The 57,671-nt window shown below is 55.2% G+C and carries 52 protein-coding genes and 2 tRNA genes (1 of these 54 cut by a window edge); 40 read left to right on the top strand and 14 right to left on the bottom strand.

What is annotated here, in order from left to right; genetic code table 11:
* The 4 genes from rplU to cgtA form a co-directional block, all read left to right on the top strand.
* Positions 1–106, top strand: the 3' end of a protein-coding gene (gene rplU, locus HOY33_RS10505) for a 50S ribosomal protein L21 (protein WP_009114476.1). The gene continues 206 nt to the left of window position 1, outside the view; only the last 106 of its 312 coding nucleotides appear in the window; the start codon falls outside the window, past its left edge; it ends in the stop codon at positions 104–106.
* A 19-nt stretch (positions 107–125) separates the two neighbouring features.
* Positions 126–383, top strand: a complete 258-nt coding sequence (rpmA, locus tag HOY33_RS10500; RefSeq protein ID WP_109491399.1) for a 50S ribosomal protein L27 — start codon at positions 126–128, stop codon at positions 381–383.
* Positions 384–472: 89 nt separating this feature from the next.
* Complete coding sequence (locus tag HOY33_RS10495; RefSeq protein WP_172290172.1) at positions 473–1,432, top strand: DMT family transporter; 960 nt, start codon at positions 473–475, stop codon at positions 1,430–1,432.
* 282 nt (positions 1,433–1,714) lie between these two features.
* A complete protein-coding gene (gene cgtA / locus HOY33_RS10490; protein WP_172290171.1) occupies positions 1,715–2,887 on the top strand; it encodes an Obg family GTPase CgtA in 1,173 nt (390 codons plus the stop codon).
* A gap of 93 nt (positions 2,888–2,980) precedes the next feature.
* Here cgtA and dacB read toward each other — a convergent pair whose 3' ends face one another.
* Positions 2,981–4,414 (bottom strand): serine-type D-Ala-D-Ala carboxypeptidase, encoded by a 1,434-nt coding sequence (gene dacB / locus HOY33_RS10485; RefSeq protein ID WP_172290170.1) that lies wholly within the window; start codon positions 4,412–4,414, stop codon positions 2,981–2,983.
* A 267-nt stretch (positions 4,415–4,681) separates the two neighbouring features.
* Between dacB and greA the strand changes: the two genes are divergently transcribed.
* On the top strand, positions 4,682–5,158 hold the full coding sequence (greA, locus tag HOY33_RS10480; RefSeq protein ID WP_172290169.1) for a transcription elongation factor GreA: 477 nt from the start codon (positions 4,682–4,684) through the stop codon (positions 5,156–5,158).
* Between the two features lie 128 nt (positions 5,159–5,286).
* On the opposite strand, the gene yhbY is transcribed toward greA, so the two are convergent.
* A complete protein-coding gene (gene yhbY, locus HOY33_RS10475) occupies positions 5,287–5,580 on the bottom strand; it encodes a ribosome assembly RNA-binding protein YhbY (protein WP_172290168.1) in 294 nt (97 codons plus the stop codon).
* Positions 5,581–5,724: 144 nt separating this feature from the next.
* On the opposite strand from yhbY, the gene rlmE reads away from it, so the two are divergent.
* The 6 genes from rlmE to HOY33_RS10445 all read left to right on the top strand — a co-directional run bounded on the left by rlmE (position 5,725) and on the right by HOY33_RS10445 (position 11,433).
* Positions 5,725–6,354, top strand: a complete 630-nt coding sequence (gene rlmE / locus HOY33_RS10470) for a 23S rRNA (uridine(2552)-2'-O)-methyltransferase RlmE (protein ID WP_172290167.1) — start codon at positions 5,725–5,727, stop codon at positions 6,352–6,354.
* A 56-nt stretch (positions 6,355–6,410) separates the two neighbouring features.
* On the top strand, positions 6,411–8,345 hold the full coding sequence (ftsH, locus tag HOY33_RS10465; protein ID WP_172290166.1) for an ATP-dependent zinc metalloprotease FtsH: 1,935 nt from the start codon (positions 6,411–6,413) through the stop codon (positions 8,343–8,345).
* A gap of 124 nt (positions 8,346–8,469) precedes the next feature.
* On the top strand, positions 8,470–9,303 hold the full coding sequence (folP, locus tag HOY33_RS10460) for a dihydropteroate synthase (protein ID WP_172290165.1): 834 nt from the start codon (positions 8,470–8,472) through the stop codon (positions 9,301–9,303).
* Positions 9,304–9,310: 7 nt separating this feature from the next.
* Positions 9,311–10,648, top strand: a complete 1,338-nt coding sequence (glmM, locus tag HOY33_RS10455; RefSeq protein WP_172290164.1) for a phosphoglucosamine mutase — start codon at positions 9,311–9,313, stop codon at positions 10,646–10,648.
* A 342-nt stretch (positions 10,649–10,990) separates the two neighbouring features.
* Complete coding sequence (gene secG, locus HOY33_RS10450) at positions 10,991–11,323, top strand: preprotein translocase subunit SecG (RefSeq protein ID WP_172290163.1); 333 nt, start codon at positions 10,991–10,993, stop codon at positions 11,321–11,323.
* A gap of 23 nt (positions 11,324–11,346) precedes the next feature.
* Positions 11,347–11,433, top strand: a tRNA-Leu gene (locus HOY33_RS10445).
* Positions 11,434–11,641: 208 nt separating this feature from the next.
* On the opposite strand, the gene HOY33_RS10440 is transcribed toward HOY33_RS10445, so the two are convergent.
* Positions 11,642–15,508, bottom strand: coding sequence for a non-ribosomal peptide synthetase (locus HOY33_RS10440; protein ID WP_172290162.1), 3,867 nt, complete (start codon positions 15,506–15,508; stop codon positions 11,642–11,644).
* A 742-nt stretch (positions 15,509–16,250) separates the two neighbouring features.
* On the opposite strand from HOY33_RS10440, the gene HOY33_RS10435 reads away from it, so the two are divergent.
* The 11 genes from HOY33_RS10435 (at position 16,251) to HOY33_RS10385 (ending at position 28,502) form a co-directional block, all read left to right on the top strand.
* Positions 16,251–16,327 (top strand) — tRNA-Met (locus HOY33_RS10435).
* 220 nt (positions 16,328–16,547) lie between these two features.
* On the top strand, positions 16,548–17,000 hold the full coding sequence (gene rimP / locus HOY33_RS10430; RefSeq protein ID WP_172290161.1) for a ribosome maturation factor RimP: 453 nt from the start codon (positions 16,548–16,550) through the stop codon (positions 16,998–17,000).
* A gap of 21 nt (positions 17,001–17,021) precedes the next feature.
* Complete coding sequence (nusA, locus tag HOY33_RS10425; RefSeq protein ID WP_172290160.1) at positions 17,022–18,533, top strand: transcription termination factor NusA; 1,512 nt, start codon at positions 17,022–17,024, stop codon at positions 18,531–18,533.
* Positions 18,534–18,558: 25 nt separating this feature from the next.
* A complete protein-coding gene (infB, locus tag HOY33_RS10420; RefSeq protein ID WP_172290159.1) occupies positions 18,559–21,270 on the top strand; it encodes a translation initiation factor IF-2 in 2,712 nt (903 codons plus the stop codon).
* 74 nt (positions 21,271–21,344) lie between these two features.
* On the top strand, positions 21,345–21,743 hold the full coding sequence (gene rbfA / locus HOY33_RS10415; protein WP_172290158.1) for a 30S ribosome-binding factor RbfA: 399 nt from the start codon (positions 21,345–21,347) through the stop codon (positions 21,741–21,743).
* On the top strand, positions 21,743–22,687 hold the full coding sequence (gene truB / locus HOY33_RS10410) for a tRNA pseudouridine(55) synthase TruB (protein ID WP_172290157.1): 945 nt from the start codon (positions 21,743–21,745) through the stop codon (positions 22,685–22,687). The genes rbfA and truB overlap by 1 nt, the downstream gene beginning before the upstream one ends.
* 122 nt (positions 22,688–22,809) lie before the next feature.
* On the top strand, positions 22,810–23,079 hold the full coding sequence (gene rpsO / locus HOY33_RS10405) for a 30S ribosomal protein S15 (RefSeq protein WP_172290156.1): 270 nt from the start codon (positions 22,810–22,812) through the stop codon (positions 23,077–23,079).
* A 249-nt stretch (positions 23,080–23,328) separates the two neighbouring features.
* Positions 23,329–25,452, top strand: a complete 2,124-nt coding sequence (gene pnp / locus HOY33_RS10400; RefSeq protein ID WP_172290155.1) for a polyribonucleotide nucleotidyltransferase — start codon at positions 23,329–23,331, stop codon at positions 25,450–25,452.
* A 123-nt stretch (positions 25,453–25,575) separates the two neighbouring features.
* A complete protein-coding gene (gene nlpI, locus HOY33_RS10395; protein WP_172290154.1) occupies positions 25,576–26,460 on the top strand; it encodes a lipoprotein NlpI in 885 nt (294 codons plus the stop codon).
* Positions 26,461–26,566: 106 nt separating this feature from the next.
* Positions 26,567–26,641 carry a protein YrbN gene (gene yrbN / locus HOY33_RS20805; protein WP_099049240.1) on the top strand — a complete coding sequence of 25 codons (75 nt, stop codon included), beginning with the start codon at positions 26,567–26,569 and terminating at the stop codon, positions 26,639–26,641.
* On the top strand, positions 26,634–28,502 hold the full coding sequence (locus HOY33_RS10385; RefSeq protein ID WP_172290153.1) for a DEAD/DEAH family ATP-dependent RNA helicase: 1,869 nt from the start codon (positions 26,634–26,636) through the stop codon (positions 28,500–28,502). The genes yrbN and HOY33_RS10385 overlap by 8 nt, the downstream gene beginning before the upstream one ends.
* A 218-nt stretch (positions 28,503–28,720) precedes the next feature.
* Here HOY33_RS10385 and HOY33_RS10380 read toward each other — a convergent pair whose 3' ends face one another.
* The gene (locus HOY33_RS10380) at positions 28,721–29,734 is read right to left on the bottom strand and encodes a luciferase-like monooxygenase (RefSeq protein ID WP_172290152.1); all 1,014 of its coding nucleotides are present in this window, start codon (positions 29,732–29,734) and stop codon (positions 28,721–28,723) included.
* Positions 29,735–30,014: 280 nt separating this feature from the next.
* Here HOY33_RS10380 and HOY33_RS10375 point away from each other — a divergent pair, with 280 nt between their 5' ends.
* Genes HOY33_RS10375 through HOY33_RS10365 form a run of 3 tightly spaced genes read left to right on the top strand, consistent with a single transcriptional unit; the run spans position 30,015 to position 33,255 of the window.
* Positions 30,015–30,986: an HlyD family secretion protein gene (locus tag HOY33_RS10375; RefSeq protein ID WP_172290151.1), complete on the top strand. Its 972-nt coding sequence runs from the start codon at positions 30,015–30,017 to the stop codon at positions 30,984–30,986.
* Complete coding sequence (locus tag HOY33_RS10370; RefSeq protein ID WP_172290150.1) at positions 30,968–32,122, top strand: ABC transporter permease; 1,155 nt, start codon at positions 30,968–30,970, stop codon at positions 32,120–32,122. The genes HOY33_RS10375 and HOY33_RS10370 overlap by 19 nt, the downstream gene beginning before the upstream one ends.
* Positions 32,119–33,255: an ABC transporter permease gene (locus tag HOY33_RS10365; protein ID WP_172290149.1), complete on the top strand. Its 1,137-nt coding sequence runs from the start codon at positions 32,119–32,121 to the stop codon at positions 33,253–33,255. Before HOY33_RS10370 ends, HOY33_RS10365 begins: the two co-directional genes overlap by 4 nt.
* A 61-nt stretch (positions 33,256–33,316) precedes the next feature.
* On the opposite strand, the gene HOY33_RS10360 is transcribed toward HOY33_RS10365, so the two are convergent.
* Positions 33,317–34,195, bottom strand: coding sequence for a U32 family peptidase (locus tag HOY33_RS10360; RefSeq protein WP_172290148.1), 879 nt, complete (start codon positions 34,193–34,195; stop codon positions 33,317–33,319).
* Between the two features lie 11 nt (positions 34,196–34,206).
* Positions 34,207–35,202, bottom strand: coding sequence for a peptidase U32 family protein (locus HOY33_RS10355; protein ID WP_172290147.1), 996 nt, complete (start codon positions 35,200–35,202; stop codon positions 34,207–34,209).
* A 315-nt stretch (positions 35,203–35,517) separates the two neighbouring features.
* Between HOY33_RS10355 and HOY33_RS10350 the strand changes: the two genes are divergently transcribed.
* Entirely contained in the window at positions 35,518–36,042 is a 525-nt protein-coding gene (locus tag HOY33_RS10350) for an SCP2 domain-containing protein (protein WP_172290146.1), read from the top strand.
* On the top strand, positions 36,036–36,539 hold the full coding sequence (locus HOY33_RS10345) for a GNAT family N-acetyltransferase (RefSeq protein WP_172290145.1): 504 nt from the start codon (positions 36,036–36,038) through the stop codon (positions 36,537–36,539). Before HOY33_RS10350 ends, HOY33_RS10345 begins: the two co-directional genes overlap by 7 nt.
* Here the strand turns inward: HOY33_RS10345 and HOY33_RS10340 are convergent.
* A complete protein-coding gene (locus HOY33_RS10340) occupies positions 36,536–36,829 on the bottom strand; it encodes a GIY-YIG nuclease family protein (protein WP_172290418.1) in 294 nt (97 codons plus the stop codon). The two genes, HOY33_RS10345 and HOY33_RS10340, sit on opposite strands and share 4 nt — an antisense overlap.
* Before the next feature lie 166 nt (positions 36,830–36,995).
* On the opposite strand from HOY33_RS10340, the gene HOY33_RS10335 reads away from it, so the two are divergent.
* The 6 genes from HOY33_RS10335 (at position 36,996) to deoD (ending at position 42,871) form a co-directional block, all read left to right on the top strand.
* Positions 36,996–37,271: a metal/formaldehyde-sensitive transcriptional repressor gene (locus HOY33_RS10335; protein WP_172290144.1), complete on the top strand. Its 276-nt coding sequence runs from the start codon at positions 36,996–36,998 to the stop codon at positions 37,269–37,271.
* Between the two features lie 149 nt (positions 37,272–37,420).
* Positions 37,421–38,428 (top strand): CDF family Co(II)/Ni(II) efflux transporter DmeF, encoded by a 1,008-nt coding sequence (gene dmeF / locus HOY33_RS10330; RefSeq protein WP_172290143.1) that lies wholly within the window; start codon positions 37,421–37,423, stop codon positions 38,426–38,428.
* A gap of 229 nt (positions 38,429–38,657) precedes the next feature.
* Positions 38,658–39,437: a deoxyribose-phosphate aldolase gene (gene deoC, locus HOY33_RS10325; RefSeq protein ID WP_172290142.1), complete on the top strand. Its 780-nt coding sequence runs from the start codon at positions 38,658–38,660 to the stop codon at positions 39,435–39,437.
* Between the two features lie 52 nt (positions 39,438–39,489).
* Complete coding sequence (deoA, locus tag HOY33_RS10320) at positions 39,490–40,821, top strand: thymidine phosphorylase (protein ID WP_172290141.1); 1,332 nt, start codon at positions 39,490–39,492, stop codon at positions 40,819–40,821.
* A 60-nt stretch (positions 40,822–40,881) separates the two neighbouring features.
* Positions 40,882–42,105 carry a phosphopentomutase gene (gene deoB / locus HOY33_RS10315; protein ID WP_172290140.1) on the top strand — a complete coding sequence of 408 codons (1,224 nt, stop codon included), beginning with the start codon at positions 40,882–40,884 and terminating at the stop codon, positions 42,103–42,105.
* Positions 42,106–42,151: 46 nt separating this feature from the next.
* Entirely contained in the window at positions 42,152–42,871 is a 720-nt protein-coding gene (gene deoD / locus HOY33_RS10310; protein WP_172290139.1) for a purine-nucleoside phosphorylase, read from the top strand.
* Between the two features lie 26 nt (positions 42,872–42,897).
* Here deoD and HOY33_RS10305 read toward each other — a convergent pair whose 3' ends face one another.
* The 5 genes from HOY33_RS10305 to HOY33_RS10285 form a co-directional block, all read right to left on the bottom strand.
* A complete protein-coding gene (locus HOY33_RS10305) occupies positions 42,898–44,562 on the bottom strand; it encodes an ABC transporter ATP-binding protein/permease (protein WP_172290138.1) in 1,665 nt (554 codons plus the stop codon).
* Positions 44,563–44,627: 65 nt separating this feature from the next.
* Positions 44,628–47,090, bottom strand: coding sequence for a TonB-dependent siderophore receptor (locus tag HOY33_RS10300; RefSeq protein ID WP_172290137.1), 2,463 nt, complete (start codon positions 47,088–47,090; stop codon positions 44,628–44,630).
* 87 nt (positions 47,091–47,177) lie between these two features.
* Entirely contained in the window at positions 47,178–48,140 is a 963-nt protein-coding gene (locus tag HOY33_RS10295) for a FecR domain-containing protein (RefSeq protein WP_172290136.1), read from the bottom strand.
* Entirely contained in the window at positions 48,140–48,691 is a 552-nt protein-coding gene (locus HOY33_RS10290; RefSeq protein ID WP_172290135.1) for a sigma-70 family RNA polymerase sigma factor, read from the bottom strand. The genes HOY33_RS10295 and HOY33_RS10290 overlap by 1 nt, the downstream gene beginning before the upstream one ends.
* 177 nt (positions 48,692–48,868) lie before the next feature.
* A complete protein-coding gene (locus HOY33_RS10285) occupies positions 48,869–49,891 on the bottom strand; it encodes a GntR family transcriptional regulator (protein WP_233356413.1) in 1,023 nt (340 codons plus the stop codon).
* A 438-nt stretch (positions 49,892–50,329) separates the two neighbouring features.
* Here HOY33_RS10285 and HOY33_RS10280 point away from each other — a divergent pair, with 438 nt between their 5' ends.
* The 7 genes from HOY33_RS10280 to HOY33_RS10250 are packed head-to-tail and all read left to right on the top strand — an operon-like array spanning position 50,330 to position 56,718.
* Positions 50,330–51,211, top strand: coding sequence for a polysaccharide deacetylase (locus HOY33_RS10280; RefSeq protein WP_172290134.1), 882 nt, complete (start codon positions 50,330–50,332; stop codon positions 51,209–51,211).
* A 32-nt stretch (positions 51,212–51,243) separates the two neighbouring features.
* Positions 51,244–52,584: an MFS transporter gene (locus tag HOY33_RS10275; RefSeq protein ID WP_172290133.1), complete on the top strand. Its 1,341-nt coding sequence runs from the start codon at positions 51,244–51,246 to the stop codon at positions 52,582–52,584.
* A 50-nt stretch (positions 52,585–52,634) separates the two neighbouring features.
* Positions 52,635–53,411, top strand: coding sequence for an SDR family NAD(P)-dependent oxidoreductase (locus HOY33_RS10270; protein WP_172290132.1), 777 nt, complete (start codon positions 52,635–52,637; stop codon positions 53,409–53,411).
* Between the two features lie 10 nt (positions 53,412–53,421).
* Positions 53,422–54,168, top strand: coding sequence for an SDR family NAD(P)-dependent oxidoreductase (locus HOY33_RS10265; protein ID WP_172290131.1), 747 nt, complete (start codon positions 53,422–53,424; stop codon positions 54,166–54,168).
* An 11-nt stretch (positions 54,169–54,179) separates the two neighbouring features.
* The gene (locus HOY33_RS10260) at positions 54,180–54,476 is read left to right on the top strand and encodes a hypothetical protein (RefSeq protein WP_172290130.1); all 297 of its coding nucleotides are present in this window, start codon (positions 54,180–54,182) and stop codon (positions 54,474–54,476) included.
* Positions 54,477–54,478: 2 nt separating this feature from the next.
* Complete coding sequence (locus HOY33_RS10255) at positions 54,479–55,531, top strand: GTP-binding protein (protein ID WP_172290129.1); 1,053 nt, start codon at positions 54,479–54,481, stop codon at positions 55,529–55,531.
* Positions 55,531–56,718 carry a PotD/PotF family extracellular solute-binding protein gene (locus HOY33_RS10250; protein WP_172290128.1) on the top strand — a complete coding sequence of 396 codons (1,188 nt, stop codon included), beginning with the start codon at positions 55,531–55,533 and terminating at the stop codon, positions 56,716–56,718. Before HOY33_RS10255 ends, HOY33_RS10250 begins: the two co-directional genes overlap by 1 nt.
* A gap of 8 nt (positions 56,719–56,726) precedes the next feature.
* Here the strand turns inward: HOY33_RS10250 and rimI are convergent, their stop codons facing one another.
* The gene (gene rimI / locus HOY33_RS10245) at positions 56,727–57,170 is read right to left on the bottom strand and encodes a ribosomal protein S18-alanine N-acetyltransferase (RefSeq protein WP_172290127.1); all 444 of its coding nucleotides are present in this window, start codon (positions 57,168–57,170) and stop codon (positions 56,727–56,729) included.
* Positions 57,121–57,552, bottom strand: a complete 432-nt coding sequence (locus HOY33_RS10240; RefSeq protein WP_172290126.1) for a DNA polymerase III subunit psi — start codon at positions 57,550–57,552, stop codon at positions 57,121–57,123. Before HOY33_RS10240 ends, rimI begins: the two co-directional genes overlap by 50 nt.
* Positions 57,553–57,671 lie beyond the last annotated feature (119 nt).

Genomic DNA, 57,671 nt, shown 5'->3' with positions numbered 1-57,671 from the left:
CGAGAAAGTTAAGATTGTTAAGTTTCGTCGTCGTAAACACTACCGTAAGCAAGCGGGCCATCGTCAGTGGTTCACTGACGTGAAAATCACCGGCATCAGCGCTTAAGATTTAGGAGAGCGGATTAATGGCACACAAGAAAGCTGGCGGTTCAACTCGTAACGGCCGTGACTCAGAAAGCAAACGCCTGGGCGTAAAACGTTTCGGCGGAGAAGCTGTATTAGCTGGCAGCATCATCGTTCGTCAGCGCGGAACCAAATTCCACGCCGGTAGCAATGTAGGCTGCGGAAAAGACCATACGCTGTTCGCTTTGGCTGACGGTAAAGTGCAGTTTGAAGTGAAAGGCCCTAAAAACCGTAAATATATCAGTATCGTTGCTGAATAATTTTTCGCGTCAGGTCTTATAGATTTAAGCCCCGCAATTCGTTGCGGGGCTTTTTACATTCTGCTTCCTGGTCATCACCTGAGACGAACATGAATACGAAACAACAGACGGGCATCGGTCTCTGTCTGGCGCTGATTACGGCGATTTGCTGGGGCGCGCTGCCGATCGCCATGAAGCAGGTTCTGGTTGTCATGGAGCCGTACACCATTGTTTGGTATCGATTCCTCATCGCTTCGTTCGGTCTGGGGATCGTGCTGTTTTCACGAAAACAATTACCGCCGTTGCGGATTTTCCGGCGGCGCCGGTGGTGGGTTGTGTTATTGATAGCGACCTGCGGGTTATTGGGAAATTTCGTTTTTTTCAGTTCGTCATTGCAATATCTCAGCCCGACGGCGTCTCAGGTTATCGGTCAGCTTTCGCCGGTCGGTATGATGTTTGCCAGCGTGCTTATCTTAAAAGAAAAGATGCGCATTACGCAGGTTATCGGCGCCGTGATGCTGGTTTGCGGACTGGTATTGTTTTTTAACGCCAGCCTGATTGAAATCTTCACGCGTCTTACCGATTACACACTGGGCGTATTGCTGGGCGTTTGCGCCGCCGCGGTGTGGGTGACATACGGCGTGGCGCAAAAAGTGCTGTTGCGCCGTCTGACGTCACAGCAGATTCTGTTGCTGCTTTATGTGCTTTGCGTTCTGTTTATTACGCCATTGGCGCGCCCTGCGGTTATTCTGCAACTTGATGGTTGGCAGCTTGTTTGTCTATTGTTTTGCGGCGCCAATACGCTGATAGGTTATGGGGCGCTGGCAGAGGCGATGGCGCGTTGGCAGGCGGCGCAGGTAAGCGCGGTTATTACGCTCACCCCGTTATTTACCCTGCTTTTTTCCGATTTGCTGGCATTGGTTTGGCCGACGTTTTTTGCGCCGCCGGTGCTGAATTTGTTAGGGTATATCGGCGCTTTGGTCGTGGTGGCCGGGGCGATGTTTTCTGCAATCGGGCACCGTTTTTTCCCTGGAAGAAGAGAGCCGGTATCCATCGTCGTGCCAAAGTAAGTCGCCCGTGTAAAATACCAAGCGGCGCTAACCTGTAAAGATCATCATGATGGCGACGTTTTGACATCCCGTCTGTACTGTTTATTTTTAATACAGATGAAAATATTGGGGTAAGCGGGTACAATCCGCCCCTTTGCCGGAACAGGTTCTGGCGCGTCAGTTTTTAATGGTGAATGACGAAGTATGTTGCACACCTTAAAATCAATAGGTTACGCCAAAAAGAACCAATAAATAGCCTAAAACAAGTAGATATTCTCTATTGGTTTTTTGCGGAGAGAATCGATGAAGTTTGTAGATGAAGCCACAATTCTGGTTGTGGCAGGTGATGGCGGTAATGGCTGCGTAAGCTTCCGCCGTGAAAAATATATTCCCAATGGCGGCCCTGACGGCGGCGACGGCGGCGACGGCGGCGACGTTTATCTGCTGGCGGATGAAAACCTGAATACGCTGATCGACTACCGTTTTGAAAAGTCATTCCGCGCCGAACGCGGACAAAACGGTCAGAGCCGTGACTGTACCGGGAAACGCGGTAAAGACATCACGATAAAGGTGCCTGTCGGCACTCGGGTGCTGGATCAGGGCACCGGCGAAGTGCTGGGCGATATGACGCGCCATCAGCAGAAACTGATGGTTGCCAAAGGCGGCTGGCATGGTTTGGGAAACTCCCGCTTCAAGTCTTCCGTCAATCGCGCGCCTCGCCAGAAAACCAACGGTACGCCGGGTGAAGAACGCGAACTGATGCTGGAGTTACTGTTGCTGGCGGATGTCGGCATGCTGGGGCTGCCTAATGCGGGTAAGTCGACGTTCATCCGCGCCGTTTCCGCCGCCAAGCCGAAAGTGGCTGACTATCCCTTTACCACATTGGTTCCAAGCCTCGGCGTCGTCCGTATGGACAGTGAACAAAGCTTTGTGGTCGCCGATATCCCCGGGTTGATTGAAGGGGCTTCTGACGGCGCGGGTTTAGGTATTCGCTTCCTGAAGCATCTGGAACGTTGCCGGGTGCTGTTGCATCTGGTTGATCTGGCGCCGATCGATGAGTCCGATCCGGTAGAAAACGCCAAAGTGATCGTGAATGAATTGCAGCAATACAGCGCCGGATTGTCTGAAAAACCACGCTGGCTGGTATTCAATAAAATCGATTTGATTGACAAAGCCGAAGCTGAGAAACGCGCCAAGGAAATCGCCGCCGCGCTGGGCTGGGAAGAGAAATATTATCTGATTTCCGCCGCCAATCGCGAAGGCGTCAATGCATTGTGCTGGGATGTGATGAACTTCCTGAAGGTACAGCCAAAAGCCATGGCGATAGAGGAAAGCGAACCGGAGAAAGTCGAGTTTATGTGGGACGACTATCACCGTGAGCAACTGGCGACGGCGGAAAGCGAAGCCGAAGAAGAGTGGGATGATGATTGGGACGACGATGACGAAGAGGGCGTCGAAACGATTTATCATCGCTGATTATCTATCCCGTCCGAAACAGATGCCCGCTTTCGCGGGCATGACGACGGTTATCGTTAGCCAAAAAACAGCGCATTCACTGCGCTGTTTTTGTTAGTTATTTTGATAAATATCTTTGTATAAACGACTTTCAAACCGCACCAGCGGGACGCGGCGTGACCGTTGTTCTTCCGGTGGAACCGCGTAACCGGAAAGGAACTGGACGAAAGCCATTCGCTGACCGCTGGCCGTGGTGATAAAGCCCGCCAGATTATAAACCCCTTGCAATGCGCCGGTTTTGGCGGAAACCTTGCCGTTTACGCCCGCCTCATGCAACCCGCCGCGATAACGTAGCGTGCCGTCATATCCGGCCAGCGGCAGCATCGAAATATAATTCAGCTCCTGATCGTGTTGGGCAATGTACTGTAATGCCTGCATCATGGTTGCGGGGGAGATCAGATTATGGCGCGACAAACCGGAGCCATCCACCACAATACTGTTGCCCAAATCAACCCCGGCTTTCTGGCGTAATACCTGACGTACCGCATCGGCGCCCGCGCGCCACGTGCCCGGCACATTGAATCGCTCACGTCCGATGGTGCGAAAAACGGTATCGGCAATCATGTTGTCGGACTTTTTAAGCATAACGGTCAGCAGGTCATGCAGCGGGGCTGACTGGGTTTGCGCCAGTACGCTGCCGGCCGGGCCCGGTTGCGTCTGACGGCGTAAGTTGCCCTGGATTCGGATATCCGCCTGCAACAGTTCGTCTTTGACGATGGCGCCGGCAAAGCTGGCGCCATCCTGAATCGCAAAGGCCAGCGGCAGAGGATCCGCGCGCTGCGTCAGGCAGCCGGTTAGCGTAAAACGGTTCAGTTCGCCGGGGATGACATCCAGTTCGCAGTATTGCGCGTCAGGAGAGCCTTTGGCCAGCGTACGAACCTCGCTGAGCATTTGCACCGGGTAATATGACGCAACGCGGATAAACGCGTTATCGCCGGCTTTAGGCGCGCTATAAAGCGAAATAGAGAAACAGTTACGGTCAACGATGGCGGCCGACGGCGGGGCGCTGAAGCATTGGGTCATATCGTTCCAGGGCCAGCCGGGCGCCTTATCGTGGCTGGCGAAAACCGAGGTGTCGATCATCACGTCCCCGGCAATCTCCTGTACGCCGCGCTTTCTTAATTCCTGTACCATGTTGCGTATTTGCTGACGTTTCAGAGTAGGATCGCCGCTGAAGCGGACGATCAGGTTGCCGCGTAATATACCGTTAGTTACCGGGCCATGGCTTTCCATCGTGGTGACGAAGCGATAGTCCGGCCCCAACTGAAGGAGGGCGGCCAGCGCGGTCAACACTTTTTGCGTACTGGCCGGTAGCGCCATCTGCTGACTGTTAAAAGCCATTGTTGGCGTAGTAGCCCCAATCTTTTGCACCACCATCGCCAGATTGGCGCCATCGGGCAGGTATTGGATGTGATCTTCAACAGTTGCTGCATGGGAATGCAGAACAAAAGCGCAGGCAAGTCCGGTAAGAATCGATGAAAAACGCATAATCTCAGCTAACAACAGGGTAACGTGTGGTCATACTACGGTGCAATAAGGCCTAAAGTAAACGATGACCCTCATGGAACTCTGGGTTAAAATGCGTATCAAAATGCAAAATCGCTTCCGGCCTGGAAAATTTGTTCCGGGGCTGGTTACTTTTGTTTAATCGCCAGGAAGCACTGGCATGTAGTAGATCCTGCGTCGTATTTGATGATTAACGCGTCAGGATGACGATTATTTGAGTCGTACGGATTTTTTAGAGGTATAGACAATATGAAACAATTTCCGATGACGTTGCGTGGTGCCGAAAAATTACGCGAAGAACTGGATTTTTTGAAGAGTGTGCGCCGGCCCGAAATTATTGCCGCGATTGCCGAAGCCCGTGAGCATGGCGATCTGAAAGAAAATGCGGAATACCATGCCGCGCGCGAGCAGCAGGGTTTTTGTGAAGGGCGTATCCGGGATATTGAAGCCAAACTCTCCAACGCCCAGGTCATTGATGTGACGAAGATGTCTGCAACGGGCCGGGTTATTTTCGGTGCGACCGTCAAGGTGATCAACCTGGATACCGAAGAAGAACAAACCTATCGCATTGTGGGTGACGACGAGGCCGATTTTAAGCTGAATCTGATTTCAGTGAACTCGCCCATCGCCCGTGGGCTTATCGGTAAAGAGCAGGATGATATCGTGGTGATCCGCACGCCTGGCGGAGATGTGGAATACGAAATAACCAGTGTTGAATATCTGTAAAGATTGTTGTTTTGATGATAAAAACAGCAATCTTTGTAAAGAAAAGAAAAAGGCCGCTTGCGGCCTTTTCTCTAACAGACAGGCATGGCACCTTTCCGTTAAAACAGAGTATCCTGAAATAAAAAGTGTTATCGTGGTAACACAATTTTACGTTCTTTCGCGGGACGATAAAGCACCAGCGTATGACCGATAACCTGAACGTTGCTGGCTCCGGTTTCGCGAACAATCGCGTCAACAATCAAAGTTTTGGTTTCACGCTCTTCCGTAGCGATTTTCACTTTGATCAGTTCGTGATGTTCCAATGCTTGTTCGATCTCAGCCAGAACACCTTCGGTGAGGCCGTTATTGCCCAGCATGACAACCGGTTTTAACGGGTGCGCCAGACCTTTCAGGTGTTGTTTTTGTTTATTACTTAGGTTCATTGTCTTTTTTGCTTAGGTTGGGATTGAAAACGGCTCATTCTACCGCCATCTCATGATTATAACCAATCCGGCTGTGCTGATTGGGTATATGTGAGAAGTTTCTACTCACCGAGAGCGCCTTTACTAAGAATAGTTGGAAAATAGATGGCTAATAAAAAGCGTTCTGCAAGTTCCAGTCGATGGCTGCAGGAACACTTTAGCGATAAATATGTGCAACAGGCGCAGAAAAAAGGGCTCCGCTCGCGAGCTTGGTTTAAACTTGATGAGATACAACAGGGCGATAAGCTGTTTAAACCCGGCATGACGGTGGTTGACCTAGGCGCGGCCCCCGGGGGCTGGTCACAGTATGTGGTGACGCAGATTGGCGGTAAGGGGCGCATTATCGCCTGTGATATTTTACCGATGGATCCTATTGTTGGAGTCGATTTCCTGCAAGGGGATTTTCGTGATGAATTAGTCCTTAAAGCGCTTCTCGAAAGAGTCGGGGACAACAAAGTTCAGGTGGTGATGTCCGACATGGCCCCTAACATGAGTGGTACACCTGCGGTTGATATTCCGAAATCGATGTATCTGGTTGAATTAGCACTTGATATGTGTCGGGATGTATTAGCGCCAGGCGGAAGTTTCCTGGTTAAAGTGTTTCAGGGAGAAGGTTTTGATGAATACCTGCGGGAAATTCGCTCCCTGTTTACGAAGGTCAAGATTCGTAAGCCAGACGCTTCGCGTGCCAGATCACGGGAAGTGTATATCGTAGCGACAGGGCGCAAACTGTAGTACCCTAACGCTGTTTTTTAACACAGTTGTAATATGAGGTTAATCCCTTGAGTGACATGGCGAAAAACCTGATTCTCTGGTTAGTCATCGCAGTTGTGCTGATGTCCGTTTTCCAGAGCTTTGGGCCCAGCGAGTCGAATGGCCGTAGGGTGGATTATTCAACCTTCTTAACTGAGGTGAATCAGGATCAGGTCCGTGAAGCACGTATTAACGGGCGTGAGATCAGTGTTATCAAAAAAGATAGCAACAGATACACGACTTATATTCCTGTCAACGATCCCAAGCTGCTGGATAACCTGATAACGAAGAATGTAAAAGTCGTTGGTGAGCCACCGGAAGAGCCGAGCCTGCTGGCTTCGATCTTTATTTCCTGGTTCCCGATGCTGCTGCTGATTGGTGTCTGGATCTTCTTTATGCGTCAAATGCAAGGCGGTGGCGGTAAAGGCGCCATGTCTTTTGGCAAAAGCAAGGCGCGTATGTTGACGGAAGATCAGATCAAGACCACATTTGCCGACGTTGCCGGTTGCGACGAAGCAAAAGAAGAAGTAAGCGAACTGGTCGAATATCTGCGTGAGCCAAGCCGTTTCCAGAAACTGGGCGGCAAGATACCGAAAGGTATTCTGATGGTCGGCCCTCCGGGTACGGGTAAGACGTTGCTGGCAAAAGCGATCGCCGGTGAAGCCAAGGTGCCTTTCTTTACCATCTCTGGTTCAGACTTTGTCGAAATGTTCGTCGGCGTGGGCGCATCCCGCGTACGCGACATGTTTGAGCAAGCCAAGAAAGCCGCGCCTTGTATCATCTTTATCGATGAAATCGATGCGGTGGGTCGTCAGCGCGGCGCCGGTCTGGGCGGCGGTCACGATGAACGTGAACAGACCTTGAACCAGATGCTGGTTGAGATGGATGGTTTTGAAGGCAACGAAGGCATCATTGTCATCGCCGCGACCAACCGTCCCGACGTGCTCGACCCGGCGTTGCTGCGTCCGGGCCGTTTCGACCGTCAGGTGGTGGTTGGCCTGCCGGATGTTCGCGGCCGTGAACAGATTCTGAAAGTGCATATGCGCCGCGTACCTTTGTCTCCGGATATTGATGCCTCGGTTATTGCACGCGGTACGCCGGGCTTCTCCGGTGCTGATTTGGCGAACCTGGTCAATGAAGCGGCCTTGTTTGCCGCCCGGGGTAATAAACGCGTTGTGTCTATGGTGGAATTTGAAAAAGCCAAAGACAAAATCATGATGGGGGCGGAACGCCGCTCGATGGTGATGACTGAGCAGCAGAAAGAGTCGACCGCCTATCATGAAGCCGGGCACGCCATCATCGGCCGCTTGGTGCCTGAGCACGATCCGGTGCATAAAGTGACGATTATTCCGCGCGGCCGTGCGTTAGGGGTGACCTTCTTCCTGCCCGAAGGCGATGCTATCAGCGCCAGCCGTCAGAAATTGGAAAGTCAGATTTCGACGTTATACGGCGGCCGTCTGGCGGAGGAAATTATCTACGGCATGGAAAAAGTATCGACCGGTGCGTCAAACGATATCAAGGTCGCGACGTCGATTGCCCGCAACATGGTTACGCAATGGGGTTTCTCCGAGAAATTGGGTCCGTTGCTGTATGCCGAGGAAGACGGCGAAGTGTTCCTGGGGCGTTCCGTGGCTAAAGCCAAGCATATGTCTGATGAAACGGCCAGGATCATCGATCAGGAAGTGAAGTCCCTGATTGAACGTAACTATCAACGTGCTCGTGAATTACTGATGGCAAACATGGATATTCTTCATTCGATGAAAGATGCATTGATGAAGTATGAAACCATTGATGCGCCTCAGATTGACGACTTGATGTCGCGTAAAGACGTTCGTCCGCCTGCGGGCTGGGAAGAGCAACGCTCGGACGGTAATTCCGACAATGGCGGTTCGCCTCAGTCGCCGACGCCGGTTGATGAACCCCGTACGCCAAATCCGGGTAACACGATGTCCGAACAATTAGGCGAGAAATAAATTCGTCGGCGCTCAAGCGCTTTGCCGTTGTTGTTCCTGTAAACCCCGGACTTGTCCGGGGTTTTTTGCTGTAGAATCTGTGGCATAAGTTTTAGCAGAGACCAACGATTTTGAGGGGAAAATCATGCAATTGATCGCCAGGGGATCGACTCTGGATCTTTCTTGTCCCAACGTTATGGGAATTCTTAACGTCACGCCTGATTCATTCTCTGACGGCGGCAAACATAATAAGCTGGATAAGGCGCTGTTTCATGCACAGGCGATGATTGCCGCCGGCGCCACGCTGATTGATATCGGGGGCGAGTCAACCCGTCCGGGCGCGAATGAGGTCAGCACGGAAGAAGAGTTGGAGCGCGTGATCCCTGTCGTTGAAGCGTTGGCTCTGCGTTTTGATACATGGATTTCCGTCGATACCTCAAAGCCGGAGGTGATCGCGGCTTCGGCGCAGGCGGGCGCCCACTTAATTAACGACGTTCGTTCGCTGCAAGAACCGGGAGCGTTGGAAGCCGCCGCCGCCGCCGGGCTGCCGGTTTGCCTGATGCATATGCAGGGATTGCCGAAAACCATGCAGCATAGTCCACACTATGATGATCTGATGGTGGAAATCGGCGATTTTTTGCAACGGCAAATCGATCGTTGCGTGAACGGCAATATTCCGAAAAATAACTTATTACTGGATCCCGGGTTCGGATTTGGTAAAAATCTGGCGCATAATTATGAACTTCTGGCTCGCCTGAGCGAATTACACCGTTTCGGATTGCCCCTGCTGGTTGGAATGTCCAGAAAAACCATGATCGGACAACTGCTCAATCTCCCTCCCGCGCAACGGGTTCAGGGGAGCGTCGCGTGTGCGGTGATTGCGGCTATGCAGGGTGCGCACATTATTCGCGTTCATGACGTAAAAGAAACGGTAGATGCCATGCGCATTGTCGAGGCCACTCTTTCAGCGAAGGAATAAAACTATTATGAGTAACCGTAAATATTTTGGGACGGATGGCGTACGGGGCAAAGTGGGCGACAGTCCGATTACGCCCGATTTTGTGCTGAAACTTGGTTGGGCGGCGGGTAAGGTGCTGGCACGCCATGGTTCTCGTAAAATCATCATCGGTAAAGATACCCGAATTTCCGGTTATATGCTGGAGTCAGCGCTAGAGGCCGGGCTGGCGGCGGCGGGATTATCCGCCTCTTTTACCGGCCCCATGCCGACACCGGCCGTGGCTTATCTGACACGCACCTTCAGAGCTGAGGCCGGTATTGTCATTTCCGCGTCGCACAATCCTTATTATGATAACGGTATTAAATTCTTCTCTATCGATGGCACCAAATTGCCTGACGAAGTGGAAGAAGCGATCGAAGCCGAGCTGGAGAAACCGCTGACCTGTGTTGAATCGGCGGAGCTGGGTAAGGCGAATCGCATCGTGGATGCGGCCGGGCGTTATATTGAATTCTGCAAGGGCACATTCCCAAGTGAACTGAATCTTAACGGGCTGAAAATCGTGGTCGATTGCGCCAACGGCGCAACGTATCACATCGCCCCCAGCGTATTGCGTGAACTGGGCGCCAACGTCATTTCCATTGGCTGTGATCCAGATGGCATGAACATCAATGAAGAATGCGGCGCAACCGATGTAAGGCAGTTACAGGCGCGGGTCGTCGCTGAAAAGGCCGATGCGGGGCTGGCATTTGACGGCGACGGCGACCGGCTGATTATGGTCGATCATCTCGGTAATAAAGTCGACGGCGATCAGATCCTGTATATCATCGCTCGCGAAGGTTTGCGTCAGGGGCAGTTGCGCGGTGGCGCAGTAGGAACCCTGATGAGCAATATGGGGTTGGAACTGGCCTTAAAACAATTGGGAATTCCGTTTGCCCGCGCTAAAGTCGGCGATCGCTATGTGCTGGAAATGATGCAGGCAAAAGGCTGGCGTATTGGCGCGGAAAATTCCGGTCATGTTATTCTTCTGGATAAAACGACGACGGGGGATGGGATTATCGCGGGTTTGCAAGTGCTTACTGCGATAGTCAGAAACCACATGAGTCTGCACGATCTGTGCAGCGGTATGAAGCTGTTCCCCCAAATTCTGGTTAATGTCCGTTTCTCGGGGGAGACCAATCCTCTTGAGGATAAAACGGTGCAACAGATAACACAGGATGTTGAAAAAGAACTGACCGGTCGTGGGCGAGTATTACTGAGAAAGTCAGGCACTGAGCCGCTGATCCGCGTCATGGTTGAGGGCGAGAATGAAGAGACGGTCATTGAAATGGCTAATCGGATAGCCGATGCGGTAAAAGCCGTGGATTAATACCCTTTGAATCACGTTCGCATTAGCCAGCAATGACTTCACGGTTACTCTGGCTATGCTGCTTTTTTAAAATGATCGGCCTTTATTTTTGCATCGGCTTACCATTAACTATCAAATAGATAAAGTGTTCAATTGCTGTGGTATCGCCAAAGCCGCTGTTTTTTTCTTCAATCAGCTTATGGCGACTAAATTACCCTTGCGTACGCTACAGCCTTTGGTTAGTATTCAGACCCGCTTAATAAGGGATGAATGTATTCATTCGCTTTGGCGGATTACACGCGGTTTTACCGCAAGAATCTAAAATCTCCATAAATTATGGGGAAAACGGTTACAGGTACAATTATGTACGAAGCTCTTTTAGTGATTTTCCTGTTGATAGCGATCGGGCTGGTGGCCTTGATTATGCTGCAACAAGGTAAAGGTGCTGATATGGGGGCCTCGTTCGGAGCAGGTGCTTCTGCCACTTTGTTCGGTTCGAGCGGCTCCGGTAATTTCATGACGCGCATGACAGCGGTATTGGCGACTCTGTTCTTCATTATCAGTTTGGCGCTGGGCAACATGAGCTCGTTGCAGAGTAAACAAGGCGGTGCATGGGAAAACCTGAGCCAGCCTGCGCAAGTAGAGCAGACCACGCCTGCTGCGCCTGCCGCACCCGCGAGCGATATTCCGAAGTAATCGTTGTAAAAAGTAGTTTTGATGCCGAGGTGGTGGAATTGGTAGACACGCTACCTTGAGGTGGTAGTGCCCGATTGGGCTTACGGGTTCAAGTCCCGTCCTCGGTACCAATACAAAATCAATAGACGTAATGGACGTCTATTTTTTTTGTCTCAACCCCTTGTTCTTACCGGCTTTCCCTTCGTTTCAAGTTTTCCCGACGCCAGCCTGATTCAACCCGCCTCATCGGGTTTTCCGCTTTCTCGGCTCCGGCGGGAGCCGAGAAATGCTTAACAGACAATTTTTTCCGGTTTGTGAAATGCCATTAATATCATCGCATCATGGCGCTAAAGCGGCGTCGGTCTGCCGTTTAAGCAGTTCTGCCGCAAATTGTCGGCCAAACTGTTCCAGATATTGGCGTTGCAGCATGCATTCGTGCGGTGCCTCCACTTCGTATTCGATCAACTCACCTGATATGTACTGTAACCATAGCGCAGGTTGCTGATCCTTAGCTCTCAGGATATCGGAGGTGGCTCGAATGAAAACCAGATCGCCGTCATAAGCGGTATAGCGACATTCGGTCAGCAGCTTCAGCATCAGTTTGGCGTCTTTCACTAAACGAGTGAGGAACTCTTCACCGATGTTGTCGTTACCCAGCGCCTCCGCCATTGCACTTTTTAGCCCTTTTATGCCGCTGCGCGGCGCGCCGGCAATAGCCCTTGTCATACGGGTGATGACGGTGGCGTCATCCAGTTTCAGCGAGTCCTGTCCGTTTTGCAGCGGGTAGCTATCAAACATGCACAGGAATCTCACTTCTTGACCTTCGGCCTGCAACATCGTTGCTATGCGCAAGGCTATATTACCGCCCACGGACCAGCCGGTTAGGTGATACGGCCCTTGCGGTTGGATGGTGCGGATATGTTGCAGGTACTCTTTCGCCAATTCATCCAGTGAGTGGATCACACGGCGCGGATCGCGCAGGATAGGCGACTGAATAGCGTAGACCGGCTGGTCTTCCGGCAGGAAAGGCAGCAGGCCGGCGAATGACCAGGCGATGCCGCCGCCGGGATGAATGCAGAACAGCGGCGGACGCGCGCCCTTGGTGCGTAGAGGAAGGATCGCGTCGAACGGATCGTCGAGGCAGTCAGCGGGTTTAAGATGCTGCGCCAGCTGGCGCGGGGTGGGGGCGGTCAGGAAGTCGGAGATACTCAGCGAAACGCCGAACTCTTCCCTGATGCGACCGATTAACTGTAGACCCAGTAGGGAGTGGCCTCCCAGAGTAAAGAAGTTCTGGTTGGCGTATACCGTTTCACATTCCAGAATCGATTCGAACAGCCGGCAGATGATTTTCTCCTCCGGCGTACGTGGCGGTATCAGTTCGTTGTCGTCCTGTTGAACGGGAGGCGGCAGTTCGCGGGTCGCTAACTTGCCGTTAGGCGTCAGCGGGAAAGACGGTACGACCATGATAATGCTTGGCAGCATGTGTTGCGGCAACTGACGGCTAAGCGCCTTTTTCACACAGTCGCAGTCCAACTCTCCGCGGCTGTTAGCGACATAGGCAACGATAGCCGGGCCGTGAGCGAGGTTACACAACATGGCTACGGCATCCTCCACGCCGGAGCAGCCAAGAAGCGCGTTCTTTATTTCGCCCAGCTCGATGCGTAGACCGCGCAGCTTGATCTGACTGTCCTTGCGGCCCTGATAGAAGAGACGTCCGACATGGTCGAAGAATACGCTGTCGCCGGAGCGGTACATGTTGGCGGCCGCATCCAGAAGATCGGGCACAAAGCCTTTGGCCGTCAGGTCCGGGCGATTACGATAGCCTCTGGCTACGCCGGGGCCGCCGATAAATAATTCGCCCCAACTGCCCGGCGGCAACAGGCGCTGCTGTTTATCCACCACGTACAAGCGGGTGTTGGCCGTGGCGGTGCCGATAGAGAAATCGCCGGTGCCGTAGTGGGCATTGATCGAGGTGGCAAACGAGGTTTCCGTCGGGCCGTAGACATTCAGCAGACGGCAGTGGGAGAAACGCGCCAGCAGCGCCGGGGGACAGGGTTCGCCGCCCAGGAGCAGCACGGTGCCCTGTGGAAAGTCCTCTGTCTCATGGTAGGCCAGCAAGCTGGGTGTCAGCACCAGTAGCCGGATATTTTCGCGGCGCACCAGCGTGGCGAGCGGCTTGCCGGGCGTGGTGGAAACTTTGTCGGCGATCGTCAGCGTCGCGCCGGCCAACAGCGTCATCATGATTTCCAACACCGACATGTCGAAACCTGCGGCTATGAATTGCAGCACTCGTTGTCCTGGTTGCAGCCCCGCAGCCTCAATAGCTGTCCGTGCGATAGGCTCCAGGTTGCGGTGAGTCACCTCAACGCCCTTTGGTTTTCCGGTTGAGCCGGAGGTGTAGATCATATAGGCAGACGTGCCCGAATCGAAATCAGCCAGCGGCCGGTCGGCAAGCGGCAGATTTTCCAGCATCTCGGTTGTCAAAAACAGCCGTTTTTCCTGGGGAACGGGGATATTGATCGCGCTGTCGCCAGTGATGATCACCATGGCGGGCGCGGCGTCGTTCAGGATGTATTCGATGCGGGCCTCCGGCAGATCCGGAACCACCGGTATGTAGCAGGCGCCCAGTTTAAACAGCGCCACCGCCGCGACCACCCATTCGATACTGCGTGATGTCACCACCGCCACGTCGCTGCCGGGGCATACGCCGAGCGCCCGAAGCCGGCCGGCCAATCGGGTGGCATAGTTGTCCAACTGAGCATAGCTTAGCGCGCGATCGTCCTGAAGCAGCGCGATCTGTTCGGCATGGGCATGAACCGTGTCGGCGAAAGCATCGCGGAACGTCGGCTGCGGATCGCCCGCGATCGGCAATGGATAAAAACGCTCGCGCTCGCCGGGCAATAGCAGGTCGTAATCGGCAGCCGGCGTGTCGGGCATATTCACGAAATGCTCCAGCAACAGGATAAGTCGCTGGTAGTGTTGTTCCAGAGCCTCGGGCGTATACAGGTCGGCGTTGGCGTCGAAGCCGATCTCCAGGTAACTGTTGTTGCGTTCGAATATATTGATATTCAGGTGTCTTGCCGGGCCGTTGGCGACATTTACCACTGTCATTTCACAGTTGTCAAAGCGAATATCCCGATCATAAGACTGGATGTTAAGCAGCGTATTGAACAGCGGTTTATGACCGCGTTCGGCTTGGAGATCGCGGATCATGGTTTCGGAGCGGTAACTCTGGTGCAACAGGTGGTGACGCAACTGGTGTTGAATGTTTATGGCAACTGAAAACACCGTGGATTCTGTGGTGAAAGACAGATGCAGCGGCAGGATGTTGGATACCATTGACGGAATGGTGCGAAGCGCCTTGAGCTTGCGGGCGGCGACCGGCATGCCTACGGCCAACTCCGTCTGTCCGGTCATTTTATGCAGGTAGGTTGCGCAGAGAGCCAGCAGTACGCTGGAAAGGCGAAGCTGATGCTCCGATACTGTGGCGCGAAGACGGTCCAGCGTTTTCCCAGTGAAGATCTTGCGCAGTCGGTTTAATGTGACCAGCGGCGCATCGCCCGGCACCAATTGGGTGGCATCCGGCATTTTCAGGCAATATTTGCGCCAGTAGGCCTGGTCTTTGACATAGACGTTGCTGGCATAATATTCCTGTTCCGCTTCGACGACGCTTTTCAGCGGCGACATCGGTAGCGGCGCTACGGTCTCCCCTCGCAGCAGCCGACCGTAGTAATCGGCTATATTGCTAAACAGAATACTGTGGCCGTAGCCATCCATAACGAGATGGGGTCCCAGCTCTATCATCCGGTAAAAGTTTTCCGCCAGTTTGATCAGCACATAGCGGCCCAACGGCGCTTGGGAAAGATCGATATCCTGGCTGAGTAATTCATTCAGAAGCGCTGTGTAAGCCTGTTCGGGATCGGGGATTTCTGAAAAGTCATGCCACTCTAAGAACGATAGCGGCGTATTGGGAAGAAAGTATTGCACACATTGGCTGGAGGTCGGATCGATTTCAAACACGGTATGTAATGCAGCGGTCTTGCCGCAAACGGTGTTAATTGCCTGTTCCAACAAGGGCAGTTGGAGCTGGCCTCTGAATTCGATGATGTCACACAGGTGGTAGTTTTTGTTGCTGCCTGCCTGGGCGATAGCGAGATAGACTTCTTGCTGAGCGGTACTCAGTGGGCAGGTTTCCTTTTCGGACATTAAGGTACTCCTCTTTGTGTGTAGTCTGCTAATTTCGAGCGTAAATTTGTTGATAAGAAGAAGGCATCAGAGGTCATTGAATCTTTTTACCGTTTTGATGGTTGTCAACAATGGGTTCACAAATGGATAGCGGAAGATTGGGCGGGATTGTGTACATCATTATTGCAGCGCTCTTTTAGTGGTAAATCATAATTTTTATTTATCATTTTTATGATAGAAGCAAATTCTCTATTGGCAAAGTTGGACGCGGATGTATTGTGTCCTATCAATGAAACGGCGTTTATTTTGCATGCATTTGATTGTGTTGATATAAAACAAAGATTTCTTTCGATGAAATAAAAATCCATCTATTCACATGTAATTGATTGATTATTGGTTATTTTTTGTGGGTGTGAGATGTGCCGATACAGCAAGGCGTTGCCATCGGTGGTATGCGTTTCTGTCTGAGTGCGGTGCGGCCGGATTTGTTTCCGATTCCATCTATCACGCACTTTAACAATTAGTTTAATTAATGTTTGTTTGAGGGGGTAAATGGGGTTTTGATTTTTCCCGACATCATGGGTATCATGCGGCCGCATACTCGAGGTTCAAAATTGATATTTATGATTACAACGCGAGTTTGATCGGCGTCTGTTGATGCATCGATGCAATAGGTTAAATATTCAAATTGGGTCCTCGTACCAATCCTATAGATAACTTGCTTTTTTGCAGTTGTCAGCGTAGTATTTGCCACGTTTTCGGACGCGGGGTGGAGCAGCATGGTAGCTCGTCGGGCTCATAACCCGAAGGTCGTCGGTTCAAATCCGGCCCCCGCAACCACTTAACTTTCCTGGTAGCGCTTTTTTTCAAATAGGCTGTTCAGTAAGTCTCCATCGCTTTCACAGTCATTTTTGAAAGAATCCTTAACTGAAAGTTATGCCGCGTGATTTAGCGGTAATAGGGTCCAGTTGCATAAAGCCCCGATATATCGGGGTTTTTTGTTATTTGGCAACAGAATTACTGGGCTATTAGGCCCTTTTTTTATGTCTTGGGGGTGGGCTTGTCCACATTAGAGCAAAAATTAACAGAGATGATTTCAGCGCCAGTCGAAGCCTTGGGCTACGAATTAGTCGGTATTGAGTTCATCCGGGGTCGCCAATCGACGCTGCGTATCTATATTGATAGTGAAGATGGGATCACTGTTGATGATTGTGCTGATGTCAGCCATCAAGTGAGTGCGGTTTTGGATGTTGAAGATCCTATTACCGTCGCCTACAACCTGGAGGTATCCTCTCCGGGACTTGAGCGTCCTCTGTTCACGGTAGAGCATTATGTGCGCTTCATCGGTGAAGAGGTGACGGTGGTACTGCGTATGGCAGTCCAGAATCGACGTAAATGGTTGGGGATTATCAAAGCCGTTGAGGGCGAGATGATCACCATTACAGTGGAAGGCAAAGACGAAGTGTTCGCGCTGAGCAACATCCAGAAAGCGAACCTGGTACCCCACTTTTAAAGTTTGGATGAGGCAACTAGGATGAATAAAGAGATTCTGGCTGTTGTTGAAGCAGTTTCCAATGAAAAAGCCCTTCCGCGTGAGAAGATTTTTGAAGCGTTGGAAACCGCGCTGGCGACAGCGACCAAGAAAAAATACGAGCAGGAAATTGATGTCCGCGTCAGTATCGATCGTAAAACCGGTGATTTCGATACTTTCCGTCGCTGGCTGATCGTCGACGAAGTTACCCAGCCAACGCGTGAAATTACCCTGGATGCGGCACAGTTCGAAGATCCTGCGCTTGATCTGGGGGATTATGTTGAAGACCAGATTGAGTCTGTGACATTCGACCGTATTACCACCCAAACCGCAAAACAGGTTATTGTGCAGAAAGTGCGCGAAGCCGAGCGCGCAATGGTGGTCGAGCAGTTCCGCGAACAGGAAGGCGAGATTGTCACCGGCGTGGTGAAGAAAGTTAACCGCGATAACATCTCGCTGGATTTAGGCAATAACGCTGAAGCGGTCATCGGTCGTGAAGATATGTTGCCGCGTGAAAACTTCCGCCCAGGCGATCGCATCCGCGGCGTGCTGTATGACGTTCGTCCTGAAGCCCGCGGCGCTCAACTGTTTGTCAGCCGTTCCCGTCCGGAAATGCTGATTGAACTTTTCCGTATTGAAGTGCCGGAAATTGGTGAAGAGGTCATTGAGATTAAGGCCGCCGCCCGCGATCCGGGTTCCCGTGCAAAAATTGCGGTGAAAACCAACGACAAACGTATCGATCCGGTTGGCGCCTGTGTCGGGATGCGCGGCGCGCGAGTGCAGGCGGTATCCAGCGAGCTTGGCGGCGAGCGCATTGATATTATTCTGTGGGATGATAATCCCGCTCAGTTTGTTATCAATGCCATGGCCCCGGCGGACGTGGTTTCCATCGTGGTTGACGAAGATACCTGTACGATGGACATCGCCGTTGAGTCCAGCAATCTGGCGCAGGCGATCGGCCGCAACGGTCAGAACGTGCGCCTGGCCTCTCAGTTACTGAAACAGCATCGTTCAGATGACCGCTGGGAACTGAACGTCATGACGGTGGAAGATCTTCAGGCTAAGCATCAGGCCGAAGCGCATGCCGCCATCGACGTGTTTACCAAGCACCTTGATATTGATGAAGAGTTCGCCACCGTGCTGGTTGAGGAAGGTTTCTCCTCCCTTGAAGAGTTGGCCTATGTGCCAATCAAAGAGCTGCTGGCGATTGAAGGCCTTGATGAAGAGACGGTCGAAGCATTGCGTGAGCGTGCGAAAGCCGCGTTAACCACGCTGGCATTGGCGCAGGAAGAAAGTCTCGGTGACGGCCAACCCGCAGACGATTTGCTCAGCTTACCTGGTCTGTCGCGTGATATGGCATTTAAGCTGGCTGCACGCGGTATTTGCACGCTGGAAGATCTTGCTGAGCAGGGCGTTGACGACCTGACGGATATTGAAGAGCTTAATGATGAAAAAGCCGGCGAGCTGATCATGGCCGCCCGTAATATCTGTTGGTTTGGCGACGACAACGAATAACGAACTGTAGCAGGAAAGGAACAGCATGACAGATGTAACCGTAAAATCGCTGGCCACAGAGATTCAGACTTCGGTTGACCGCCTGATACAGCAGTTTGCTGATGCAGGAATTACCAAGTCTGCATCAGATTCTGTGACTCAGCATGAAAAAGAAACATTATTGACGCACTTGAACCGCGATCGCGGAACTGCGCCAGGCAAATTGACGCTGCAACGTAAAACGCGTAGCACGTTAAACATTCCCAGTACTGGCGGCAAAAGTAAGTCAGTGCAGATCGAAGTCCGCAAGAAACGCACTTATGTAAAACGCGATCCTCTGGATGCCCAGCAGGCGGAAGAGGAAGAGCAGGCACGGCGTGAAGCGGAAGAACAGGCACAACGCGCTGCTGAAGAGCAGGCCAAACGCGAGGCTGAAGAAAAAGCCCGCCGTGAAGCCGCTGATAAAGCTAAACGTGCTGCCGAAGAGCAAGCCAAACGTGAGGCCGCCGAAAAAGCTAAGCGTGATGTAGCGGAAAAAGAAAAAGTGACCAATCAACAAAACGATAGTACCACCAAGCCTGCTCAGGCTGAAAAAGCGAAGCGCGAAGCCGAAGCCGCCGAACTGAAACGTAAAGCCGAAGAAACGGCGCGCCTTAAGGTTGAGGAAGAAGCCCGCCGCATCGCTGAAGAAGCCCGTCGTATGGCGGAAGAGAACGCCGGCCGTTGGGAAGCTGAAAGCGCCGCTAAACCTGAAGAATCCGCCGATTATCATGTGACCACGTCTCATCATGCCCGCGAAGCGGAAGATGAAAGCGATCGTCAGGTGGAAGGCGAACGTCGTACCCGCACCCGCGCGGCAAAAGTGACCAAACAGAAGAAAGGCAACCGCCAGTCCGAATCCAAAGCCGATCGCGAAGAAGCGCGCGCCGTTACCCGTGGCGGTAAAGGCAAGCGCAAGCCCAGCACCTTGCAGCAGAGCTTCAACAAGCCTGCTCAGGCGGTCAACCGCGATGTGGTGATCGGTGAGACGGTGACGGTGGCCGAACTGGCCAACAAGATGGCGGTGAAAGGCTCTCAGGTTATCAAAACGATGATGAAGCTGGGCGCCATGGCGACGATTAACCAGGTTATCGATCAGGAAACCGCGCAACTGGTGGCGGAAGAAATGGGCCACAAAGTCATCCTGCGTCGTGAGAACGAACTGGAAGAAGCGGTAATGAGCGACCGTGATACCGGCGCCGCCGCCGTATCCCGTGCGCCGGTGGTGACCATTATGGGCCACGTTGACCACGGTAAAACGTCGTTGCTGGATTACATCCGTTCAACCAAGGTCGCCGCTGGCGAAGCGGGTGGGATTACTCAGCACATCGGTGCTTACCACGTTGAAACCGACAACGGTATGATCACTTTCCTGGATACCCCGGGACACGCCGCATTTACCGCCATGCGTGCCCGCGGCGCTCAGGCGACGGATATCGTGGTGCTGGTCGTTGCCGCGGATGACGGCGTGATGCCTCAGACCATCGAAGCTATCCAGCATGCCAAGGCAGCGAAAGTGCCGGTGGTTGTCGCGGTGAACAAAATCGATAAACCGGAAGCCGATCCCGATCGGGTGAAAACCGAACTGTCGCAGTACGGTATCATGCCGGAAGAGTGGGGCGGCGAATCGCAGTTTGTGCATGTCTCCGCCAAAGCCGGAACCGGTATCGATGAACTGCTGGATGCCATTTTGTTGCAGGCTGAAGTGCTGGAACTGAAAGCAATCCGCAGCGGTATGGCCAGCGGCGTGGTGATCGAATCCTTCCTGGATAAAGGCCGCGGCCCGGTAGCCACCGTTCTGGTGCGCGAAGGAACGCTGAACAAAGGCGATATCGTGCTGTGCGGCTTTGAATACGGCCGTGTTCGTGCGATGCGCGACGAACTGGGACGTGAGATTACGGAAGCGGGCCCGTCGATTCCGGTGGAAATCCTGGGTCTGTCCGGCGTGCCGGCGGCGGGTGATGAAGCGACCGTGGTGCGTGACGAGAAGAAAGCGCGCGAAGTGGCGCTGTATCGTCAGGGCAAATTCCGTGAAGTCAAACTGGCCCGTCAGCAGAAATCCAAACTGGAAAACATGTTCGCCAACATGACGGAAGGTGAAGTTTCTGAACTGAATATCGTGCTCAAGTCTGACGTTCAGGGGTCTTGTGAAGCCATCTCCGACTCGCTGCAAAAACTGTCTACCGATGAAGTGAAAGTGAAAATTGTCGGTTCCGGCGTGGGCGGTATCACTGAAACGGACGCCACGCTGGCGGCGGCGTCGAATGCGATTATCCTTGGCTTTAACGTGCGTGCCGATGCTTCCGCTCGCCGTATCGTTGAATCCGAAAGTCTGGATCTGCGCTATTATTCAGTCATCTATGATTTGATTGATGAAGTCAAACAGGCGATGAGCGGCATGCTGGCGCCGGAATACAAGCAAGAGATCATCGGCCTGGCGGAAGTTCGCGATGTGTTCAAATCACCGAAATTCGGTGCGGTCGCCGGTTGTATGGTGACGGAAGGCGTGGTTAAACGTCATAACAAGATCCGCGTACTGCGTGAAAACGTGGTTATCTACGAAGGCGAGCTTGAATCCTTGCGTCGCTTTAAAGATGACGTCAACGAAGTCCGCAACGGTATGGAATGTGGTATCGGCGTTAAGAACTACAACGACGTTCGTGCCGGCGATGTGATCGAAGTCTTTGAAACGATTGAGATCAAACGCACAATCGCTTAAGTCGGCGTTAAGCGATGCGATAAGTTGTTCATAGGGGGGCCTTGCGCCCCCCGATTTTTACTTGAGGATTCAACATGGCAAAAGAATTCAGCCGCACCCAGCGCGTGGCGCAGGAAATGCAAAAAGAAATCGCCATTATTATTCAGCGGGAAGTGAAAGATCCGCGCATCGGAATGGCTACCGTATCCGGCGTGGAAGTTTCACGCGATCTGGCTTATGCCAAAGTTTTTGTGACATTTCTGAATGATAACGAACCGGAGCAGGTAAAGACGGCGGTTAAGGCATTGCAGGATGCGTCAGGTTTTATCCGCGTATTGCTGGGAAAAGCGATGCGTTTGCGTGTCGTCCCGGAATTGACGTTTTCCTACGACAATTCACTGGTTGAAGGGATGAGAATGTCTAATCTGGTCACCAACGTTGTCAGACATGATGCTGAACGCCGTTCTGCCACGGGCGAAGATCAGGAGGATTAATGAGTCGTCCTCGTCGCCGTGGCCGTGATGTTCACGGCGTGTTGTTATTAGATAAACCGCAGGGTATGTCTTCTAATGATGTTTTGCAGAAGGTAAAACGAATTTTCAACGCCAATAAAGCGGGCCATACCGGCGCGCTGGATCCGCTGGCAACCGGCATGCTGCCGATTTGTCTGGGGGAGGCGACAAAGTTTTCTCAGTATCTGCTGGATTCCGATAAGCGTTATCGCGTGATTGCCCGCCTTGGGCAGCGTACTGACACCTCCGATGCCGATGGCAATGTGATTGAGGAACGCGCGATGACTTTCTCTACGGCTGAGCTGGAACAGGCGCTGGAAAGTTTTCGCGGTACGACGCAACAGATTCCTTCGATGTATTCGGCGTTGAAGTATCAAGGGCGCCCGTTATACGAGTATGCGCGTCAGGGGCAGGTGGTTCCGCGTGAGGCGCGCGAAATTACCGTTTACGAACTGATATTTATCCGCTGCGAAGGCGATGAGCTTGAGCTGGAAATTCACTGCTCGAAAGGCACCTATATCCGGACCATCATCGATGATCTGGGGGAAAAGCTGGGCTGCGGCGCGCACGTTATTTATCTGCGTCGCTTACAGGTTGCGACTTATCCCATAGAGAGAATGGTGACGCTGGATCGGTTGAATTCCTTACTGGAACAGACACAGGCTGAGGCGTGCTCGCCGGCGCTGCGTCTCGATCCTTTGCTGATGCCGATGGAAAGCCCGGTAATGGATTTCCCTGAAGTCAATCTGAGTTCCGTGGTCGCCGGCTACCTCAAACTCGGCCAGCCGGTTCAGGCGGCGAATGTCCCGGCGGACGGCATGGTGCGTATCACCGAAGGCGAAGCGCGCAAGTTCATTGGCATGGGTGAAATCGACGACGACGGACGTGTCGCTCCCCGTCGTCTGGTGGTTGAATTCCAGGAGTAAGTCCGTCTGTTGCTGCCTTGCTATCGCAAGATGCTGAGAGTAGAATAGCGCGGCTTGACTATTGGGTGGCTGAATTAGAGATCGGCGCCTGTTTTTTTATCTATAATGTTTGGAGTATTACTATGTCTCTAAGTGTTGAAGCAAAAGCTAAAATCGTTGCGGAATTCGGTCGCGGTACTAACGACAGTGGCTCTACCGAAGTCCAGGTCGCTTTGCTGACCGCTCAGATCAACCATCTGCAAGGTCACTTTGCCGAGCACAAAAAGGATCACCACAGCCGTCGTGGTCTGCTGCGTATGGTTTCTCAGCGTCGTAAGCTGCTGGACTACCTGAAGCGTAAAGATGTAGCGCGTTACACTGACCTGATTGCACGTCTGGGTCTGCGTCGCTAAGTCTGCCGAGTTTCAGTGGGAAGGGGCCTCTTTTGGCCCCTTTCTTCTAGGAAGCGCCTGCAAGACAGGGTAATGTATCGTTGTTTTAATTATGATCTTTCATTACAGAGGTTCGCGCGGCTAATGAGAGGCTTTATCTGCATGAGCAGGGTAAAGGTTGTCATTAGTCGTGAGGATGTAGTGCAAAGATCGGAAGTTCACTGGCGCGTTTATCCATAAGTATGACGCGCCCCAGTTAAGGATATTATTTTGCTGAATCCGATCGTTCGTAAATTTCAATATGGTCAACATACCGTCACGTTAGAAACCGGTATGATGGCGCGCCAGGCTACCGCTGCCGTCATGGTAAGCATGGATGATACTGCCGTATTTGTTACCGTTGTCGGCGCCAAACAAGCGAAACCGGGTCAGGGATTCTTCCCGCTGACCGTTAACTATCAAGAGCGTACCTACGCGGCCGGGCGTATCCCAGGCGGTTTCTTCCGCCGTGAAGGGCGTCCGAGCGAAGGTGAAACGCTGATTTCCCGCCTGATTGACCGCCCGATTCGTCCGCTGTTCCCGGAAGGTTTCCTGAATGAAGTTCAGGTTATCGCCACCGTGGTTTCCGTTAACCCGCAGGTCAATCCCGATATCGTGGCGATGATCGGCGCCTCCGCCGCGCTGAGCCTGTCCGGTATCCCGTTCAGCGGGCCTATCGGCGCCGCGCGCGTGGGCTACCTGAACGATCAGTATGTGCTGAACCCGACGACCGACGAACTAAAAGAAAGCCGTCTGGATCTGGTGGTCGCCGGTACGGAAGGCGCGGTGCTGATGGTTGAGTCCGAAGCGGATCTGTTAAGTGAAGATGAAATGCTGGGCGCCGTTGTTTTCGGTCACGAACAACAGCAGATCGTGATTGAAAACATCAATGCGCTGGTTGCCGAAGCCGGTAAACCCAAATGGGAATGGCATGCGCCGGAAATCAACGTCTCCTTGCAGCAACGCGTAGAAGCGCTGTCCGAAGCGCGTCTGGGCGATGCGTACCGCATCACGGAAAAACAGGAGCGTTACGCTCAGGTTGATGCCATTAAAGCCGATGTCGAAGCGGCGTTGCTAGCGGAAGATGAAGCGTTGAACGCCGGCGAAATCCAGGAAATTCTGGGTAACGTAGAGAAAAATGTCGTCCGTAGCCGCGTGCTGCGCGGCGAGCCGCGTATCGACGGTCGCGAAAAAGATATGATCCGCGGTCTGGACGTGCGTACCGGCGTATTGCCGCGTACTCACGGCTCCGCGTTGTTTACCCGCGGCGAGACTCAGGCGCTGGTTACCGCCACGCTGGGTACTGAGCGTGATGCGCAGACCATTGACGAACTGACCGGCGAACGTACCGATCGTTTCCTGCTGCACTATAACTTCCCTCCGTACTCGGTTGGTGAAACCGGTATGGTCGGATCGCCGAAGCGTCGTGAAATCGGTCATGGTCGTCTGGCGAAACGCGGCGTGCTGGCGGTTATGCCTAACGCAAGTCAATTCCCGTACACCGTGCGTGTGGTTTCTGAGATCACCGAATCCAACGGTTCTTCTTCCATGGCGTCTGTCTGCGGCGCGTCTCTGGCGCTGATGGATGCGGGCGTGCCGATTAAAGCAGCCGTCGCGGGTATTGCGATGGGACTGGTAAAAGAAGGCGAAAACTTTGTCGTGCTGTCCGATATTCTGGGTGATGAAGATCATCTGGGCGATATGGACTTTAAAGTGGCCGGCAGCCGTGAAGGCATTACCGCCTTGCAGATGGATATCAAGATCGAGGGGATTACCCGCGAAATCATGCAGGTTGCCTTGAATCAGGCTAAAGGCGCCCGTCTGCACATTCTGGGCGTGATGGAGCAGGCAATCAGCACGCCGCGTGGCGATATTTCCGAATTTGCGCCGCGTATCCATACCATCAAGATCAGCACTGACAAGATCAAGGATGTTATCGGTAAAGGCGGTTCGGTTATCCGTGCGTTGACCGAAGAAACCGGCACCACCATCGAAATTGAAGACGATGGCACGGTGAAGATTGCTTCAACGGATGGCGAAAAAGCCAAACACGCGATTCGTCGTATCGAAGAGATCACGGCTGAAATCGAAGTGGGACGCATTTATCAGGGTAAAGTGACGCGTATCGTTGACTTTGGCGCCTTTGTCGCCATCGGCGGCGGCAAGGAAGGTCTGGTACATATTTCTCAGATCGCCGACAAGCGTGTCGAGAAAGTGACCGACTACCTGCAAATGGGTCAGGAAGTACCGGTTAAGGTACTGGAAGTCGATCGCCAGGGCCGTGTGCGTTTAAGCATTAAAGAAGCCAATGCTCAACCTCAGGAAGCTGCTGTACCGTCTTCTGAGGAAGAATAATCGGTAAAACAGTCACACAGCTCCTTACCGCGTAAGGAGCTGTGTATCGTAAGGAAGGGACATCCTTATGTCGAGCTGTCCGGGACAGGATGTTCATCCAATGTTTGTCTTCGGGAGTGGGAAATGAAGCCTTTCTTGCGTTGGTGTTATGTTGCGACAGCACTTATGCTGGCAGGATGCAGCAACACGGATTGGCGCAAAGACGCAGTATTGGCAGTTCCGTTACAGCCTACTTTGCAGCAGGAAGTGATTCTGGCGCGCATGGAACAAATCCTTGCCAGCCGGGCATTAACCGATGATGAGCGAGCACAGCTATTATATGAGCGCGGAGTGCTGTATGATAGCCTCGGGTTGAGAGCATTGGCGCGAAATGATTTTTCACAAGCGCTGGCGATTCGCCCTGATATACCAGAGGTTTTTAACTATCTGGGGATTTACTTAACGCAGGCAGGCAATTTTGATGCTGCCTATGAAGCGTTTGATTCTGTACTAGAGCTTGATCCAACTTACAATTACGCGCGTTTAAACCGGGGCATCGCTTTGTATTATGGCGGTCGCTACCTGTTAGCGCAGGATGATCTGCTGGCGTTTTATCGAGACGATCCAAATGATCCTTTCCGTTCGTTATGGCTGTATCTTGCGGAGCGAGAAATCAATCCGGAGAATGCCAGGGTAGCGTTGCAGAAACGCTATGACGGAGCGCAGAAAGGGCCGTGGGGATGGAATATTGTCGAATTCTACCTGAGCGGTATCAGTGAAAAAACGCTGATGCAACGTTTGCAGGAAGAGGCTACGGATAACACTTCGCTCGCTGAGCATCTCAGTGAAACTGACTTCTATTTAGGTAAGCACTACCTAAGTCTGGGGGACAAGAACACCGCCTTGGCGCTGTTCAAGCTGACGGTTGCCAACAATGTTCATAATTTTGTTGAGCACCGCTATGCATTGTTGGAATTGGCGCTATTAGGCCAAGAGCAAGACGACCTATCAGGATCGGACCAGCAATAGCTGACGAACAACACTATCAGCCTGAAAAAACTTCGGTTATCACCTTTGCGGGTGAGGGCTTTTTTGTTCGCTTTTTAATCCAATTTGAGCCGGTTCACACTTTTCAATGAAAATGACTGAAAATTTTCTCGACGAGTTATGTAGACTGGCCGCCATTTATGAGGCACGTGTACATGACTGAGTTTGAAACCACTTTTGCTGAGTTGGGGCTGTCTGCTCCAATCATTAATGCCCTGACCGATCTGGGCTACGAAAAACCCTCGCCGATTCAGGCGGAATGTATTCCCCACCTGCTGAGTGGTCGTGATGTGCTGGGTATGGCGCAGACCGGCAGCGGTAAAACCGCGGCGTTCGCGCTGCCCTTGCTGAACAATCTTAAACCTGAGCTGAAAGCGCCGCAGATGCTGGTGCTGGCCCCAACCCGCGAACTGGCGGTGCAGGTTGCTGAAGCCTGTAGTGATTTTGCCAAACACATGCACGGCGTGAACGTGGTTGCCCTATACGGCGGACAGCGTTACGACGTACAGCTGCGCGCGCTGCGCGGCGGCGCGCAGATCGTTGTCGGTACGCCGGGACGTCTGTTGGATCACCTGAAACGCGGCACGCTGAATTTGTCCAATCTGAGCGGCCTGGTGCTGGATGAAGCCGATGAAATGCTGCGTATGGGCTTTATCGACGATGTTGAAAACATCATGGCCCAGATCCCGGCGGAACATCAGACCGCGCTGTTCTCCGCCACCATGCCGGAAGCGATTCGCCGCATTACGCGTCGCTTTATGAAAGATCCGCAGGAAGTGCGTATCCAGTCCAGCATTACCACCCGTCCCGATATCAGCCAGAGCTACTGGACTGTTGCCGGTATGCGTAAAAATGAAGCGCTGGTGCGTTTCCTTGAAGCGGAAGATTTTGATGCGGCGATTATTTTCGTCCGTACCAAAAACGCCACGCTGGAAGTGGCTGAAGCCTTAGAGCGCAGCGGCTATAACAGCGCGGCGCTTAATGGTGATATGAATCAGGCGCTGCGTGAACAGACTCTGGAACGACTGAAAGACGGCCGTCTGGATATTCTGATCGCCACCGACGTTGCCGCCCGTGGTCTGGACGTTGAACGCATCAGCCTGGTGGTAAACTACGATATCCCTATGGATTCGGAGTCTTACGTTCACCGTATCGGCCGTACCGGTCGTGCCGGCCGCGCCGGCCGCGCGTTGCTGTTTGTCGAAAACCGCGAACGCCGTTTGCTGCGTAACATTGAACGCACCATGAAGCTGACTATTCCTGAAGTTGAGCTGCCGAATGCCGAGCTGCTGGGTCAACGTCGTCTGGCGAAATTCGCCGCCAAAGTACAGCAACAGCTGGAAAGCAGCGATCTGGATATGTACCGCGCGCTGCTGGCTAAATTGCAGCCGGAAGAAGAGCTGGATATCGAAACCCTGGCCGCCGCGTTGCTGAAAATGGCGCAGGGCGAGCGTCCGCTGATCCTGCCGCCGGATCCGGTGTTCGATCGTCGTCCGCGTCGTGAATTCCGCGATCGCGATGATGCGCGCGGCGACCGTCGCCGTGAACCTCGCGAAAGCCGTGATGGCGATCGTCCGCCGCGTCGTGAACGTCGTGATGCCGGCGATATGGAGCTGTATCGTATTGAAGTGGGTCGTGATGATGGTGTGGAAGTTCGCCACATTGTGGGGGCGATTGCCAACGAAGGCGATATCAGCAGCCGCTATATCGGCAACATCAAACTGTTCGCTTCTCACTCAACGATTGAGCTGCCAAAGGGAATGCCGGGCGACTTGCTGTCTCACTTCACCCGCACCCGTATCCTGAACAAACCGATGAACATGCAGTTGCTGGGTGATGCTCTGCCGCATGAACGTCGTGAAGGCAATGGCGGGGAGCGCCGTGGCGGTCGACCGGGCGCCGCGCCTCGTCGTTCCTATAGTAACGGCGAACGCCGCGAAGGGAATGGCGGTGAGCGTCGCGAACGTACTTTCAATCGCGACGCCGCGCCGCGTGCGCCACGCCGCCGGCCTGCCGATGCTTAAGGGCGGTTGGCGCAGGGGACGGAATATCTATGCTGTAGATGTTCGATAACCTGACAAATCAATCGCCCCTTATCGAAGGTGATAATGGAATGGAAGAGTAAAGCGTCCGCGCCAGGGATGGCGCGGTTCGAGCTTACAAGGACGTACTTGCAGCGTCTTTACGATCCATCCATTATCGCCGCTCACCGAAGGGATGCAGAAATGCATCCCTTTTTCAATTATGGCCGCATATCGTTCTGAACGCTTATCGCGATCTCAAACGATCGCAGACGAGCCTGATGGTCGAAAATCTGACCGTTGAGCATCACTTCATCGGCTTGCGTTTCGCGCAGCAAACTCTGCAAGCCATGGCGAACTTTTTGCCGATCGCCGACGATCGACAGGCGTAACGTTTGCTCCACGCCAAACTGTTCCGCCGGAGACCAGATGACATCCCTACTTTCCACCGGCGCGGGCAACGGGCCGGGGGTGCCGCGGCGCAGGTTGATGAATTGCTGCTGCATCGAGGTAAACAGGAAACCGGCCTCGCAGTCGCTGTCGGCGGCCACTACGTTGACGCACACCATGGCATAAGGCTTGGGATGCGCGGCCGACGGTTTAAAGGTTTCACGATAAACCTTTAGCGCTTGCAGCAGCAGGTCGGGGGCGAAGTGGGCGGCGAAGGCAAACGGCAGCCCTAAGGCGGCGGCCAGTTGCGCGCTGTACAGGCTCGAACCCAGCAGCCAGATGGGAACCTGTAAACCCTGACCGGGCACCGCCTGCACCGGCTGACCGGGTTCTACATCGGCAAAATAGCGTTGCAGTTCCTGTACGTCTTTGGGGAAATCATCGATTTCGGCGTTCAGATGACGCCGCAACGCCAACATGGTTCGCTGGTCGGTTCCCGGCGCACGGCCTAGCCCAAGGTCGATACGGCCCGGATAAAGCGACTCCAGCGTACCGAACTGTTCGGCGATCACCAGCGGGGAGTGATTCGGCAACATGATGCCGCCGGAACCAAGCCGGATACGTTGCGTGCCCGAGGCGAGATAGCCAATCAGCACCGAGGTGGCGGCGCTGGCAATGCCGGTCATATTGTGGTGTTCCGCCAGCCAGTAGCGATGGTAGCCCCATTTTTCCGCGTGTTGCGCCAGATCCAACGAGTGGCTGAAAGCATCCTGCGCTTTCAACCCGGTCGGTATCGGCGCTAAATCCAGAATAGAAAAGGGGACAGGCTGAAGATCTGTGGACATAGAGAACGCTCGCTTATCAGGTTCCAGATGGGCTTGAGTATTACGCCGTTTGGCTTAAATTTATACCCGAATCTGAATTTACGGTTGTTAATCGACAGTGCGGAAACCGGATCGTCACCGATAAAACAGCCATACTATTTTATGTTTAAAGCGGGATTCGGTATCGCGTTACAATGTAAAAGGTTTGTTTTAATTTTGTTTAATTATTTTATGTGATGGCGGTGAGGCGTTTCGCGGATCGTGACCCAGCGATCGACACGGGGCGGCTTGGAGTTGATAAGTGAATAAAAAGACGAGATTTACGTTGTTATTGGTGGTGGCGGCCATTGCGCTGGCGGTGCTTTTTCGGGCCAATAATCAGGATATTCTGTTGCAGGGCGAAGTGGATGCGCCTGAGGTGATCGTATCTTCCAAGGCATCCGGACGGGTGACTGAACATCATGTGCGGCGCGGTGATGACGTCAAGTCGGGTCAACTGCTGATTTCGCTGGAGAATGCTGAATTGATCGCGCAGCAGCGCGCGGCGGAAGCCGCCAGAGATCAGGCGCAGGCGCTGCTGGATCAGTCTGAACACGGTACGCGGGAAGAGAGCGTTCGTCAGCTACGGGCGACGCTGGCTCAGGCGCAGGCGCAATACCAGCAGGCTCTGCATGAATATAACCGTCAGAGCAGTATCGCGACAAAAGGCTATGCTTCCGCTTCGGCGCTGGACAGCGCCCGGCAGGCGCGTGATAGCGCCTGGCAGCAGGTGCAGGCCGCACAGGCCAATCTGGATGAAGGTTTACACGGCGATCGGCCCGAGCAGCGGGAAAACTACGCGGCGGCGCTGCGTCAGGCTGAGCAACAATTGCAGGAAATCAATGTCCTGGTGGACGAATTGCAGGTGAGAGCGCCGGTGGACGGCGAGGTCGGGCCAATTCCGGCGGAGGTGGGCGTGCTGCTCAACGCCGCCAGTCCGCTTATCACGCTGGTGCGCGTACCGCAGGCCTGGTTGGTGTTTAATTTGCGTGAGGATATTCTGGCCGGCGTACGCAAAGGTGACCGCATCGCCCTGCGAGTGCCTGCGTTGAATGACCGGATGATCGACGCCGAGGTGCGTTATATCGCCCCGTTGGGCGACTACGCCACTAAACGCGCCACGCGGGCCACGGGTGATTTCGACCTGAAGACGTTCGAGGTCAGGCTGTACCCGTTGCAGCCGCAGGAAGGACTGAGGCCGGGAATGAGCGCGCTATGGCAGTGGAAAGAGTAAACGCCGCCTGGCGCAGTTTCAGGGCGTCATTCCGGCTGGAGGTCAACACGGCGCTGCGCAGTCCGGTGGTGCACTGGCTCGGCTGGTGTTTTCCGCTCTTGCTGTTCATTCTGCTGGGCAGCATTTTTTCTGTCGGCACGATGCAGGATCTGCCGGTATCGGTGATCGATAACGATCACAGTACGCTGTCTCGCGATCTGATCCGTAAGCTGGATGCCGGATCCCACGCCCGTGTCGTACCGGTTACGGGCGGACTGGATGAGGCGCTGCAACGATTGCGCAGCGCGCAGGATTACGGCCTGCTGTATATTCCGGCGGATTTTGAGGCCGGGGTGCTGGCGGGTCATCAACCCAGCGTGATTTTTTATTACAATGCGCTGTTTTATGGCGCGGGATTTTATTCCACTCTGGATTTCAGCACGCTGATAGCCGAATTCAACGGCCGCTATCGCGGCATTATCGCGCAGGAGTCCGGACATACTCTGCCGGCATTGGGCGATGTCAGCATGGCTTATGGCAGCCTGTTCAATGCCAGCGGCAGCTACGTTTATTATCAGCAGTTCGCCGCCACCATTCATCTGTTACAGCTGTTTGCCGTCACCTGCATGATCTATGTGCTGGAGCGCAGCGGAAGTATTGTCGAACGCCGGCCTTTTATACCGGCGATGCTGGGGAAACTGGCTCCCTACACCCTGTGTTATACCCTGTTGCTGATCGTCGAAATGGCCGTCCTGGTATGGCTTTCGGATGCGCATATGAGCGGGAACCCGTTGTATATGCTGCTGGTGGGATTTTTCTATGTGATGGCGGCGCAGAGCATCGGGGTGCTGCTGTTTACCTTTACCCGCACGGCGCTGACGGCCTATACCATGATGGGGATTATCGTCAGTATCGCGCTGACGTTTTCCGGTCTGGCGGTGCCCGAACTTTCCATGCCGTTGCCGGCGCAAATCATTGCGCAAATTGAGCCGTTGACGCACGCGCTGTATGCGATGTTCGATATCTTCCTGCGTCAGGTATCGCTGTATTCGATCCTCGGGGTGTGTTGCCTGCTGTCGGCTTATCCGCTGGTGACCGGTCTGCTGGTGCGTAACCGGCTTTATCAGCGCCTGAGCCAGCGGGAGGAAAAGCGGTGAAAAGCTACTGGCAAACATTCAGCCGGGTGCTGATGGGGATGCTGGAACGTCCTATGTGGCTGATGCTGCTGGCGTCGCTGTGCGTGATGAGTCTGGTTTACGCCAATCACACGGTGTGGGATTTACCGGTGGCGGTGATCGATCAGGATCACAGTCGCGCCAGCCGCCTGCTGACCCGTGAGCTGGACGCCACGCCGAAGATCGCGGTAATCGGCTATGACAATCTTCCGCAGGCGCAGCGAGATTTAGTGCGACGCCAGCTATTTGCCGTCATTATCCTGCCGCCGGATCTGGAAAAAAAACTGCTGGCCAGCGCGGCCATTATTATACCGGCCTACGGCGATGCCACCAACCGACTGGCAAACGGGCAGATTCAGCAGGACGTGCTGGCCGCCTGGCAGCAACTGCTGGCGGTTTATCACCGGGATCTACTGCTGCGCAGCGGATTCAGCAGCCAGCAGACTGAGGTGATTCTGATGCCGATGGTGGGGCAGACGCAGGGGTTGTTTAACCCTGGCGTCAGTTTTGCGGCGATTATTTTCCCCGGTTTGCTGGTGATGCTGTTGCAGCACTCCCTGCTGATCGCCTGCGTGCGGGTGAGCATCGCGCTGAAGAGCTCCCCGCAGGGAAAACCCTCCATTGCGGTTTATCTCGGCGGCCTGTCGGCGCTGCTGCCGATCTGGTTTTTCTTGTCGATTGTGCTGTTCGTGCTGTGGCCCTGGGTATTGGGCTACCGGCAGACGGCCAATATCGGTGAAATTCTGCTGCTGACTTTTCCGTTTCTGCTGGCGGTGCTGGGGCTGGGCAAACTGCTGACCGAGTGTCTGCGCCGCGTGGAAATGATTTATCTGACGCTGTCGTTTATTACCATGCCGGTTTTTTATCTTTCCGGCACCATCTGGCCCGTCCAGTCGATGCCGGGCTGGGTACAGGCGATTTCAGCGATATTGCCTTCAACCTGGGCGACCAGAGCGATCGCCGGCATCAACCAGATGGATCTGCCGCTGCGCGAAGTAGGGCGCGATGTGGTGATGCTGCTGGTGCTGGGAATGGTGTATACCTTGCTTGGTATTGGCGTGGGATTGCTGCATAACACGGCGCAACTGCGCCGGATATTACGCCGCCGCTTCTGATTCGCGGACGTCTTTGGCGTGTGAGGCCGGCGGCGCGCCGGCTCCGTTTATCCGTCAGCCGCTATTGCACCAGTTCCAGTCCGGCCACCCGTCGCCAGTAGCCGTTGCAGTCCGCGTTTTTCTCCAGCCTCAGCGGCGCCGCGCCGTTTTCGTTGGCGCGGAAGGCATCGACCATCGCCAGCGTCTCTGTCCCTTGAGGCGATAAACGAACGATATCCACCAGCCCGGCCATACCGGCAAGTTCGTTCCCCAGATTGTAGCAATAGCCGCTCTGCGTCTGGATGCCGTTGAGCACGAAAACCTGCTGATTTTCCTGCGACAGCACCTTACGGCCCTGCGGATAATTGATGCAGCAGGTTTCGCATTCATCCTTGGCGCGGTTTTCCGAGCGGGCGGTAAAGCAGCGGGCGGAATAGGCCAGCGGCAGGTGGCCGTAACTCAGCACTTCGACTTCAAACTGATGACGGAATCCAAGCTCGTCGCACTGGTTCAGCAGATGCTGTAGCCAGTCGCGGGACAGCTCCACCGGCATACACCAGCGCACCATGCCCTGTTTGTGCAGCAGGCGCAGGGTATAAGCGTTGTAGCAGTTGAGGGCGTGACCGGCGACAAAAGGCAGATGACGATCGGCGGCCATATTCACGGCGCCCAGATCGTTCGCTTCCAGCAGGAAATCGCCGTTTTCAACGTAGCGCTTCAGTTCATTCAGTTCTGATGGCGCCTGAAGCAGCGCCAGCGTGGAGATCGCCACCTGTTTGCCGCCGGATGCGACCTGACGGGCGAGATCAAGCCAGTCGCCGACTTTCATTGAGCGGCGTTTGCTGCATACCGTCTCGCCGAGATAAACGATGTCCGCGCTGCTGTTCATCGCCGCCTGATAAAACGCTTCGATATCGCTTTTGGGCCAGTAGTAGAGGATGGCGCCTAATGCATATTTCATATTGTCTCCTGCTACTGCCATTTGCGGTGATAGGCGCCCAGCGTGGTTTGCGTGCCTTCCGCCACCGCGCCGAGCGCATCCATCCATTCCTGCGTGGGGCTGAACGTCGCGGGATTGGACAGACAGCGATCGATCGCCTGACGCCAGACGCGGGTTATCTGGCTGACATAGGCGGGGCTGCGCTGGCGTCCTTCTATTTTTACCGAGGCAATATTGGCCGCCAGCAGCTCGGGCAGCAGTTCCAACGTATTCAGGCTGGTGGGTTCTTCGAGCGCATGATAGCGTTGCCCGTCGACCAGATAACGTCCTTTACACAACGTCGGGTAGCCGGCGTTTTCGTTGTCCTGATAACGGTCAATCAGCACGTTATTGAGGCGGGACTCCATGCCTTTTTCAGTTTGCTGCCAGCGCACAAAGCGCGCCGGCGAGCAGGCGCCCACGGTATTCGGCGATTCGCCGGTCAGATAAGACGAGAGATAGCAGCGGCCTTCCGCCATGATGCACAGGCTGCCGAACGCAAACACTTCCAGCGGCACCGGGCTGGTGCGGGCCAGCTGTTTTACCTGATGAATCGAAAGTACCCGGGGCAGAACAATGCGCGAGACATCGAAGTGGCGCTGGTAAAAATGAATCGCTTCCGTATTGGTGGCGGAAGCCTGTACCGAGACGTGGCGCTCAATATCGGGATAGCGTTCCGCGGCATACTCCAGCATCGCCAGATCGGCCAGGATCAGGGCATCCGCGCCAATTTGCGCCGCCAGGTCGACGGCGCGCTGCCAGCGCGCGAAACCATCGGGATGCGCAAAGGTATTGATGGCGATATGAAGCTTACGCCGATGTCGCCGCACGTACTCACAGGCTTCCTGTAGTTTCTTGTCGGTAAAGTTAAGTCCGGCGAAATGGCGTGCGTTAGTGTCATCTTTCAGGCCGATATAGACGGCGTCTGCGCCATTATCGATAGCGGCTTTCAGTGCCGGTAGGTTTCCGGCGGGGCAAAGCAGTTCCATACACGATCCTTCATTAATCAAAGCGCTCAGAAGAGTCAACGCGCCGATACGATCAATGATGTTGGTGGACTAATGAGATTTGTTATCAGTCGATGAATGTTTTTAACGATAGAGAATCTTAATTAACCTGATACGGCGGGACTTTGATTTAAACCAGCTAATCGTGTAATGAAAGAAGACAGCTTGCATCTGCATTGGCGGGATAGGCGAAGAACAGACTAAATTATTGACATAGACCTCGGCTGCCTTTGTGTGATGTGGCAGAATGGCTATAGATTGTCTGAACGGACAGATCGCGTTAAGAGGAGTACGCCAGTGTTGGAAAAACTACGGGCGCAGATTGTGCGCCAGGGGCCGGGCTTATTGGGTAAGCCATTAAAGTTCACTCCTTTTGCCTTACAGCGTCAGGTTCTGGAGCAAATGTTGAGCTGGCAGTTTCGTCAGGCGCTGGAAGACGGCGATCTGGCGTTTCTGGCCGATCGCTGGTTAAAGATTGAGGTTCGGGACATCGGCTTGCAGTGGTGTATGACGCTGCGCGATAACCGGCTGGTGGTGAGCAATCAGGAAGTGGCGGACGTCAGCTTCAGCGCCGATGCGAACGATCTCATCCTGATCGCGGCGCGTAAGGAAGATCCGGATACGCTGTTTTTTCAGCGTCGATTGCGTATCGAGGGCGACACCGAACTCGGGCTGTATGTCAAAAACCTGATGGACGCCATTGAACTGGAAGCTATGCCGGCGCCATTGCGTATCGGGTTGTTGCAGCTGGCCGATTTTGTCGAGGCGGGTTTACAAGAGGGCGTGGTTCAATCCGCTAATCATGCATCTGTCTCATGTTAGTGCGTGTTGAAATACCGGTCGATGCGGCGGGGATCGATAGCCTGTTGCGTCGGGTGTTTCCGACGGAGGCCGAGGCCGATTTGATCCATCAACTGCGTGAAGATGGGCAGCTAACGTTAGGCATTGTCGCGACGGATGATGAAGGCGGCGTGGTGGGATATGCCGCATTCAGCCCGGTACTCATTGAAGGAGAAGATCGTCAATGGGTGGCGCTGGCCCCGTTGGCGGTGGAAGAAAGCCTGCGTCGGCAAGGGTTGGGCGAACAACTGGTGTATGAGGGTCTGGATGCGCTCAATGAGTTCGGCTACACCGCAGTGGTGGTATTGGGCGATCCGGCCTATTATGCCCGGTTTGGTTTCGTTCCGGCGGCGGAACAACAGTTGTATTGCCGTTGGCCTGAGAGCGACGCCGCCTTTCAGGTGTATCCGCTGGCGGATAACCATTTCGAAGGGGCGAGCGGGCTGGTGCAATATGCCGAGCCCTTTAATCGTTTCTAGGATAAACGGTCGGATAGCGATACGGGCTGGTCTTGCACCAGCCGTTCTTTTTGCTCTTTGCTTAACTGCTTGATACGGTATTCCAGCTTTAACGCGCTTGAGCGATCGCCCGCCAGACACTGGAACGCCAGCGTCAATTCGCCTTTTCCCCGCAGTGCTTTCGCCCCTTTTCCTGACTGATGCTGAGCCAGCCGGCGGGTCACATCCGTGGTGATGCCGGTGTAGAGCAGGCCGGTTGCCGTACGCAGCATATACAAATACCAGTGGGGAGCGGCGGAGTGTGCGGTCATGGTTTTATTTATCGCTTTTGTCGCATGGGTCTGCGGCATTCTACGACGCCTGCGCGACAGATTGAAGTCGGGCGGCGTCTGTTGGAAAAAACGTGTCTGACGATGCCTGCAGGTTAGCGCTGCGTTATACTCTGCTTCATGATTAATGGTATATCCGGGGGAAGGTATGTCGCATACCATTAAGGGTAAGAAAAAGCTGCTGGCGCGCGTCAGGCGTATAAAAGGCCAGACCGAATCGATTGAAAAAGCGCTGGAAAGCGGGATGCCCTGCCTGAATATTTTGCAGCAGATAGCGGCGGTGCGCGGCGCGGTCAATGGTCTGATGACGGAAGTGCTGGAAGGGCATATCCGTGAGCATTTAATGGATGAAAGCCACTCATCGCAAGAGCGCAGCAGCGATCTTGAAGAGATTGTCTCCGTGATCCGATCCTACCTCAAATAAAGATTCCGCACCCGGCGGGCGGCGTGGTGTCGTCCGCGGTATTCCTCTTGTTATCCGGCTATTTTGCTTTTCGCTGATGATTAGGTTCACTGTTTCATTAAGTGTAATATACTGGGGGGGAGTATATTGCAGAGGCGAGGGAGCAGGTGATGTCATTGACACAGGTAAGCGGATCGCATTCACATGTTTTTGATGAGGGGAATCCTCTGGCGGAAAGAAACACCCGCTATGCCACATTGCTGACGGCGGTGATGATGGTGGTTGAGATTCTGGGCGGCTGGTATTTCAACTCCATGGCGCTGCTGGCCGACGGTTGGCATATGAGCTCCCACGCGCTGGCGCTGGGGCTTTCCGCGCTGGCATATGCAACCGCCCGAAGGCTGGCCTCTGATACGCGTTTTACTTTCGGCACCTGGAAGATCGAAATTCTCGGGGGCTTCACCAGCGCCATTCTGCTGGCGATCGTGGCGCTGGTTATGCTGTATGAGTCGGTAGAACGGTTATTCTATCCGACTGCGATCCAATACGATCAGGCGATTGCGATTGCTGTGGTCGGTTTGCTGGTTAATCTGGCCTGCGCCTGGCTGCTGCGCGGCCACCATTCACATGGCGATGGTCACTCGCACGGACATCGCCATGCACATGACGACCCTCATTCGCACCACGATCCTCATTCACATCACCCTCATCCCGAGCACCAGGCGCATACGTCCCATGAGGGGCATCAGGATCTGAATCTGCGTTCGGCCTATCTCCACGTGATCGCCGATGCGGCGACGTCCGTTCTGGCGATTGTGGCGCTGATCGGCGGCAAGCTGTGGGGCGCCGCCTGGTTGGATCCGGTTATGGGGATTGTGGGCGCCATCTTGGTTGCCGTATGGGCTTATGGCTTGATTCGCCAGACGAGTCGCGTTTTGCTGGATGCGGAAATGGATGCGCCGGTAGTCAATGAAATCAAGGACGTTATCGAAGCCAGTCCCATTGCCGCTGAGCTAACCGATCTACACGTATGGCGGGTGGGAACGGCAAAATATGCCTGTATCCTGAGTTTGACGACCGAACAGCCCGTCAGCCCCGACTATTACAAGCGGCAGTTGGCCATACATGAGGAACTGGTTCACATCACCGTTGAAGTTAACGCCATCCCTGCGGGATAACCTGCCTGTCTGCTTCATCGAGGGCTGAGGCTGGGCCTTTCCTGCCCGCTATTCGAATTATTTAGGGTATATATGTGATCAAAATCACATATAATCTTATTCCATTACATCACTTTTACATTAAGTGTGAATCGTAACGCAAAATAACCCGGCGCTGCGTGTTCAAATACCAGGATGTTCTCCGGTATTTTATCTGCTATACCCTAAATAATTCGAGTTGGAGTGTTGTATGACAACGTTGACTGCCGCCGCGCAGCGTGCGCTGGGGCTGATGGATTTAACCACCCTTAATGATGACGATACGGATGAGAAAGTCACTGCGCTTTGCCGCCAGGCCAACAGCCCGGCAGGAGAGACGGCGGCTATCTGCATCTATCCGCGTTTTATCCCGCTGGCCCGGAAAGTGCTGCGCGAGCAGGGAACGCCGGAAATTCGTATCGCGACCGTGACGAACTTCCCTCACGGCGATGATGATATCGCTATCGCGCTGGCGGAAACCAACGCGGCGATTGCCTATGGGGCGGATGAAGTGGATGTCGTGTTCCCTTATCGCGCGCTGATTGCCGGTAATGCCCAGGTGGGTTTTGATCTGGTGCAGGCATGTAAATCGGTTTGTCAGGCGGCCAATGTGCTGCTGAAAGTGATTATTGAAACCGGGGAACTGAAACAGGAGGCGCTGATCCGTCAGGCGAGTGAAATCGCCATTGACGCCGGCGCTGATTTTATCAAAACCTCCACCGGCAAGGTGGCGGTGAATGCCACGCCGCAGAGCGCGGAAATCATGTTGAAAGTAATACGTGATAAAGGCGTGGGAGAACGCGTGGGGTTCAAGGCGGCGGGCGGCGTGCGTAGTGCCGACGACGCCGCAATTTATCTGCAACTGGCTGACGATATTATGGGGCCGGAGTGGGTCAGCGCGCGGCATTTCCGCTTCGGGGCATCGAGTTTGTTGACCAGCCTGCTGGCGGCGTTAGGTCATCAAACCACAGGTCAATCCGGCGGTTATTGAGCGTGATGCGGCTGCCAACCCTTTCTTCATCGACTCATCAGGAGAGCATGCTTTGTTTCTGATTCAGGAAATCATTCGCAAGAAGCGTGACGGCAACCCGTTGAGCGATGAGGAGATCCGCTTCTTTATCAACGGCGTCCGTGATAATACGGTGTCGGAAGGGCAGATTGCCGCGCTGGCAATGACCATCTACTTTCATGATATGTCGATGGCGGAGCGTGTTTCCCTGACGCTGGCGATGCGTGATTCCGGTACGGTTCTCGACTGGAAACGCCTTAATCTGAATGGCCCGCTGGTGGATAAACACTCTACCGGCGGCGTCGGCGATGTCACTTCGCTGATGCTGGGGCCGATGGTCGCCGCCTGCGGGGGATACGTGCCGATGATTTCCGGGCGTGGGTTGGGGCATACCGGCGGCACGCTGGATAAGCTGGAATCCATTCCGGGGCTGAACATCTTCCCTGATGACAGCGCGTTCCGACAAATCATTCAACAGGTCGGCGTGGCGATTATCGGCCAGACCAGTTCACTGGCACCTGCGGATAAACGCTTCTACGCTACGCGCGATATTACTGCCACGGTGGATTCCATACCGCTAATTACCGCCTCTATTCTGGCGAAAAAACTGGCCGAAGGGCTGGATGCGCTGGTGATGGATGTGAAGGTCGGCTCCGGCGCATTTATGCCGAGCTATGATCTTTCGGAGCAGCTGGCGCAGGCGATCGTCGGGGTCGCCAATAATGCCGGTTGCCGCACCAGCGCGCTGCTTACCGATATGAATCAGGTGCTGGCCTCCAGCGCCGGTAATGCGCTGGAGGTGCGGGAGGCGGTACGATTCCTGACCGGGGAGCAGCGCAACCCGCGCTTGTATGAAGTCACGATGGCGCTGTGCGAAGAAATGCTGTTGGCCGGCGGTCTGGCCGATTCCGCGGCGGATGCCCGCGCGCGTTTGCAAACGGCGCTGGATAGCGGCGACGCGGCCGATGTTTTTGGCCGGATGGTGGCGGCTCAGCATGGCCCTGTTGACTTTGTTGAGCATTATGAGCGTTATTTACCCGCCGCTATCCTGAGTAAACCCGTTTTTGCCGAACGTGGGGGGATCGTGACCGCCATGGATACCCGGGCGTTGGGCATGGCGGTCGTGGCCTTGGGCGGAGGTCGCCGTCAGGCCGGCGATGCGATTGATTACAGCGTGGGGATGAACGAAATCGCCTGTCTGGGCGAGCGTGCCGACAGCCAGCGCCCGCTGGCGGTGATCCATGCCAATACGGAAGCGCAATGGCAACAGGCGGCAAACGCCGTGCGGGCGGCCATTACGCTGGGCGATAAGGCCGTGCAAAAAACACCGATTATCTATCGTCGCATGAGCGCCGATGATGTGTGATATCTATTTCCAACGCCGACAGGCTTTGCCTGCGGCGTGTAACAACGCAGGAGATGAACAATGAAACGTGCCTATATTATGGTGCTTGACTCGTTTGGCATCGGCAGCAGCGCCGATGCGGATCGTTTCGGCGATGCCGGTTCGGATACGCTGGGCCATATCGCACAGGCTTGTGCGGCGGGAAAGGCCGATCGGGGGCGCAAAGGCGCGTTGCATTTGCCGAACCTCAGCCGGTTAGGATTGGGAAAAGCGGCCGAGGAATCAACGGGTACTTTCCCTGCGGGGCTGGATCCACAGGCCGAGATTATCGGCGCTTATGCGCATGCCGCCGAAATTTCGTCCGGCAAGGATACCCCGTCAGGGCACTGGGAAATTGCCGGCGTGCCGGTACTGTTCGACTGGGGTTATTTCAAGGATGAAGAAAACAGCTTCCCGCAAGCGCTGTTGGATACGCTGGTGAAGCGCGCCAATTTGCCGGGATATCTGGGCAACTGCCACTCTTCCGGCACGGTGATCCTCGATCAACTGGGCGAAGAGCACATGAAAACCGGCAAGCCGATTTTCTATACCTCCGCCGATTCGGTATTCCAGATTGCCTGCCATGAGGAAACGTTCGGTCTGGATAAACTGTATGAACTGTGTGAAATCGCCCGTGAAGAGTTGACCGAAGGCGGTTATAACATTGGGCGGGTGATTGCCCGTCCGTTTGTCGGCGATAAGCCTGGAAATTTCCAGCGTACCGGCAATCGACACGATCTGGCGGTGGAACCGCCGGCGCCGACCATGTTGAAAAAACTGGTGGCGGAAAAGGGCGGCGAGGTGGTGTCCGTCGGTAAGATTGCGGATATTTACGCCAATGTCGGTATTACCCGCAAAGTCAAAGCCACGGGCATCGACGCGCTGTTTGACGCCACGCTGCAAGAAATGGATCAGGCGGGGGATAACACCATCGTGTTTACCAACTTTGTCGATTTTGACTCATCGTACGGCCACCGCCGTGACGTGGCGGGCTATGCCGCGGCGCTGGAACTGTTCGATCGCCGTCTGCCGGAGATGCTCTCGCGGGTGACGGGGGATGATGTTCTGATCCTCACTGCCGACCACGGCTGCGATCCCACCTGGCCTGGCACCGATCATACGCGCGAGCATGTGCCGGTGTTGATTTACGGGCCGAAAGTGAAACCCGGTTCGTATGGGCATCGTGATACCTTTGCGGATATCGGACAGACAGTGGCGAAGTACTTTGATTTATCGCCGATGGATTACGGTAAATCCATCCTGTAACCGCGCCGATTAAATTTTTTTATGCTGATTGATAAGGAATAAGAGCATGGCTACGCCACATATTAATGCGGAAATGGGTGACTTTGCGGACGTCGTACTGATGCCGGGCGATCCGCTGCGCGCCAAATATATTGCCGAAACCTTTCTGGAACAGGCCCGCGAAGTGAACGACGTGCGCGGCATGTTGGGTTTTACCGGAACGTATAAAGGCCGCAAGATTTCAGTGATGGGGCACGGAATGGGCATCCCTTCCTGCTCTATCTATGCCAAAGAATTGATTACCGAGTTTGGCGTGAAGAAAATCATTCGTGTGGGTTCCTGCGGCTCGGTGCGCAGCGATGTAAAACTGCGCGATGTGGTGATCGGCATGGGCGCCTGTACGGATTCCAAAGTGAACCGCCTGCGTTTTAAGGATCACGATTATGCGGCCATTGCGGATTTTGATCTGGTGCGTCATGCCGTGGATGCGGCGAAAGCGCGCGGCGTGTCCGTGCGCGTCGGCAATCTTTTCTCCGCCGATCTGTTCTATACGCCGGACCCGCAAATGTTCGACGTAATGGAAAAGTACGGCATTCTGGGCGTCGAAATGGAAGCCGCCGGCATTTATGGCGTGGCGGCCGAGTTCGGCGCCAAAGCGTTGGCGATCTGTACCGTATCCGATCATATCCGCACCCATGAACAAACCACGGCGGAAGAGCGTCAGACGACGTTCAATGAAATGATCGAAATCGCGCTGGAATCTATTCTGCTGGGCGATAGCGAGTAAATAACCGCCGTCAGTCCCTGCCGCCGTCAACGGCGGCAGGGCGTCAGAGAGAAGCGATGCTCAAACCGGGCGCACACCGCAGGCTGATGGCTGACGGCCAACACAATCATCCGCGGCAGCGCCTGCCTTAACCGGGTGAGCAGTTGCAGGGCGGCGTCATCATCCAACTGGCTGGTGGCTTCATCCAGACACAGCAGCGTAGGATGCAGCAATAACACGCGAGCCAGCGACAACCGTTGTTGCTCGCCGCCGGACAACTCCCGGCTCCAGTTGGATGATTCATCCAGTCTGGCGATCAGCGACGGCAGGCCGACCTGCTTTAACGCCCGATGCAGCGAGGCGTTATCCGGCGTCTCCGTCAGCGGGTAGCAAAGCGCCCGGCGCAAGGTATCCTGCGGCAGATAGGGCTTTTGCGGCAAAAACAGCGTCTTGCCTGCCGGAAGTCGCCATTGCCCCTGTACCGCGGGCCACAGACCGGCAAGAGCGCGCAGTAATGTGGTTTTTCCGCTGCCGCTGGCCGCCGACAGCACGGCCCAGTCTCCCGCTTTCAGGGTGGCGGTGAGCGGCGCAAACAGAGGAGCGCCGTCGGGAAGCTGGACGCTAAGCGCCTCAATGTGCAAGGCATCGCCTGCGCGGGGCGCTACGTTCAGGTTCGGCAGCCGCCGCAGGCTGTGCTGGAACTCCCATAACCGCTCGATGGTGGCGGACCAGGCCACCAACTGACGATAGGCGTCGATAAACCAGCCGAAGGCGTCCAGCACATAGCCGAAAGCGGTACTGGCTTGCATGACTGCGCCCAACGTGATTTGACGCGCCAGATAAACCGGCAGAATGGCAAAGACCGGGATCATCAGGCTGAGGCGAAAATAGCTGGTGATAAAGCTTTCCAGCCGGAATTCACGTCCCATCAGGCTGCGCCAGTTATTGACGATCGCCTGAAAGCGCTGACTCATCCGCGTTTGCTCCGCCTCTTCCCCTCGGTAAAAGGCAATCTGTTCGGTATGCTCACGCACCCGCAGCAGCGTGGTACGGTAATTTGCCTCGGCGCGCTGTTTTTCCACATTCAGCCCGTGCAGCCGATGCCCCAGCAGATGGGCGAACAGGCTGTTGACGAGCGCGTAACCTAACGCAATCCATACCAGATAGCCATGAACCGTTATGCCGTGGCCGCCGACAGTGAACGTCTGCACGCCGGACAACTGCCACAGAATGACGATAAAGGAAAAGAAGCGGGCGATGTTTTTCAGCAGCGAAAGCAGCAGTTCCAGACTTTGTTCAATCAACAGCCGGATATCTTCCGCAATGCGCTGATCCGGGTTATCCGGTTCGCCGCGCAGGCTGAGCCGGTAGTGGGCGCAGCGGGTTAGCCACGCCTGTGAAAAATGCTGCGTCATGTCCTGACGGCAGCGGATAATCAGCAGTTTTTTCAGCCAATTGCCGCAGACTATCACCAACACGAACAGAGCGGTATAGCCCGCATAGCGCCAGGCCAGCGCCTGGATGGAGGCGTGCTGAAAGTAGTCGGCCAGCGCATCGTAAAAGTCTTTACTCCAGTTGTTATACAGCACGCTGATCCAGACGACGGACAGCGTCAATGCGATAATGGTCAGCAGCAGCAGCCAGCTATACACCGCCCGGCGGGTAAACCAGAACGGCGCGATTAACTGATAAAAGCGTTTTAATGTCGGCATCAGGTTAGTCAACCCGCGGCCTGCCGTTTGCAGGCCACGTTCTGTCGGTAAGTGAGGTCAGGCAATCAGAAGGCGTATTTCGCCGTCAGCATAAAATTACGCGGGTCGCCGTAGAAGTTGTAGCCGCCGCGATGGCGATTGTTCAGCGTGCGGTAATACACTTTATCGCCCAGGTTATTGCCCACCAGATTAAAGCTGAGGTTTTTGCTGTACTGATAGGTGATGTTGGCGTTAAACAGGGTGTAACCGCCCTGAGAGACGTTATATGTGGTGTTGGTGTCGGTTTGCGCCGTCAGCCCCGCGCCCAGAGTCCAGGGATTCAGGCTGCCGGGAAGGTTGTAACTGCTATACAGTTTGAACATATGCTGCGGTGTATGCGGGCTGTAGCGTTGTCCCTGTTCATCCTCTTCTCCGTGCAGATATTGGGTATTGGTCAGCGTATAGCCGGCAAATAACTGCCAGCCTTCGGCCAGCTTGCCCGAGACTTCCATCTCAACGCCCTGGCTGCGCACTTTGCCTTCGGCGCGAGAGCAGTAATCGCTGGTCAGACATCCGCTATCCGCCACGGCGCGGTTGGCCTGGATAATGCGGTAGAGCGCGATCGAGGCATTCAGATCGCCATCAAAAAACTCGCCTTTAATACCGGTCTCATAGTTTTTTCCGGTCACGGCCGGCAGCAGACTGCCGGTGCGGGTTATGGCTTCCTGCGGCTTATAGATATCGCTGTAGCTGGCATACCAGGTGTAATGTTCCGCGAAATCCCACAGCAGACCGCCGTAAGGAATCAGTTTGTCGCGAACTTTGTAGCTGCTGCCGTGGCTGGTTTTACCGGTGGTGCGGTTGGTGTTGTACATATCATAGCTGAAGGCGCTGTAGCGGCTGCCGACAATCAGCTTCCAGTCGTCGGCCAGTTCCAGCCGGGTGGTGGCGAACAGCGCGCGCTGATAGATGCCGTACTGGTAGCGGCGGGTATAATCCGGCCAGTCGGGTTCGGGCAGCGAGGCCGGCTCCCAGTCGTAGACATTGACGGTGCCGGTATTGGCGACAACGCCAAACAAATTATCAAAATTCTCTTTTTGATAGTCTCCGCCGACGACCAACTCATGATTACGGTTCAGCAACGTAAAGGGGCCGCTCAGGCTCAGGTTGTAGCTCCATTGATCCGATCGGTTATCCCGCTGGATAGCATTATTCAGTTTTGCGCTGCCGCTATTGCTGTCCACGCCGTTAGAGCCGTTGCCAAATATTCCGATGGCCTTGCTTTCGGCGCTGGCATGCGTGTAGTTCAGGGCGCTGTTAAGCCTCCAGTCGTTATTAAATATGTGCTCGATTTCGGCAAAGGGATTGATTTTTTCAAAAGTGATACGGTTCCAACTGGCCCCGAGGAAGGTTGAGCGCGGCAAGTTAAGATTGGCGTAGCGTGTGGACATCGGTATCCCGTATAAATCGGGCACGGTATGGGTTTTCTGCCAGTTGATACCCGTCGTGAGGGTGGTATCGGGCGTCATATCCCAGGCCAGCGTACCGAATAGCACCTGGCGGTCGCTGTCGACATAATCGACGGCGCTCTGTTTATCCTGATAAGCGCCGACAAAGCGGCCGCGCAGGCTGGCATCGTCATTGAGCGGCCCGGACACGTCCATTTCGCTACGGTAGTTGTCCCAACTCCCGACGCCGGTACTGGCCGACGCCTGAAAACCATAGGTAGGCTTTTTCCGCACCAGATTGACGGTGCCGCCCGGTTCACCGTTACCCTGCGTCAGGCCGGATGCGCCACGCAGGATCTCCACTCGATCGTAAATCGCCAGATCGGGCGATTCGCTGGCGGCTTCGGAAAACCCCATGCCGGACACGCTGTTCTGGAAAGACGAACTTACGCCGTCTTCCTTGACGTTATCCATAGTAAAACCGCGCGACTGAAACTTGACCTGGTAAGAGCTTTGATTGACCACATTCACCCCGGTGGTCTGGCTCATGGCTTCATCCAGCGAGGTCATATTTTGATCGTTCATCCGCTGGCGGGTGACCACGCTCACCGACTGCGGCGTTTCGCGCGGCGACAGGTTTAACTGCGTGGCGGTATTCATACTGCGGGTGGTGTAGGAGTCGGTGCCTTCGGTGATGCCGTTACGGTTAACCGCGGCCACCACCAGCATCTCATCGCCCGCCGGTATTTGCTGTAACATATAGGCGCCGCCGGACTGTCTCACCGCCTGCAAACCGCTACCGGCGAGCAGGGCGCTGAATCCTGCCTCCACACTGTAGTTTCCCTGTAACGCGACGCCCATCTTGCCGTTTGCCAGACTGGCGTCGCCCGCCAGATACACGCCGGACTGAGCGGCAAACAGGTTTAACTGCTGACTTAGCGGCCCTGCCGGAATGGCGTAGGCGTGCGGTGCCTGAACCTCTGCCAGCGCGATGCCGGACGACAGTGCCAGCGGCGCGCCGCACAGCAGCCGGACGGCAAGCGCGAGGGGAGTTGCTGTCCGGCTCGCGCCGGATAGTGAGAGAAACGATGGAAATGACATATTGATTTGCCTTCTAACCCAGAGTGAAGAAATTGTGCTTTTACTGTGAATCGAAGGACGGCGTTAAAAAGGGAACAAGAATGATAACTATTTTTTCTCCACCGTTACCCACCAGGAAAAACGCCGGTGAATGCGGATAGGAAATGTCTGCGCCAGCATCGCCAGAGCGGCATCCGTATCCGTCAGCGGGAACGTCCCCATCACCCGCAGCGCGGCAACGTCGGGCTGACAGGCCAGATAGCCGTGGCGGTAGCGCGAGAACTGCGCGATAACCTCGCCCAGCGACAGGTTATCCGCCTGTAGCAGCCCCCGCGACCAGTCGGCGTCGGTTCGTGCGGTCGGTAACTGCCGCCCCTGTCCCTGAAAATTGAATTCCAGCCGCTGACCGGCATCAACCCGGCGCGCCGCTTGAGCATGGCGAGCGGTGACCTCGACGGCGCCTTTATAGACGGCTAAATGCGTCGTGCCGTCATGTTGCTCTACGCTGAAGCGGGTGCCGAGCGCCAGCATTTGTCCCTCGGCGCTGGATACCGATAACGGACGGGGATCCGCGGCGGTATCAACCATGATGTCGCCGGCCAGCAGAACCAGCTGTCTCCGTTGGCTGTCGAATTGCACGTCGACTGCGCTGGCGGTATTCAGCCAGAGGCGGGTGCCGTCCTGTAGCACAAGACGTTTAATTTCGCCGGTGGCGCTGTGATGGTCTGCCGTCATCGCCAACAGAGAACCCCGCAGCGGCGTATAGCGATAGGTCGCCCAGGATAGCAGTGAGCCGGTACTCAACAGCGCCGCCAGTTTGAGGGCGCGGCGGCGGTTCATGTCGGCGGGCTGATGCAGCAAGGCGTTGATGGCGGGTTGTTGGCTGTCGCCGCGTAACGGTTGAAAGCGCTGGCTGACTTTCCGCACATATTCCCAGGCGCAGCGGTTTTCCTCGCTTTCATCCATCCAGCGTTGCCAGTGGTGATGGTGTTCATGGTCGCCTTCAAGCTCGCAGAGCTGGGCATACCACTGCGAGGCCTGCTGTAATGCGATAAAACCGGGTTTGTTCATCAGGTGGCGGTCTTCTGGCAAGCGAGGGTGGTTTCTTCTATTTCTGCTTCCAGCAATACGCAGTGCAGCATGGCCTGCGCCATGTATTTCTTCACCATGCGTTCCGAGACGCTGAGGACGCTGGCGATTTCCCGGTAGGTTAATCCCTGAATCTGCGCCATGACGAACGCGGCGCGGACTTTCTCCGGCAGCGCCCGCAGCATGGCATCGACCTGATACAGGGTTTCAAGAATGATATTGCTGTGTTCCGCCGACAGCACAACCGGTTCCGGCCGGGCAGCCAGCGAATTCAGCCAGGCGCGCTCAATTTCCCGCCGCCGCCATAAATCCACGCACATTCCCTGCGCCATCACGCTCAGATAGGCGCGTGCTCCGGCATGGCTGTCGAACTGACGCGGTTTGATCAGCAGACGTAAAAAAACATCCTGAGCCAGATCGGCGGCATCGTACAGATTTCCCAGCCGTTTGCGCAACAGCCCTTGCAGCCAGCCGTGATGCTGGCGGTAGAGCAGATGAATGTCTGCTGCGGTATCGATTTGGGCTGATGACATATCAATGGCCTGAAAACGGGATAGCCGGGAAAATAAGACGTGTGTCACATTTTAAGTGAGAATGATTTTTATTTCAATGGGGTATTGACACACGCAACGCCTGCCATACCAGACGCCGCCGATTACTGTCTCAGTCATAACGCCAGACGGTATGCGGATTGATGATAAACTCCGAGGCTAGCTGAGCCTGTGCAGATAAGGCGGCAATATGGGAACCGGCAGAACCGACAGCACTTTCAGTTTTTGCAGCGTGCGTATCTGCGCACGCTCAAGGTGCTCATGGAGGCTCATCGCCGCCAGTTCCCAGCTTTCCTGAAGCAGCATTTCATAGATCAGGCGGTGTTCGTTGATGGTGGCATGATCAACGGCGATCGACAGCGTCTCATAGAAAATGCGGGTGACGATAAGCGGAGATTGGCTCTGACGCAGAATTTCGATCAGCGCCCGGTTGCCCGCCGGCTCCAGACAAAAAAGGTGAAGATCGTCCTCGACGCGTTCCAGCTCGGCGGCGGTCACTTTGCCCTTTTTCAGTTTTTCCAGACGTTCCAGATTTTCGGCGATCTGACGCTGTGTAATATAGGGCGCCGCCTGGCGCAGCGCCGCCGGTTCGAGACAGGCGCGGATCTGGTAATGATCCTTGATCTCTCTGGCCGTCAACGGCCCGGCCAACCATTGCGAATAGGGTTCTTTTTCCACTAGCCCTCGATCGCGCAGGCGCACCAGACTTTCACGAATAATATTGCGGCTGACGTTGTAAAACTCGGCGGCTTGACCTTCGTTAAGCTGGTAATGACCGAATACCATGCAGGTCGACAGCGCTTCTTGCAGATCGCTCAATACCTTTTCCCCGGCGCTGCGGGTATCGACCAGGGCATGATCCTGATCGAGCCCCAGCACGGTCCGGTTTAACGCCAGGCGCTGAGGCTCAATATCCTCTCCCTCGGCGGCGACGATAAACCCCCGGCCTTCAAAACGGGCGATCAGTCCCTCTTCATGCAGCAGACCCAGCGCCCGTCGCACCGGAACCCGGCTGGTGCCAAACAGCTCGGCCAACGGGCCTTCCAGCAGCACTAATCCGGCCGGTACGGTTTGCGCCTCTATGATTGCCTTCCTGAGAACCTGATGGATCATCTCATATCGCGCCGCGCCGCGGGCTTCGGTTCTTACGTCTTTGCTTTCGTTAAGCATCCTTTGGCTCATTGATCCTCGCCTGAGTGAATACTGCATTATTGCATACCCTCTGATTAAGTTGATCGTTCCTATCGGGTAAACAAAATGCATTCATATGGTGCGCCTGCACGATAATGAATCATGAAATCAAATATCCATTTTTATACACATTTCATCTTTATCCGTTAAACCGCGGGTTATCGCTTGAGTTAAGTCGATTAAAAGCCGTTTAAGGACAACGCGTTTTGATGTTATCCCTTATTTTAGAACAAATAATCGACATTTTCGTTAAGCGTTGGCATTTTATTTGCAGGTATAAAATGTATTTTTTATATAAACATACGTTTTTTTTGATAGAAAAATGAGCGCTGGCGCCAACCCGCATTTTTTATGTCATGCCGTACGGCGGGGGGAATCCCGTCAGCTTGCCGCTTTCTTCCCTGTCGTAACCTGTAATGGAGAAATAACATGGCTAAAGAGATCCTTTGTGCTTTCGGTGTTGATGTTGATGCGGTCGCGGGGTGGTTGGGTTCCTATGGCGGAGAAGACTCCCCGGATGATATTTCGCGCGGCCTGTTTGCCGGTGAAGTCGGCGCGCCGCGACTGCTTAAGCTGTTTGCGGATCACCAACTGCGAACGACATGGTTTATTCCCGGTCACTCCATCGAAACGTTTCCTGAACAGATGAAGGCGGTTGCCGATGCCGGTCATGAAATCGGCGTGCACGGCTACAGCCATGAAAATCCTATCGCCATGACGCCGGCGCAGGAAGAAGCCATTCTGGATCGCTGTATCGATCTGGTGACGACGCTGTCGGGAAAACGGCCGACCGGTTACGTGGCGCCGTGGTGGGAGTTCAGCAACGTCACCAATGAACTGCTGCTGAAGAAGGGCATCAAGTATGACCACAGCCTGATGCACAACGACTTTCATCCCTACTATGTCCGGGTCGGCGACAGCTGGACGCGCATTGACTACAGCCAGCACCCGGACACCTGGATGAAACCGCTGGTGCGCGGCGAGGAAACCGATTTGATCGAAATCCCCGCCAACTGGTATCTCGACGATCTGCCGCCGATGATGTTCATCAAAAAATCCCCCAATAGTCATGGATTCGTCAATCCGCGCCATCTGGAAGAGATGTGGCGCGACCAGTTCGATTGGGTCTACCGCGAAAATGACTACGCCGTCTTTACCATGACCATCCACCCTGATGTGTCGGGGCGACCGCAGGTTCTGCTGATGCTGGAACGTCTGATCAAGCATATCCAGAGCCATGAGGGCGTCCGTTTTCTGACGTTCGATGAAATTGCCGACGATTTCCAGAAGCGCAAGCCGCGCGCCCTGTAATTTTCTTCCACCACTAAAAGAGTGATAGAAAAATGAGTCTGTATAAAAAAACGACGGTTAATGGCTGGCAACCCCAGCAGTTGACGAGCAAGGACGTGAAATTCGCGACCTGGATCGCTTTCTTTGCCTGGGTGTTCGCCGTCTATGATTTTATTTTGTTTGGGACGCTGCTGCCGGAAATCGGCAATCATTTTAACTGGGGTGAGGTTGAGCAGGCTGAAATTGCCACCTGGGTTGCGGTGGGCGGCGCGGTGGTGGCGCTGGCTGTCGGCCCGCTGGTGGATCGCCTTGGACGCCGGCTCGGTATTGTGATCACCGTCGGCGGCTCCGCCATCAGCTCCCTGCTGACGGCGATCGGCGGCGCATGGGGCAAAGGCGCGTTGACGGTGATCCGTTCGGTCGCCGGTCTTGGTTATGCCGAGCAGACGGTTAACGCCACCTATTTGACCGAGCTTTATGCGGCGCTGGACGATCCGAAACTGAATCGGCGTAAAGGCTTTATCTACAGTCTGGTTCAGGGCGGGTGGCCGGTAGGGGCGCTGGTGGCATCGGCCCTCACCGCGCTTTTGATGCCGCTGATCGGCTGGCAGGGCAGTTTTGTTTTCGCCGCGTTACCTTCTCTGGTGATTGCTGTTCTGGCGTTGAAACTGAAAGAAACACCGCAGTTTCAGGTTCATCAGCATATCCAGACGTTGCGCAAAGCCGGGCAGATTGATGATGCCCGTCAGGTGGCGCAGGATTATCAAATTCACTATGAGGATCATCAAAATGCCGGTCTGGCGGCGGCGTTTCGCGGCACGTCGCTGCGCGCGACGCTGGTGCTGGGCAGCGCCATCCTGCTTAACTGGTTTGCCATTCAGATCTTCAGCGTGCTCGGCACGACCGTGATTACCAAAACGCACGATGTCTCGTTCAGTAACTCGTTGCTGATTCTGGTGCTGTCGAATCTGGTCGGATACTGCGGTTATCTGGTACACGGCTGGCTGGGGGATCGCTTCGGCCGCCGCAATACCATTGCCATCGGCTGGATGCTGGGCGGCGTGGCCTTTGCCGCCATGCTCTTCTGCCCGGATGACTTCGCCACCATTGTCGCGCTCTACAGCATCGGGCTGTTTTTCCTGATTGGCCCGTATGCCGCCGCGCTGTTTTTTATCAGCGAAAGTTTCCCTACCGCCATTCGCGCCACCGCCGGATCGCTGATCGGGGCGATGGGGCCGGTGGGCGCCATTCTGGCCGGTATCGGCACCACCAGCATGTTGAGCAGCGGCGGTGACTGGCAGAGTGCGGCGCTGTGGTTTGGGGCGCTGCCATGCTTTATCTCGGGCGTGATTATTCTGCTGGCGCAGCATATCCGCGCAGACGACGTGAAATAACCCCGCGGGGAGAGCCGGCCTCTCCGCTTATTCATTGAAGGAGTTCAGCTATGGCTGAAACGTTATCTTCCGCGCCCGTGGCGATGATCAGCGGCGCCGCCAGCGGTATCGGTCTGGCGCTGGCGCAAGCCTACGCACGCAAAGGCGTGCGTGTTGTGGCGGGATATTATCCCGCCGATCCCCACGATCCCGACGCGGCGCAAGCCGCGGTGGCCGCCGCGGGGGGCGAGGCCATCTGGCTGCCGCTGGATGTGGCGTCAACCCCATCGGTGGCGGCGTTTGTCGACGCGGCCTGTCAGCACTTCGGACGGATCGACTACGTGGTGGCCAACGCGGGGGTGCTGCGCCGCTCGCCGATTGGCGAGATGAGCGACGAAAAGTGGGATGCCATGCTCAATGTTGATTTAACCGGCGTGATGCGCTGCTTTCGCGAAGCGTCCGTCCGTATGACGAGCGGCGGCAGTCTGGTGGCCATTTCCTCCATCGCCGGGGCGTTCTATGGGTGGCAGGATCACGCGCACTATGCGGCGGCGAAAGCGGGCGTGCCGGGGATTTGCCGCTCAATGGCGGTGGAACTGGCGCCGCGAGGCATTCGCTGCAATGCGGTGATCCCGGGGCTAATCGAAACGCCGCAGTCGCTGGATGCCGAGAATTCGCTGGGACCGGAGGGCTTAAAACAGGCGGCGCGCGGTATTCCGCTGGGTCGGGTAGGACGGCCGGAAGAGGTCGCCAATCTGGTCACGTTTCTGACCAGCGAAGCAAGCAGCTATATCACCGGTCAAAGTCTGATTATCGACGGCGGTTTGACCGTGCGCTGGCCTGATTAGGAGAGGAAGCATGCAATTACAAAACCGAAACGCGGTGATTACCGGCGCCGCCAGCGGCATAGGCGCTGAGATAGCGCGGCTGTTTGCCGCCAACGGCGCCCGTCTGCTGCTGGCCGACCGCGATGCCGCAGCGCTGGAGAACGTGGTGGCGGCGTGCCGCGCCCTTGGCGCCGAGTGTGAAGGCTGTGTTTGCGACGTCAGCGACGCCGCGGGAGCCAGGCAGAGCGTGGATCGCTGTCTGCGCCACTACGGCGGCATCGATATTCTGGTCAACAACGCCGGTATTCTGACCCAGGCACCCTGTGGCGAGATCTCGCTGGCGATGTGGGACGAGATGATGGCGGTGGATTTACGCAGCGTGTTCCTGGCTTCACAGCGCGCCCTGCCAGCCATGGTGGCGCAGAAGTGGGGGCGGATTATCAATATCGCCTCGCAATTGGGGATCAAGGGCGGCGCGGAGCTATGCCACTACGCCGCAGCCAAAGCGGGCGTGATTGGTTTTACCAAGTCGCTGGCGCTGGAGGCGGCCCCCCACAATGTGCTGGTTAACGCCATTGCGCCGGGGCCGATTGAGACGCCGCTGGTCGATGGCATAAGCCGCGCCTGGAAACAGGCTAAAGCGGTGGAGTTGCCGCTTGGCCGCTTCGGCAGGCCGGAAGAGGTGGCGCCGGTGGCGTTACTGTTGGCCAGCGAACCGGGCGGCAACCTGTTCGTCGGTCAGACGCTGGGGCCCAATTCCGGCGATGTCATGCCCTGAGGAGAAAGCGAATGTGTGGAGTCTGTGGTTTATTGGACAGCGGCCCGCAGTGGAGCGATCCGTTGCAGCGCTCGCTTCCGCGTTATCAGCAGCGTCAGCAGCAACGGGCGGTGTTAAATCATGTGCTGGCGCCCTTTGGGATCAAACTGCATGACTTCTATAACAGTTGGACGTTGTCCGGCCCGACCGGGCAGCAGGTGATGGTCAACAGTCTCGATGAGATCTGGCAGGCGGCGGAAGGGATCATCCGGCGGCCCATCGATCCGCTGGATGAGCATTGGCTGGCTGCGTTGGAGAGCGGGAGATAACCATGCGACGAGAAGAAAAGCTGGTGGTGCACATTCTCTGCGGTTTTCTTGGCAGCGGTAAAACCACGCTGTTACAGCACTGGCTGCGTAGTCAGGACGGGAGTGACGTGGCTGTGCTGGTCAATGAGTTCGGCGAGGTGGGCATCGATCATTTTCTGCTTCAGGCGATCGCGCCGGATACGGTATTGCTGCCCGGCGGGTGCGTATGCTGTCAGATCCGCGGCGAACTGAAGCAGGCGCTGCTGGATCTGTATGAAGGCAGAGAGCGGGGCGAGTTGCCGCCTTTCCGCCACGTGGTGATCGAAACCACCGGCCTTGCCGATCCGGCGCCTATTCTCTCCACGCTGTTGCACGACAGGCAGTTGCAGTATCACTTTGCTCAGGGCGCGGTGATCACGCTGGTGGATGCCGAGCACGCCTGGGATCAGGCGGAGCATCAGCCTGAGTGGCTGGCGCAGGTGACGGCGGCGGATACGCTGCTGCTGAGCAAATGCGATCGCGTCGACGGCGCGGCGTTGGCGCCGCTGAAGGATTATCTTGCGCGTCTCAACCCGATGGCGCAGATTGATGAGAGCGCCCGCGCTCTCCAGCATCCCGACAGATTGTTCGTCGCACGGATGACGTCGGGCGAGGACGCCTCGGCGATCAAGCATCAGGTATTTCGTTGGCTGGGGAACGCGGCGTCGGCGGCATTAATCGCCGCCCCTGCCGCCGCCCTCAAGGCTTCCCACCCGCAAACCCACACCTGTGTGATTACGCTGGAGAATGATATCAACTGGAGCGCCTTTGCCGTTTGGCTGTCGCTGTTATTGCACTGCCACGGTAAATCGGTACTGCGTATGAAAGGGATCCTGCGCGTGAATGAGAGTGCGTCGCCCATCGTGATCCACGGCGTGCAGCACAGCCTGCATCCGCCGGAGCACATGGCGGCATGGCCGGGTAAGTTGCGTGAGTCGCAACTGGTATTTATTATGCGGGGGATTGACCCGGCAACGCTCAGGCAGGCTTTTCTACGCTTTCAGCAGCCCTTTATCAGCGAAAAGGCCCCAACATAATGTCCAGCCTTTCTTCTTCGACCACCACACTGCGCGTACTCGGCACCTCGGTCACGCTGCTGGAATTGCTGCGTAACCGGGCGGCGCAGGATCTGGGGATTAAAATCGACTATCTGGTGCATAACGTCGAAGACGCCCAGCGCATCGCGGTCATGCACCCTGAATGCTACGACCTGTACGATCAGTGGTTTCATAATATTGATTTCGTCTGGCCGGCGCGGGCGATTCAGCCGCTGGAGATCAAACGCCTGAAATACTGGGACGAAATCAATAATCTGCCCAAGTTCGGTTCGCTATTGCCCGGCGGGCACCCTGGCGACGGCAGCGTGCCGGTGGACCGGCTTTACGTCCAGCGCGATAACCACCTCAGCAGCCGCCCCGCCGATTTCATCAGCATGCTGCCGCTCACGCACAATGCCGACAGCTTTGCTTATCACGCCGACCGTCTGCCTGATTCGTTACAGGGGGAAGAGGAGAGTTGGAGTTGGCTGCTGCATCCCGCCTACGGCGGACAGGCGGCGCTGCAACACGATGCGGCGATGGGGGCGCTCGATGCCGCCTTGGCGGTGCAGGGCGCCGGTTTGGCGAACTTCGCCAGCGTGGGGAATCTGACGCTGGAAGAGATCGACACCCTGACGGATATTCTGGTCAGCCACCGCCGACACGGCCATTTTGCCGCGTTCTGGGCCACCCCGGATGAGGCCTGTGAGCTGATTGACGATCGGCAGGTGGGGATTCAGAGCCTGTGGGCGCCGACCTATTTCCGCCACCATTTTCGCCAGAACGGCTATAAGCTGGCGATGCCGCGTGAAGGTTATCGGGCCTGGTATGGCGGCCTGTCGCTGTCGCGCTGCGCGACAGGAAAGGTGAAAGATGCCGCCTATGCATACCTCAACTGGTGGCAGTCGGGCTGGCCCGGAGCGGTGATGGCCAGACAAGGATATTACATTTCCAATCCACAGCGCAGCCGGCCCTATCTGTCGGCGGCGGAGTGGGATTTCTGGTACGACGGCAAACCGGCGGCGGAGATGCTGCCCAACGCCTTCGGCGAGCCGATGATCGCCAAAGGCGAACGCCGCGACGGCGGCTGCTACGCACAGCGCATGAGCCACATAGCGGTGTGGAACTCGGTAATGGATGAACACAACTATCTGGTAAGGCGCTGGCAGGACTTTCTTCATGCCTGACGCGCCCGTTACCCCAGCGGCAGCGCCATAATGATGGCGTCCTCATGGCCTTCCGCCGTGGGGTAATAATCCCGCCGCAGCGAGACCTCGTTGAAGCCCAGACTGTTATAGAGCGCAAGCGCCCGCTGATTGGAGGCGCGAACTTCCAGCCATAGCGTCACTATGCCGCGCGTCTCCATCTCCTGAATGAGATGTTCCAGTAGTCGGCGTCCCAACCCCTGACGCTGATGATCCGGGTGGACGGTGATATTGAACAGCGTGGCTTCATCCAGCACCACCTGGGTGATGGCGTAAGCCGCCAACTGCCCGTGGCGGGTAAGCTTCAGATTGAAATAACGCTCCCCTTGATTGCTGGCAAAGGTTTGTTTCGTCCAGGGAAAAGGGTGGCTGGCTTGTTCAATCTCAAAGGCTTGCGCCAGATCGGCCGGCATCAGGGTAGATATCGTGTTCATGTTTACAGATCTGCTGCCAGAGCGCCCGTTTGGCGTCGGCGTTGTGGTAAAGCTCGGTCAGTGCCGGGCTGGTGAGTTGGACGCCTTCCAGCGCAAGCGGTTCCTCGACGCCCAAGCGCCAACTGTGGCAGCGGGCGTTTGGGGGGAGCATCACCACCTGTTGCGGCGTCAGGCTGAATGTTTGTTCGGGCGTGAGCGACAGACTGCGCAGCACATCGGCCAGCAGCGGATCGTCGCCGGCCAGCGGTTCGGCCGACACAATAACCAGACGAACCCGGGCCGGCAGAGTGACGGCGATTTCTCCCTGCAACACCGCCGGGCGCGTCAGCGTCCACTGCGTAATCCCCAGTTGTTGTAGCAGCCAGTCACGTCTTGATTCCATGCCTTATCCTGTGCGGATCGGGTTTATGCCGCTTATGCTAGCAAACCCATCGAGCATGCGCCAACATCGCTGCAACTTCAGGGATGAAGAGTATATAATCCCTGCTCAATTGTTAAGGA

This window comes from Brenneria sp. hezel4-2-4 (genome assembly GCF_013155275.1).
GTDB lineage: Bacteria > Pseudomonadota > Gammaproteobacteria > Enterobacterales > Enterobacteriaceae > Brenneria.
The sequence above is the reverse complement of the archived record's forward strand: the minus strand, read 5'-3'. Positions and strand labels throughout refer to the sequence as shown.

Excerpts from the sequence above, each read along its gene's own strand:
- rpmA (WP_109491399.1), top strand. The coding sequence starts at position 126 with ATGGCACACAAGAAAGCTGGCGGTTCAACTCGTAACGGCCGTGACTCA.
- HOY33_RS10495 (WP_172290172.1), top strand. The coding sequence starts at position 473 with ATGAATACGAAACAACAGACGGGCATCGGTCTCTGTCTGGCGCTGATT.
- cgtA (WP_172290171.1), top strand. The coding sequence starts at position 1,715 with ATGAAGTTTGTAGATGAAGCCACAATTCTGGTTGTGGCAGGTGATGGC.
- dacB (WP_172290170.1), bottom strand. The coding sequence starts at position 4,414 with ATGCGTTTTTCATCGATTCTTACCGGACTTGCCTGCGCTTTTGTTCTG.
- greA (WP_172290169.1), top strand. The coding sequence starts at position 4,682 with ATGAAACAATTTCCGATGACGTTGCGTGGTGCCGAAAAATTACGCGAA.
- yhbY (WP_172290168.1), bottom strand. The coding sequence starts at position 5,580 with ATGAACCTAAGTAATAAACAAAAACAACACCTGAAAGGTCTGGCGCAC.
- rlmE (WP_172290167.1), top strand. The coding sequence starts at position 5,725 with ATGGCTAATAAAAAGCGTTCTGCAAGTTCCAGTCGATGGCTGCAGGAA.
- ftsH (WP_172290166.1), top strand. The coding sequence starts at position 6,411 with ATGGCGAAAAACCTGATTCTCTGGTTAGTCATCGCAGTTGTGCTGATG.
- folP (WP_172290165.1), top strand. The coding sequence starts at position 8,470 with ATGCAATTGATCGCCAGGGGATCGACTCTGGATCTTTCTTGTCCCAAC.
- glmM (WP_172290164.1), top strand. The coding sequence starts at position 9,311 with ATGAGTAACCGTAAATATTTTGGGACGGATGGCGTACGGGGCAAAGTG.
- secG (WP_172290163.1), top strand. The coding sequence starts at position 10,991 with ATGTACGAAGCTCTTTTAGTGATTTTCCTGTTGATAGCGATCGGGCTG.
- HOY33_RS10440 (WP_172290162.1), bottom strand. The coding sequence starts at position 15,508 with ATGTCCGAAAAGGAAACCTGCCCACTGAGTACCGCTCAGCAAGAAGTC.
- nusA (WP_172290160.1), top strand. The coding sequence starts at position 17,022 with ATGAATAAAGAGATTCTGGCTGTTGTTGAAGCAGTTTCCAATGAAAAA.
- infB (WP_172290159.1), top strand. The coding sequence starts at position 18,559 with ATGACAGATGTAACCGTAAAATCGCTGGCCACAGAGATTCAGACTTCG.
- rbfA (WP_172290158.1), top strand. The coding sequence starts at position 21,345 with ATGGCAAAAGAATTCAGCCGCACCCAGCGCGTGGCGCAGGAAATGCAA.
- truB (WP_172290157.1), top strand. The coding sequence starts at position 21,743 with ATGAGTCGTCCTCGTCGCCGTGGCCGTGATGTTCACGGCGTGTTGTTA.
- rpsO (WP_172290156.1), top strand. The coding sequence starts at position 22,810 with ATGTCTCTAAGTGTTGAAGCAAAAGCTAAAATCGTTGCGGAATTCGGT.
- nlpI (WP_172290154.1), top strand. The coding sequence starts at position 25,576 with ATGAAGCCTTTCTTGCGTTGGTGTTATGTTGCGACAGCACTTATGCTG.
- HOY33_RS10385 (WP_172290153.1), top strand. The coding sequence starts at position 26,634 with ATGACTGAGTTTGAAACCACTTTTGCTGAGTTGGGGCTGTCTGCTCCA.
- HOY33_RS10380 (WP_172290152.1), bottom strand. The coding sequence starts at position 29,734 with ATGTCCACAGATCTTCAGCCTGTCCCCTTTTCTATTCTGGATTTAGCG.
- HOY33_RS10370 (WP_172290150.1), top strand. The coding sequence starts at position 30,968 with ATGGCAGTGGAAAGAGTAAACGCCGCCTGGCGCAGTTTCAGGGCGTCA.
- HOY33_RS10360 (WP_172290148.1), bottom strand. The coding sequence starts at position 34,195 with ATGAAATATGCATTAGGCGCCATCCTCTACTACTGGCCCAAAAGCGAT.
- HOY33_RS10355 (WP_172290147.1), bottom strand. The coding sequence starts at position 35,202 with ATGGAACTGCTTTGCCCCGCCGGAAACCTACCGGCACTGAAAGCCGCT.
- HOY33_RS10345 (WP_172290145.1), top strand. The coding sequence starts at position 36,036 with ATGTTAGTGCGTGTTGAAATACCGGTCGATGCGGCGGGGATCGATAGC.
- HOY33_RS10340 (WP_172290418.1), bottom strand. The coding sequence starts at position 36,829 with ATGACCGCACACTCCGCCGCTCCCCACTGGTATTTGTATATGCTGCGT.
- HOY33_RS10335 (WP_172290144.1), top strand. The coding sequence starts at position 36,996 with ATGTCGCATACCATTAAGGGTAAGAAAAAGCTGCTGGCGCGCGTCAGG.
- dmeF (WP_172290143.1), top strand. The coding sequence starts at position 37,421 with ATGTCATTGACACAGGTAAGCGGATCGCATTCACATGTTTTTGATGAG.
- deoC (WP_172290142.1), top strand. The coding sequence starts at position 38,658 with ATGACAACGTTGACTGCCGCCGCGCAGCGTGCGCTGGGGCTGATGGAT.
- deoB (WP_172290140.1), top strand. The coding sequence starts at position 40,882 with ATGAAACGTGCCTATATTATGGTGCTTGACTCGTTTGGCATCGGCAGC.
- deoD (WP_172290139.1), top strand. The coding sequence starts at position 42,152 with ATGGCTACGCCACATATTAATGCGGAAATGGGTGACTTTGCGGACGTC.
- HOY33_RS10305 (WP_172290138.1), bottom strand. The coding sequence starts at position 44,562 with ATGCCGACATTAAAACGCTTTTATCAGTTAATCGCGCCGTTCTGGTTT.
- HOY33_RS10300 (WP_172290137.1), bottom strand. The coding sequence starts at position 47,090 with ATGTCATTTCCATCGTTTCTCTCACTATCCGGCGCGAGCCGGACAGCA.
- HOY33_RS10295 (WP_172290136.1), bottom strand. The coding sequence starts at position 48,140 with ATGAACAAACCCGGTTTTATCGCATTACAGCAGGCCTCGCAGTGGTAT.
- HOY33_RS10290 (WP_172290135.1), bottom strand. The coding sequence starts at position 48,691 with ATGTCATCAGCCCAAATCGATACCGCAGCAGACATTCATCTGCTCTAC.
- HOY33_RS10285 (WP_233356413.1), bottom strand. The coding sequence starts at position 49,891 with ATGAGCCAAAGGATGCTTAACGAAAGCAAAGACGTAAGAACCGAAGCC.
- HOY33_RS10280 (WP_172290134.1), top strand. The coding sequence starts at position 50,330 with ATGGCTAAAGAGATCCTTTGTGCTTTCGGTGTTGATGTTGATGCGGTC.
- HOY33_RS10275 (WP_172290133.1), top strand. The coding sequence starts at position 51,244 with ATGAGTCTGTATAAAAAAACGACGGTTAATGGCTGGCAACCCCAGCAG.
- HOY33_RS10270 (WP_172290132.1), top strand. The coding sequence starts at position 52,635 with ATGGCTGAAACGTTATCTTCCGCGCCCGTGGCGATGATCAGCGGCGCC.
- HOY33_RS10265 (WP_172290131.1), top strand. The coding sequence starts at position 53,422 with ATGCAATTACAAAACCGAAACGCGGTGATTACCGGCGCCGCCAGCGGC.
- HOY33_RS10260 (WP_172290130.1), top strand. The coding sequence starts at position 54,180 with ATGTGTGGAGTCTGTGGTTTATTGGACAGCGGCCCGCAGTGGAGCGAT.
- HOY33_RS10255 (WP_172290129.1), top strand. The coding sequence starts at position 54,479 with ATGCGACGAGAAGAAAAGCTGGTGGTGCACATTCTCTGCGGTTTTCTT.
- HOY33_RS10250 (WP_172290128.1), top strand. The coding sequence starts at position 55,531 with ATGTCCAGCCTTTCTTCTTCGACCACCACACTGCGCGTACTCGGCACC.
- rimI (WP_172290127.1), bottom strand. The coding sequence starts at position 57,170 with ATGAACACGATATCTACCCTGATGCCGGCCGATCTGGCGCAAGCCTTT.
- HOY33_RS10240 (WP_172290126.1), bottom strand. The coding sequence starts at position 57,552 with ATGGAATCAAGACGTGACTGGCTGCTACAACAACTGGGGATTACGCAG.